Genomic DNA, 50031 nt, shown 5'->3' with positions numbered 1-50031 from the left:
ACCTGGCACCTCGCCCCAGCCGACACATGACCACGAGGGGCTGCCCGGCCTCCGGCCGGACAGCCCCTCAACAAGATCTTCATCAGTCTTCTAGGGCCTATCGTCCGGCCCCTGCGGGGTCAGACGGGCCGTGTCCCCTCATCCGGCGGCGGCACGGCGCGGACGTGTTCCAGCGCGGACAGGAGCGCGCGGCAGGCGAGCCGTTCGGCCGTCAGCGCCTTGCCCAGCGGGGGGTGGTACGGATCCCGGAGCGCGCGCGCCCGGACCGCGGCGGCGCGGCGGAGTGCCCGCGTACGGTCCACCTCGTTGCGGGCGTCCACGGACGCGGCGTCGACGAGCCGGTGGTCGAGGACCTGGGCGAAGGCCCGCTCCAGCGGGACGTCGAGCCGGTCGAGGTCCTCGGCGCAGCGCTCGGGGGCGGCCCCCGAGCATCCTTCGTCCAGGGCCCGGGACAGTGAGCCCAGGGTCGCCCCGAGTTCCGGGTACCCCCAGGCCGGCGCGGTGTCGTTCCTGCATCCGGTGGCGAGGAACACCAGCACGACGACCGAGGTCGCGGCACGGACCGGCCCCGGCCCCCGGCGCACGCGCGCGGCGCCGGGAGCCGGGGCCGCGGGGTCCCTGCGCACGGGGGAGCACGAGGTCATGGGAGCCCCGATCGCGGGTCGAGTGGGGTGGGACGGGTGCGGGAACGGGGGCGGACCCGGGTCTGCCGCCCGGGGTCAGACGGCGGGTCCGGCTGCCGCCGGCCGGGACCGGCGCGATCCGCCGCCATCGTCGCCCGGGGTGCTCAGCGCTGCCACCCGGAGCCCGTGCCGTCGTCCGCCGCGTCCGCCGGCGGCGGGACCGCCGGGTACCAGGGGGAGGAGGGCGGACGGCTGCCGGGCGGCTCGGTGCCGGGCGGGGGAGCCGTCGTCACGTGCAGTGCGGCGTCGAGGCCGAGCACGGCGCCGACGGCCGAGCCGTCCGGTGCGGTCAGGGCCGTCGGGGCGCCCGTGTAGTGCATCTGGGACTCGTGCCAGGCCGGTCCGCCGTCCGTGACCGAGACGCCGACCGTGCCCGTGCCCGCGCGGCCCGTGAGCAGGCCCCCGGCGACACCGACGGAACCGTAGCCGCCCTCGCCGCCCTCCTCGGTGACCGGGGAGAACCGCGGTACGGTCCCGCCCGCGGTGACCAGGCTCGTGGCGACGGTGCCCGTGCCGGGCCGGCGGAAGCGCAGGGAGACGCCGTCTCCCCGCGGGCTCGCCGAGAGCGGCCCGGTGGTCGCCGGCAGCCCGGCCGGGACGGGGGCGCCGAAGGGGGCGTCCGGGGTCTGCTGGACCCAGGCCAGCACGCTCTGGGCCGTGGCCGCGTACACGTGGCGCCGCCCGGCCGCGTCCGTCGCGGTGACCGGGTCGCCCTGCAGGGCGGAGCCGCCCAGGGACTCCCACGCGCCGAAGGCGCCGTCGGGGGCCGACTGCGCGACCGCGCGCAGGGTGCGCCGGGAGTCGCGTACGTAGACGGTCATCCGGCCGGTACGGTCCAGCGCGACGGCCGGTGCGCTGATCGCCGAGGTGCCGGGCACGTCGTCCGTGTCCGGGGTGCCGAGCGACACCCAGGGGCCGAAGGCGCCGTCGGGCGCGGCCTGGACGCGGTGCACGACCTCGCGCCGGTACTCCTGGGGCGTGGCGCCCAGCGTGGTCCGGGTGCCGAAGACCGCGACCCTGCCGTCGGGGAGCCGGACCGCCGTCGCGCCGGTGTCCATCCCGGACCCGGCGAGGAACTCGGGCCCCTGCCAAGGGGCCTTGTCCGAGCCGCGGGTCCAGTAGGCCATCCGTCCGTCCAGCACGGTGAAGGCCCACAGCCGGCCGGAGGCGCCCTCGGTCATCCAGGAGGTGACGTCGCCCCGGCCGTAGCGGATGGTCCGGCTCCAGCCGGCGCCCGCGGGGCGCGTCGCCGTCTTGCGGTCCCCGCAGCCCGCGGGGCTGCCGCACCAGTTCTGGTGGTCGGCCCAGGCGTAGGTCTTGAGGTAGCCGAGCTTCTCCTCGGCGGCCTGCGGGTCGAGGACCGGGGGCAGGGCGCTGTTGGGATAGCTCACGTAGTTCTGGACCGAGAAGTGCGGCCGGTCCGTGGACTTCGCGTACCGCTCGGTGGCGGCCTGCACGAAGCGGGCCCCGTACATGTGGTCCTGGTGGTCGAGGAAGGCGCCACCGCTGCGCGACCGGCCGGGCGTCGGGTCCTGCGTCCGTATGGTCGTCGGCCGGTACCGCGCGAAGATCGCCGCTATGGCCTCGACGACCTGGTCCTTGTCGTACGAGAACGCTGTCTCGACCGGGGTCCCCGAGGTCAGCTGGGACCCCAGGGCGGGGACCTTGCCGTCCCACAGTCCGCGCAGACTGTCCGGATTGTTCCCGGAGATGCTGCGTGCCTCGCGCATCTGCATCCACACGAGGTTGACCTCGGGCCGTGCGACGAGGACGTCCACCTCGGCGCTGCCACCGCCGACGGTGGGTATGGAGCGGCGCTGCCAGGCGCTGGTGCGGTCGCCGGTGGCCATCTGCGCGTAGGCGGCCCGGATGCCGTTCTGCCGGGCCTCCGCGTAGGCGGCGCGGTCGGCGGGGCCCTTGGGGTCCTGGAGGTGCGGGCTGTGCGCCTCGTTGCGGCCGTCGGCCTCGCCGGAGGTGAGGTAGACGGTGGCGACCTTGATGCCCGTCGATATGGAGCGGCTCAGGTCGGGGTTCATGAAGAAGAGGTCGTCGTCGGGATGCGCGACCACCTGGAGGACCGTGCCCTCGGTCACGCCCGGGCGGAGCGCCGCCCCGGGGGCCGCCGACTCGGGCGTGGTCCCGTAACCGTAGGCCCACGTCGTCACGCCGACGGCGCCGACGGTGAGCGCGGCGAGCAGGCCCGCGGGGCGGGTGCGGCTGGCCAGGGACATCTACAACGCCTCGGGGGGATCGGTCGGACGGGTGCGGAACTGGGCTGCGGGGCGGGTCGGTGCCCCGTTGGCCCCACCGCTTGCCGGAGACGACCGGGCCCGATTATGCCTCGCGCGCGTGCGCCTGACACACCGTCGAGTCGACTATCGGGTGATACTTTCCGCTTTGTCGAAATAGCCTGAATTGGTGCGATTCATCCATGTGGAACGGAAGCGGAATTCCGCTTCGGCTCCGTCGGACCGGGCGGTCCCTGCCGAAGACGCCGGGCCGGCGCGGGCGGTGGCGTGCGAGGCCGAGGCCTTGGTGGGCGCGGTGCGAGCCGGGGCCTCGGCGCCCGACGCGGAGTCGGTGGCCGGGGGCGATCGTCCGGGGCGGCCGCGCGAGGGGAAGCGCCTTGCGTGTGAGCGGATCCACACGACGCGGACCACGAGGGCCCGGCCCCGGACGCCGAGTCCCTGTCGGCCGCGCTGCGCACGGCCCTGGCCCCCCGCGACCCGCGAGCCCGGGCGCCTGAGGTGGCCGGGCGCGGGTCGCACCGACGGGGCGAGGGGGCGACGGTCGCCGCGCGGCTGCTGCTCGACGGGGCCGGCCGGACCGCTTGACCTCAACTCCGGTCGAGGTCCTACCGTCGGTCCCGTTGGTCACCGATCACCGATCACCGATCACCGATCACTGATCACTGATCACTGATCACTGATCACCATCTGACGGCAGCGGACGAGGGGCGGACCCCGTGGACCTTGATACCGGAGCCGGCGTGGAGCGGGCACTCGTCCTGGGACCGGGCGGCCCCGTCGGTACGGCCTGGATGGCGGGCCTCGCCGACGGACTGCGCCGCGCCGGGGTCGACCTGGGCGGAGCCGACCTCGTCGTGGGCACGTCGGCCGGTGCGATCGTCGGCGCCCTGCTGGCCACGGGCCAGGACCCGGGACGGCTCGCCTCCCTCGGAACCCGCACCGGCCCACCCGCCCCCGCCCCCGCCCCCGCCCCCGGCGGAGGCGGCGGGTCGGACGCCGCCCGGCTGGGCGCCGTGTTCGCCGTGCTCGGGGAGGCCGGCCTGGAACCGGGTGAGGCCAGGCGGCGGGTGGGCCGGATCGCCCTGGAGCACGCCGACTCGGCATCGGGCCCCGACGCCGAGCGGACGCTGCTCGCGGGGCGGGCCGCGCTGATCGGAGCCGGCGGCTGGCCGGAGCGGCGGCTGCTGATCACCGCGGTGGAGGCGGCCACCGGCGAGCCCGTGGTGTGGGACCGTACGAGCGGTGTGCCGCTGGTCCGGGCCGTGGCCGCGAGCAGCGCCTTCCCCGGAGCCGAGCCGCCCGTCGCCATCGCGGGGCGACGGTACATGGACGGCGCCCTGCGCGCGGGGACGAACGCGGACCTCGCGGCCGGGGCCCGGACGCTCGTCGTCGTGGAGCCCATGGCGCACCTGTTCCCCCGCGAGCCGCTCGACGGGCAGCCGGCGTCCGCCGGGGTGCGGACCGCCGTCACCCTCGGGCCCGATCCGGACGCCGTACGGGCCTTCGGGCCGGACCTGCAGGACCTGATGCGCTGGGAGCCGGCGTACCGGGCGGGCCTGGCCCAGGCGGGCGCCGCGGCCGAACGGCTCCGCCCGGTGTGGAACACGGGATCCGGCACGGCCTGATGACGGGACCTCACTCCCGTGCGCGGCCCACTCGCCCCCACCGATGTCACGCGCCCGGTGAGCGGGCGGGGCCGGCCGAACCGGCCGGCCGTCATCCGGTCGGCCCACCCGGACGGCGGGCCGGCCGGACCGAACCCGCAGGCCGGGGCCGTGCGTTCCGCATCCCGCGGGGCACGGCGTCTATCCCGGCCCGGCCCGGGGATGGGAACCTGGCCCTGCCGCTCAGCCGAGCGCGGGCGCCCGCCCACCCCCGATCTGGTGTGCGCCCTTGCAGCCGGCCTTCCACCGAGGGAGTTCACCGCATGCAGACCCGTTCAGCCGATGATGCGCGCAAGCGAGTGGTGTGGGGGATAGCCCTCGTCCTGATCGCCGTCACCGCGCTCCTCGGAGCCGGGCCCGGGACCGCCGGGGCCACCACCCCGCCCGCCCCGCCCGTACCCGTACTGACCTGGGGTCCCTGCGCCGACGCCCCGGGCGCCGGCTTCGAGTGCGCGACCGCCCGGGTACCGCTCGACTACCGCCGGCCCACCGGAAGCACCATCCCGATCGCCGTCACCCGGCGGCTCGCGGCCGACCCGGCCCACCGCACCGGCGTCCTGGTGCTGCACCCCGGCGGACCCGGCAACTCCGGCGTGAACTTCGCCCGCAACAGTTATGCCGCCCTCCCCGCCGCCCTCCGGGACGGCTTCGACGTCGTCGGGTACGACATGCGGGGCGTGGGACGCAGCGGCCAGGCGGAGTGCTGGAACGACGCGGAGTACTCGGCCGCCGTCGACGCCGCGCGCGGAGTCCCCGGACCGGGAGCCCTGCAGACCGCCCTCCGGCAGGGCCGGGAGTTCGCCGCCGCCTGCCGGGAACGCGCCGGCGGGCTGGTGCCGTTCATCGGCACCGGGTCGAACGCCAAGGACCTCGACCTGCTGCGCCAGGCCCTCGGCGAGGAGACCCTCACCTTCTACGGCCGTTCCTTCGGCAGCTACGTCGGCACCGTCTACGCCGCCCAGTTCCCCCGGCGCGTGCGCGCCATGGTCCTCGACGGAGCCTACGATCCGCGCCGCTACGCCGACGTGCCCTACGCCTACGACGCCGCGCAGTTCGCCGCCCTGGACACGGCGGTCGGCCGGTTCCTCGACTGGTGCGCCCAGAACGCCACCGCCTGCGGATTCGGAGGGGGCGAGCCCCGGCAGGCCTTCGAACAGCTCAAGCGGGACCTCGACGCCGATCCCGTCATCACCGCGAGCGGGCGTCCGGCCACCGGCTACACCCTCGCCTACCGGCTGATGTTCAACATCAACTCGGGCAAGGAGATCTGGCCCTACCTGGGAGAGGCCCTGGCCCTGGCCCAGGCCCACAAGACCTCCTTCCTCCTCTCACCCCCCTCGCCGGGCTCCTTCGACTTCCTCAACGTCAACCTGGCCGTCGAGTGCGCCGACCGCGTCTACCCGGGCAGCCGGCTCCTCCTGGGCGCGCTGGTCGGCGCGGAGTCCGCCTCGGCGCCGCTGCTCGGGCCGCCCATCGGCCTGGGACCGCCCACCTACGACCACAACCACGCGCCCGCCTGCGCGCAGTGGCAGGCTGAACGCCCCAGCCGCTACGAGGGCTCCTACCGGGCGGCCGGTTCCGCCCCGATCCTGGTGCTCGGTACGACCGGTGACCCGGACACCCCGTACCGGGACGCCGTGGCCCTGGCCGGGACGCTGGACGCCGGCCGGCTCCTGACCTTCGACGCCGAGGGGCACACCGCCTACAACCGGAGCGAGTGCGTCAGCGCACTCGTCAACTCCTACCTGGCCACATTGGCCCTGCCCGCGCGGGGAGCCGTCTGCGCGGACGAAGCGCCCCCGGAGGCGCTCGGCCGCCGCACCACCGCTCCCGCGGCGGTCGACGAGACGAACGACGTGATCCCCACCCCGCGCTGACGGGGGATCCGCCTCAGCTCCCGGCCGCCCCCTGCCCGGCTCCGCCGGCGAGGGGTACGACCTGGGAGCCAGCGGCCCTCCCGAACCAGCGGACCCACCCAACCCGGCGAGCCCACCCGCCCCACTGGACCCGATGGCCCCGCGGTCCGTACGAGTCCCCGTCAGGGCGCCGGGGCCGGGACCGCCCCGGCCCGTACCTCGCGCCGGGGCGCGGGCGCCGGCGCGGTGACCATGACGGCGGCCGCGGCGGCGGCCAGGAGCATGATGCCGGCCGCCCACCAGAGCGCGATCCCGAAGCCGTGGACCACGGCCTGGGTCTCGATCAGCCGCCGCGCCGCGGAGGCGGGGGCGTGCGGGTCGGCCTGCGCAGGTCCGGAGAGGTGCGAGGCCGCGTAGGCCGTCGCGGCTGTGCTCGCGATGGTGTTGAGGAGCGCCGTTCCGATCGCCCCGCCCACCTGCTGGGCCGTGTTGAGCGTGGCCGAGGTGACCCCGGAGTCCCTGCGCGCCACGCCCTGGGTTGCCGTGGACATCACGGGCATGAAGACCAGGCCCATGCCGAACCCGAGCACCAGCATGGCGGGGAGCACGTGGGTGGCGTAGGAGGAGTCGACCCCCAGCCGCGTGAGGAGGACCAGGGCCAGGGTGGCCAGGAGGAGCCCGGGGACGATCAGCCGGCGGGGGGCGAGCCGGTCGAGGAAGCGCGCCGATACCTGGGTCGCACCGGTGATGATCGCCAGGGTCATGGGGAGGAAGGCCAGCCCGGTCCTGACGGGGGAGTAGCCGAGGACGAGCTGGAAGTAGTAGGTCATGAAGAGGAACAGGGCGAACAGGCCGATGGTGGCCAGCGCCATGGTGACGAGGCACCCGGCGCGCGTCCGGTCCCTGATGATGTGCGGGGGGAGCATGGGGTCGCTCGCCCGGGCCTGCCACCAGGCGAAGGCGGCGAGCAGGGCGGCCCCGCCGGCGAGCAGCCCGATGACCAGGCCGTCGGACCAGCCGCGCGGTTCGGCCTCGCTCAGCCCGTAGACGATGGCCACGAGGCCGCCGCACCCGAGCACCGCTCCCGGGACGTCGAGCCTCGCCCCCGTGCGTCCCGAGCCGTGCAGGACGGCGAAGGCGCCGATGATCGCGATCGCGGCGATGACCACGTTGACGTAGAGGCACCAGCGCCAGTTCAGGTACTCGGTGAGCAGGCCCCCGGCGATCAGGCCGACGGCGCCGCCGCCGCTCGCGACCGCGGCGAACACACCGAAGGCTTTGGCGCGTTCTCGTGGGGTGTCGAAGGTGGTGGCCAGCAGCGACAGCGCGCACGGCGCGAGGAGCGCCGCGAAGACGCCTTGCAGCGCCCGGGCCGCGAAGAGCATCCCCGGTCCGCTCGCGGCGCCGCCCAGGGCGGAGGCGAGGGCGAAACCGCTCAGGCCGATGACGAACGCCCTTCTGCGGCCGATGAGGTCGGCGATCCGCCCGCCGAGCAGGAGCAGCCCGCCGAACGCCAGCGAGTAGGCGGTGATCACCCACTGCCGGTTGCCGTCCGACATCCCCAGATCGCGCTGGGCGGAGGGGAGCGCGATGTTCACGATCGTCGCGTCGAGGACGACCATCAGCTGGGCCAGTCCGATGACGGCGAGCGCCCACCAGCGCCGGGGATCGGGCGGGCCCGCCGGTGCGCCGCCGGCCGGCCGGGGCGCGGCGGGCATCGGGCCGGAGGGTGTTCCGCTGGTGGCTGACGTCATGCCGTCAGCCAAACACGGATCGTGACGTTCAGCCCGCCTGGAGATCCGGCGGTGGGACCCGGCGCTCCCAGCCGGAACGGCCGGACGGGTGAGCGGGCCGGTGCTGCCGGTGGAGGCGGCGGGGGCGACCCGTCCTGGAGCCCGGCCCGGCCGCCGCCGCCCGCTGCAGGCGGACGTGGCGGCGGCGCAGGGCCGTGTACAGGGCAGCGGTGATCACGCTGGCGGCGCACCAGGCGACCAGGATCACGAGGATCGTACTGAGGACGGCCACGGGGACTCCTCGGGTGGGAAGGGCACCGCCGGGGCGAGCCGGGCACGGTGTGCTCGCCGTGACCGACCAGTACCCGGAGGAGGCGGACTTCACGCCCGCCGCCCCGGCGCGGGCACCGAAAGAGACCGCCTACGGCGCGATCGGCAGCTGCCGCTTGTGCTCGGTGAGACGGTAGCGGCGGACGATCGTGTCGAAGGCGCGCTCCCCGACCGGCTTGCCCTCCAGGAAGTCGTCGATCTCGTCGTACGTGACGCCCAGCGCGTCCTCGTCGGCCTTGCCCGGGTCGAGGGTCTCCAGGTCCGCCGTGGGCGTCTTCCAGACCAGCTCGGCCGGTGCGCCCAGGGCGTCGGCGCAGGCCCGTACCCGGCGCTTGGTCAGTCCGGTCAGCGGCACCACGTCGGCCGCGCCGTCGCCGAACTTGGTGAAGAAGCCGGAGACCGCCTCGGCGGCGTGGTCGGTGCCGACGACCAGGCCGTCGTGCGCGCCGGCCACCGCGTACTGGGCGATCATGCGCTGGCGGGCCTTGATGTTGCCCTGCACGAAGTCCTGGTGGTGGGCGTCCCGGAAGACGGTCCCGCCGGCCAGGGAGGCGGCCAGCGCCGCGTCGCTCGCGGGCTTCACGTCCACGGTCAGCACCCGGTCGGCGTTGATGAAGCCGAGGGCGAGCTGGGCGTCCCGCTCGTCGGCCTGGACCCCGTAGGGCAGGCGCATGGCGTAGAACACCGCCTCGTGCCCGGCCGCCCTGGCCCGCTCCACGGCGAGCTGGCAGAGCCGGCCGGCCGTGGTGGAGTCCACCCCGCCGCTGATCCCGAGGACCAGGGAGCGCAGGCCGGTGGAGGTGAGCCGCTCGGCGAGGAACGCCACCCGGCGCTCGATCTCGCGCCGGGCGTCGAAGCTCTCGGCCACCAGGAGCTCCCGGGCGATCTCCTGCTGCAGGGCGGTGGACGCCGGCTGACTCACGGCTGCTCCTCATGGTGGTTCGTCGGTTCGCGGTGCGACGGGATGCGCCGCGCTGTCCCGCCGACCCTAACCGAGCGCGCGGGTGAGCCGTGTCTCACCCGCGTGGCGGCGCTTGTCTATGCAACGAGTTGCATACAAGGATCGGGGCATGGCACTTGAGCACGCGATCCTCGTCTCCCTGCTGGAGCAGCCGGGATCCGGATATGAGCTGGCCCGTCGGTTCGACCGGTCCATCGGCTACTTCTGGACCGCGACCCACCAGCAGATCTACCGCGTGCTCAGCCGGATGGAGGGCGACGGACGGCTCGTCGTCCGCGAAGTGCCGCAGCGGACCCGGCCGGACAAGAAGGAGTACTCCGTCACCGCGGCCGGCCGCGCCGCCCTCTCGGCCTGGCTCCACGAGCCGATCCAGGCCGACACCGTCCGCCACGAGCTCGCCGTGAAGATCCGCGGCGCGGCCTTCGACGATCCGGCCGCCCTGATCCGCGAGGTCGAGCGGCACCACCGGACGCACGCCGACCGGCTCACGCACTACCTGGCGGGAGAGCTCCGCGATTTCACCGGACCGCAGGCTCCGGCTCCGGACCCCTCCGACGCCGGACGGGAGCTCCAGCACGTCGTGCTCCGCGGCGGCATCGCCTACGAGCGCATGCAGCTCGCATGGCTGGAGGACGTACTGGCCACCCTCCACCGCCTGGCGTCCCCCTGACCCGGCGCGGCGCAGCCCCTCCCGCCCGCTCCTCTCCTTCGTCACCCCTCATCCTCCGAATCCTCCGAATCCTCCGAATCCTCCGAATCCTCCGAATCCTCCGACCGGAAGGCGAACGCCCATGAGCGACCAGCTGCTGTTCAACCCGCGCACCTACGACCCCGCGCACTTCGACCCCGAGACCCGCCGGCTGCTGCGCGCGACCGTCGACTGGTTCGAGGAGCGCGGCAAGCGCCGGCTGATCGAGGACTACCGCACCCGCGCCTGGCTGGGGGACTTCCTCGCGTTCTCCGCGAAGGAGGGCCTCTTCGCGACCTTCCTGACCCCGGAGCCGGCCGCCGGCCAGGAAGGGCCCGACAAGCGCTGGGACACCGCGCGCATCGCCGCCCTCAACGAGATCCTCGGCTTCTACGGCCTCGATTACTGGTACGCGTGGCAGGTCACCATCCTCGGTCTCGGCCCCGTCTGGCAGAGCGACAACGCCGTCGCCCGCGACCGCGCCGCGCAACTCCTGGACGCGGGCGAGGTGTTCGCGTTCGGCCTGTCCGAAAAGACCCACGGCGCGGACATCTACAACACCGACATGCTGCTGGAGCCGGATGCCGACGCGGCCGGCGGCTTCCGGGCCACCGGCTCGAAGTACTACATCGGCAACGGCAACGCCGCCGGCCTCGTCTCCGTCTTCGGCCGCCGCACCGACGTCGAGGGCCCGGACGGCTACGTCTTCTTCGCCGCGGACAGCCGCCACCCCGCGTACGACGTGGTGAAGAACGTCGTCGACTCCTCCAAGTACGTCAGCGAGTTCCGCCTCACGGACTACCCGGTCGGCGCCGAAGACGTCCTGCACACCGGCCGCGCGGCCTTCGACGCCGCCCTCAACACCGTCAACGTGGGCAAGTTCAACCTCTGCACCGCCTCGATCGGCATCTGCGAGCACGCGATGTACGAGGCGGTGACCCACGCGCAGAACCGCATCCTCTACGGCCGCCCCGTCACCGCCTTCCCGCACGTGCGCCGCGAGCTGACCGACGCGTACGTCCGCCTCGTCGGAATGAAGCTCTTCAGCGACCGCGCCGTCGACTACTTCCGCTCCGCGGGCCCCGACGACCGCCGCTACCTCCTCTTCAACCCGATGACCAAGATGAAGGTGACCACGGAGGGCGAGAAGGTCATCGACCTGATGTGGGACGTCATCGCGGCCAAGGGCTTCGAGAAGGACACCTACTTCGCCCAGGCGGCCGTCGAGATCCGCGGCCTGCCCAAGCTGGAGGGCACGGTCCACGTCAACCTGGCGCTCATCCTCAAGTTCATGCGCAACCACCTGCTGGAACCGGCCGACTACGCCCCCGTCCCCACCCGCCTCGACGCGGCCGACGACGGCTTCCTCTTCCGCCAGGGACCGGCCCGCGGCCTGGGATCCGTACGGTTCCACGACTGGCGCCCGGCCTACGAGGCGTACGCCACCGTGCCCAACGTCGCCCGCTTCCGCGCCCAGGCCGACGCCCTCTGCGCGTTCGTCGAGACCGCCGCACCCGACGAGCGGCAGAGCCGCGACCTCGACCTCCTCCTGGCGGTCGGCCAGCTCTTCGCCCTGGTCGTACACGGTCAGCTCGTCCTGGAGCAGGCCCGCCTGACCGGACTGGACGAGGACGTGCTCGACGAGCTGTTCGGCGTCCTCGTACGGGACTTCTCCGCGCACGCCGTCGAACTGCACGGCAAGGACTCCGCCACCGCGGACCAGCAGGCCTGGGCCCTGGGCGCGGTCCGCCGCCCGGCCGTGGACGCGGACCGATCGGCGCGCGTGTGGGCCCGGGTGGAGGCCCTGGCGGGGGCGTACGAGATGAAGCCCTGACGCTCGGCACGAAGTCCTGCCCGCCCGGCGTCAGCCCGGTGGTCTGCGGGAGCAGGGCCCGCAGGGCCCTCGCCGCACCCGCGGCACCGGGGGCCGGCGCCGCGGGTGCGTCGGTCGTGATCGCCGCGATGACGGCTTCCCTCGCCGGCCGGGAGACGCTCGGGGCCCGGCGGTCCTCGGGGTGGCGATGAGCGCGAGCGTGGCGCTGATCGAGGACACCGGCGTCGACCACCGGGCGCTGGCCATGCCCTTCTTCATGGAGAACCGCCTGGGCTAGCCGGGGCCATCGCGGAGGGTGCCTTCCTCACGGCGAACGCCGTGGCCTCCCGACCTAGCCGATCGCCTCGAAGGAGGCGACGAGGTCGGCCGGGGAGGGGAGCGCGGCGATCTCCGCCCGGGTGGCCGCGGCCGCCTTCCGGACGGCTTCGTCGGTGAGCAGCCGGCCGAGCAGGTCGGCGTCCACCTCGGCGCCGGTCGCGCGGAGGGCGAAGCCCAGGTCGGTGGCGGCGTCGGCGTTGATGAAGTGGTCCGCGCCCTGCGGGAGGATCAGCTGCGGGACGCCCAGAGCGGCGGCGGTGAGCATGGTGCCGGAGCCGCCGTGGTGCACGATCGCGTCGGCGCCGTCCAAGAGCTGCGCCAGGGGCACCCAGGGCAGCGCCCGGACGTTGCGGGGAAGCGTGCCGAGCGGGCTCAGATCGGTTTCGCCGACGGCGAGCAGGAACTCCGCGTCGACCGACGCGGCTTCGGAGACGACCCGGGCGACCGGGTCGACGCCCGCGAACGCGGTCACCACGGTCCCGAGGGTGATGGCGATCCGGGGCCGGGAGCCCCGGGCCAGAAGGTCGCGGGGAACGGTGCCGCCCCCGTTGAACGGGGTGTACCGGACGCGCCAGCCGGTCCCGTCCCCGCCCAGGGACGGGGGTATGACGTCGAGGACCGTGCGGGTGGCCGGGCCTTCGACCCCGCGGGCCGTGTACTCGTCCGTCAGCAGGCCGGCGAGCCGGCCGACCATGCCGAGGCCGGACATCACGCCGAAGTTGTGGACCACGGCCGGTATGCCGAGCGCCGCGGAGACCAGGGGCGCGGCGGCCTGGAAGGCGGCGTGGACGATGACGTCCGGCCGCCAGGCCGTGGCGAGGGCGAGGAGGTCGTCGATGGTGACCCGCCCGTGTTCGGCGAAACCGGCCGCGGCCTGCCGCTCGGTCTCCTCGAAGCTGTTGCCGTCCGTGACGAACTGGAGGTCCGCGCCGTTCGCGGCGCGCTTGAAGGCGTCCATCAGCGTCGAGCCGTCACCGATCTCGACGGTGGGCAGGCCGGCCTGCCGCACCTGGTCGTACGGGGCCGAGACCGCGAACAGCACCTGGTGCCCGGCGGCCTGGAGGGCCTGAGCGGTCGGCACCATCGGGAACAGGTGGCCCACCGAAGCGGGGCCGGTGAAGAGGATGCGCACGCTATGACTCCTTGGGTGGGGCCCCGAATCACCGCGTGGACAGGGCTCCTTGAGGGTTCTGGCACCTGTTCGAACGAACCCGCTCTCGTCTCGGTTTCCCTGCAGATGATCGAATTTCGGACGATTCTGCAGCGCGACCCACCTTCCGGAGGCGGACCGGACCTGCGCGGGCACAACTACTACCAGGACCAGGACCAGGACCAGGACCAGGACCAGGACCTGCCCGAGCCCTCGGACTGGACCGGAGTCCTGCGCGGCAACCAGCACCGCAAGGACGCCGAGCGGCAGGTCGTCAACCTGCCCGCCGACGCGATCTACCGCCACCTCGGCTGCCGCAGCACGGCGGAGTACAGGCCCCGGATCCGGTCGACCAGCAGCCGCGCGCCCCGTTCCTGCACCCGGCGCCCAGCGGCACCGCGGCGCCCCTCGACGGGTGGCCTCCGTGCTGGACCAGATCGCGGACCACATCCGCGAAGCGATGGCGCCGGGCCGGCAGATGCGCCCGCAGTCCTTCCGCCAGTGGATCCGCGGCATCGACCAGGGCGCCGCCCGCCGTCAGGCCTGCGGCGGCGGGCCCTGTACGAGCAGGCGGGCCGCGGCGTGATCGGCGCGGTCCACCTCCTCCGCCGCGTCGATGTACCCGTAGGCGTCGTCGCCGACGGGGATCCGCAGGGGCGTCGGGCTCTCGGCGGCGACGATGTCCAGGACCCGCTCGGCGAAGTACTCCGGGCGTCCGGTCTCGGGGCTGTCCGCGAGGCCCCGCGCCCCTTCGAGCATCTCGCGGTTGGTGGCGTCGTAGGCGGGCACCCGATGGGCGGCTTCGGCCATGGAGGTTCCGTAGCGCGTCGCGAACATGCCCGGTTCGACGACGGTGACGCGGATGTTGTGCGGAGCCGCCTCCATGGCGAGGGTCCGGCTCATGCCTTCGAGGGCGTGCTTCCCGGCGGTGTAGGCCGCGAGTCCCGGGAAGGCCATCCGGCCGACCACGGAGGAGACATTGAGGATGTGGCCGTGCCCCTGGGCGCGCATCAGCGGCAGGACGAGCCGCGCGAGCCGCCAGGGGCCGACGACCAAGGTCTCCAGCTGGTCGCGTAGTTCGGAGTCCGAGACCTCCTCGACCGCGCCGAACAGCCCGACGGCGGCGTTGTTGACGAGGATGTCGATGCCGCCGAGGCGCTCCGCCGCGGTGCGCACCGCCTCCTCGCAGGAAGCCTCGTCCCGCAGTTCGAGCGGGATCGGGACGATCCGGCCGGGCCAGGCGGCCGCCAGGTCCTCCAGGTCGGCGGTCTTGCGCGCGGTGACGGCCAGTTCGTCCCCGGCCCGGGCCGCCGCGGTGGCCAGCGCGCGTCCGAGCCCCGAAGAGCATCCCGTGACCAGCCAGCGTCGTCCCATGGTTCCCCCCGTGATGGCCGAATTGCTGCGGATGGTGGCGGCAGTTCATGTTCGGGGCGGCCACGGCCCGGGGCCATCCCCGCTGCGGGGGCGCGCGGAGGCGCGCGGGCGCACGTCAGGGCGCGCGCACGCGCCAGGCGCGGCCGTGCAGCCGGGCGCGGCCGTGCAGCCGGGCGCGGCCGGCAGTCGGGCGGGGCCGGCAGCGGGGATGACGCGGACCGGACCCCTACGCGGCCGGGCCGCCGCCGCCGCGAGCCCGGGCGGCGCGGCGCAGCATGGAGCGGGCCGGGTCCTGGGGGGAGTGGGAGGCCGCCGCGGTGTGCTCCCGCGGGTTCGGGCGGACGAAGAGGGTGACGGTGACCTTCTCGGTGAACCCGGTGCGCCGCATCATCGCGGCGGAGGCCGCGTTGCCGCTCTCCACGTCGGTGATGATCCGGGACGCCCCCGCGGCGAAGAGCGCGGTGCAGCAGTGCTCGACCAGGGAGCTCGCGACCCCCCGGCCCCGGGCGCGTTCCTCCAGCGCGATCCACTCCAGGTAGCCCCAGTCCTCCCGCTCGTCGTAGGACAGCGACCCGAGGACGAAACCGAGCAGCCCCTCCTCGTCGCGGGCGATCCAGCAGGCGTCCGGCTGGGCGTCCCAGTGCGCGGCCACGGAGGACAGCGACCAGGAGGTGTAGGGCATCGCCTTCACGTCGAAGGACCGGTAGCCGAGATCGAGAACGGCATCGAGGTGGGTCAATCGCAGCGGGAGGATCTCGACTTCACTCATGAGAGGGATGATGACATAGCCGGATATCTCTCCCCGTGATCTCTCCCCGTCACCTCGTGGAGAAGACCCCGGGGTCCGTCGTACGGTCCGCGGCCGGGGCCAGGGCCGGATCCAGGGCCGGCACCGGGGCCGGGGCCGGGCCCTTCGGGCCGAGGGCGAGCACGTAGAGGAACCGGACGCCCATCACGGCCACCCCCGCCCACATGGCCTGCTGCCAGCCCTCGACGAGGGACAGTCGAGCGGCGTCGAGGAGGGCCTGCGCCCCGGCGCCCGCGCCGTCCGCGGCCCCGACGGCGTTGGCGACGCCCTCCCGCGCGGCGTCGACCGCGCCCCGGGGGGATGCCGTCGAGCCGCCCGTCGACGGCGCTGCGGTACCGGGCCGACAGGAGCGCGCCGAGCAGGGCCACGTCCAGCGCGGTGCCGAACTCGCGGGTGACGTCGCTGAGCGCGGAGGCCACGCCCTGGCGCTCCCGCGACAGCGAGCCAGTGATGGCCTCGGTGGAGGGCGTCATCGCCAGGCCCATCCCGACGCCCATGGCGAGCATGCCCGGAAGGACGGACAGGTAGCCGCGGTCGACGGAGACGATGCCCGCCACGAGGGCGAGGCCGGCGCCCGCCAGCAGGATGCAGGTCGCCATGGTCGCGCGCACCGATGCGCGAGGTCAGCCGGGGAGCCAGGCCGGAGGCCGCCATCACGGCCACGGCCACGGCCACGGCCACGGCCACGGGCATCAGCGCGAGCGTGGACTTGAGGCCCGAGCCAGCCCAGTACGGCCTGGAGGAAGGGGCGCATCACCACGAAGATCCCCGCCTGCACGCCGAAGACCGTCAGGAGGGTCAGCGAGCCGCCGGCCAGTCCGCGCTCGCGGAACAACCGTAGGTCGAACAGCGCACCGTCCCGGAGCCGCAGCTCCCAGGCCACGAAGGCGACGGCGGCGAGCAGGCCGGCCACAGCGATGACGGAGGTCAGTGCGCCGATGGTGTCGAAGGGGTGCCGCGGGGTCTCGCGGGAGTCGGGGACGCTGCTCCGCGGGCGCCGAACCCGACGGCCAGGTCGGGCTGCGCGACGTTCAGCCCGGAAACCGAGGCCGTGCCAGCCATCAGCGCGATGCAGACGCTGATCAGGATGGTGCGCAGCCGGCGCGCGTCCGGGCCGTCCCCGCCGCGGGCGGGGCCGGGCACGTCGGAGGCTGCCGCCGGTGCGGGCTGGTTCGTGCTGATGGGTTCCTCTCGGAAAAGGGCATGCGGAAGGCAGCGCCGGACCAGGTCCGGCGCTGCCGGGGAGAAATGGGGGGCGGGCCCTAGCGCGCGCCCGCGTCAGGCGGTGGTGGCGGCTGCGGTGTTCCCTGCCGGAGCGGGGGCCGCCACGGCCGCGTCGGTGTCGGCGACGGCGAGGACGGCGTTGATGTGGGCGCCGGCCAGCGCCCCGGCCGCGGCGGAGGCTCCGACCTGGGCCATCGGGTCGGTGACGTTGCCGGCCACCCACACCCCCGGTACCGCGGTGGCTCCGGCCGCGCCGGAGGCGAAGCGGCGGCCGCCGCCGGGCACGTCCTCCATCGGCAGGCCCAGGCCTGCCAGGCCCTCGGTGCGGGCCACGAGCGTGGTCGCCACCGCGAGGACGCGGCGGTCGACGATCTGGCCGTCGGCCAGGCGCACCCCGCGGATGCCGCCGTCACCGTCCCCTACGACCTCTTCGGCCGGGGTGTCGACGACCCGGATGCCGCGTGCGGCGAAGCGCGTACGGGTCTCGGCGTCGAGCTCCGTGCCGTGCGCGAAGTAGACGAGGTCGTCGGTGAGCTGTCGGAACAGCAGGGCGTGGTGGAGCGACGCGGGGCCGGTGGCGAGGACGCCGATCGGCTCGTCGCGCACCTCCCAGCCGTGACAGTAGGGGCAGTGCACCACGCCGCGGCCCCACTGCTCCGCCAGTCCGGGCAGTTCGGGCAGTACATCGCGCAGACCGGTGGCCACCAGCAGGCGGCGCGCCGTCAGGAGGCGGCCGTCGGCCAGCGTGACGGTGAAGCGCAGGTCGCCGTCGGCGGACGGAGCGGCGTGCTCGGCGGCGCGGACCTCGCCGGTGACGACCCGGCCTCCGTAGCGGCGTACTTCTTCACGGCCGCGCCCGTACAGTTCCGCGGGCGGGGTGCCGTCCAGGCCGAGCAGGCCGTGCACGCCCTCGGCGGGCGCGTTGCGGGGGGTGCCGCTGTCGATCACGACCACCGAACGGCGGGAGCGGGCGAGCATCAGCGCACCGTTCAGACCGGCGGCGCCGCCGCCGATCACCACGGCGTCGACGGTCCCGCCCGGCAGGGCGTCGGTGGCGGGTGCGGTCGTGTGCGCGGTCGTGTGTGCGGCAGTCATCGCGGACATGTCGTCGGTTCCTTCCTGGTGTTCCTTCGTACCGGCCCGGTGGCTCGGGATGGTCCGGGACGGTCCGGGGCCGGCCGTCTGCAACACGACGCTAACCGGAATTTGCAGCACGGGCATACAATGTTGCGTATGACGCAAGAAGACGGTGACCTGGACAGCCTCGTACGCAAACGCATCCGCGCGCTGCGGGTGGCGCAGGGCTGGTCCCTGGAGGAGCTGGCCGTGCGGGCCCGGCTCAGCCAGTCCACGCTCAGCCGCATCGAGAACGGCCAGCGCCGCCTGGCGCTGGACAGCCTCGTCACGCTCGCCCGCGCGCTGGACACCACCTTGGACCAGCTCGTGGAGACCGCGACCGACGACGTCGTCACCAGCCCGATGATCGACGCCGCCCGCGGGCAGATGCGGTGGCCGATCAAGGGCGAGCCCGGTATGACCGTCATCCGCCAGCGCATGACCGAGCCGCCGCCCGACAACCCCTCCCGCATGCGCGCGCACCCCGGGCGTGAATGGCTCGTGGTCCTGTCCGGCACCGCGATCCTGCTGCTGGGGCACCGCCGCTTCCGCATCGAGGCCAACCAGGCCGCGGAGTTCCCGACGATGATGCCGCACGCGATGGGCGCCGACGGCGGACCCTGCGAGATCCTGGGGATCTTCGACCGGGATGCCCGGCGAGGCCATCAGCGGGACGGCGCCGGCGGTGACGGCGCGGGCGACGGGAGCAACGGGAGCGAGGAAGGCGCTGCTCAGGGGTAGCGGCCGGGGAGCCCGAAGCGGGCATCTTGCGCGTTCGGGGGGCCGGGAGGCCATCTTCTTGCCTAACCGGCAAGAGTTGATGCGGCAAGCGCATGAGCCTCCTACGGTGGGGCTATGACCGACGCACAGCACGCACCCCAGCACGGCGACCACGGCGACCACGGCGAAGTCCACCAGGGCCACGGCCAAGGCCACGATCACGGCCACCACGGCCAAGCGCGGCACGGCCACGATCACGGCCACGCCCATCACGACACCGAGGCCGACAGTCAGGCGGAGATCCTCGACCTGGACGCCGAAGTCCTCGCCGGGCACATCGCCGACATCACCACGTGGCTGCCCCTGAACGAGCCCCCTCGCCACATCGTGGACCTGGGCTGCGGCACGGGAGCCGGCACCTTCGCCCTGCTCGACCAGTTCCCCGACGCGCGGGTCACGGCCGTCGACTCCTCGGCGGCGCACCTGCAGCGCCTGAGGGAGAAGGCCTGCGCCCGGGGCGTCGAGGACCGGGTCCGCACCGTGCAGGCCGACCTCGACGAGACCGCGTGGCCCGAACTCGGGACGCCGGACCTGGTGTGGGCCTCGGCCTCGATGCATCACATGGCCGACCCTGACCAGGCCCTGCGCACGGTCCGGGAACTACTCGCCCCCGGCGGCCTGTTCGCCGTCGTCGAGCTGGCGGGGTTCCCCCGGTTCCTGCCCGCGGACGCCCCCGAAGGCAGGCCCGGCCTGGAAGACCGCTGCCACACCGCGAGCGAGAGCTACCACGCCGAGCACGTGCCCCACCGCGGCGCCGACTGGGGTCCCAAGCTCACCACGGCCGGATTCACCCTCGAAGGCGACCGCACGATCAACGTGAACATCGAAGGCTCGCGCAGCGAGGCGGTCGGCGCGTACGCCCTCGGCGGTCTGCGGCGCCTTCGTCGCAGCATCGTCGACACCCTCCGGCCCGAGGACCTCGCCGCCCTCGACCGGCTGCTCGACACCGACGGCTCCGGGAGCATCCTGCGCCGCGAGGACCTCGCCGTACGGACCGAGCGCACCGTCTGGGCCGCACGCCGCAAGGACTGATCCGTGCCGTAGCCGTAGCCGCGTAGGGCATGCACCGGGCGACTCCGCCCCGCCGGCTCGGTCCCGCGACGCGACGCCTCCCGCCGGGGTGTCGCGCGCGGACCGGCCGGAGCCGTCCGCCCAGCCTGCTCGGGTGGCGCGAACCCGGCTCTACCGCGACGGCGTCCTGGCCCGACTGGACCTGAGCGGTGCGCGATGATCTCAGGATGAGTGAGATCATCTTGATGTCGGATCCCCGGGTCGCGGCCATACCCGTGGAGGAGTGCGGCGAACGTCTCGTGGACGTCCGCCTCGGTGGCCTCCTGCTGGTCGACGCGCGCAAACAGGACCCGGTGGACGCCTTCGCGCACCTGCGGGAGGGCGTGCTGGCGCGCCTGCTCGACGCGCAGAAGACCCTTCCCCGCGGTCTGCGGCTGCTGTTCGTCGAGGGGTACCGGCCGCCCTCGCTGCAGCGCGCGTACTTCGAGGAGTACGCCGGTCTGCTGCGGGCCGGCAACCCCGGGTGGAGCGAGGAACGGATCCTTACGGCCGCGAGCCGCTACGTCTCCCCGCCCGCGATCGCCCCGCACAGCGCCGGTGCGGCCGTCGACCTCACCCTGGCCGACGCCGAAGGGCGCGAGCTGGACATGGGTACGCGGATGAACGCGGATCCGGAGGAGAGCGGGGGTGCCTGCTACACGCACGCCGCCGGCATCGGCGAGGAGGCCCGCGCCAACCGGGAGCTGCTCGCCGCCGCCCTCACCGCCGCGGGCCTGGTGAACTACCCGACGGAATGGTGGCACTGGTCCTTCGGCGACCGCTACTGGGCTCTGCTCACCGGGGAAACCCCGGCGCCCTACGGCCCGAAGGAGCTCACTCCTGAGGCCGGCGCAGCAGCGGGGGAGCCGGGTGGGGCAGGGGGCTCGCCGCGGCCGGACTCAGACCGTCCATGACCAGAGCCACGTAGCGGCGCCAGCCCTCCTCGGCGGGATCCATGGTCCACAGCACGCTGACGAGCATGCTCATGATCCTCTTCAGATCGTCGGGGGCGAGGTCCCCCCCGGATCACCCCGGCCCGCTGCCCCCGCGTCACCAGCGGGTCGAGTGCGTCGAAGAAGCGGGCACTGACCTCCGGGGAGAGGACGCCGGCGTTCCGGGCGGCCCCCTCTGAGGACCTTTCATGCAACAGCCGCCCATGGCCGTCCCGCGCACCGGCAAGGTGATCGCGACGCTCGCCCTCGCGGGCATCGCCGCAGCCGTCATGCAGACGCTGGTCACGCCGCTGCTGGCCGACCTGCCGAACATCCTCCACGCCTCCCCCTCCAACTCCGCCTGGGTCGTCACCGCCACCCTGCTGGTCGCCGGCGTGTGCGTACCCATCAGCGGGCGGCTGGGCGACATGCTCGGCAAGCGCCGCATGCTCCTGGCCTGTTGCATACCGCTGATCGCCGGATCGGTGGTCTGCGCGCTGGCGGGCGGCGTCGTCCAGATGATCGTCGGGCGGGGCCTCCAGGGCGTCGGCATGGGCATGATCCCGCTGGGCATCGCCCTGCTCCGCGACATCGTCCCCGCCGAGAAGCTCAGCTCCTCCATCGCCCTCGTGAGCGCCTCCATGGGCATCGGCGGCGGCATCGGCCTCACGGCCCGAAGGTCACCCTCGTCTGCGGAGCGCTCGTGCTGGCCGCGGGCGACGGAGTCGCGCTCCTCTTCTCCGCGACGGCCGTCGGGCTGATGGCCGCCGTCATGGTCATCAACAGCGGAGTCGCCCTCGCCTACGGGGCCATGCCAGCCCTGATCATGAGCGCGGTGCCCCTGACGGAGACCGGAGCCGCGAACGGCTTCAACGCCCTCATGCGCTCCCTGGGCACCTCCGTCGGCGCCGCCGTCGTCGGTGTGGTCCTGGCTCAGATGACCACCACGGCGGGCGGATTCACCTTCACCTCCGAGGCGGGCTTCCGTACCGGCCTCCTGATGGGCGGCGGCTTCGCCCTCCTGTCGGGAGCCATCGCCTCCCTGATCCCCGCCCTCCGCCCGCAGCAGCTCGAACTGCGCGACCGGGCGGGCCTCACCATCGAATCGGCCCCCATCGCGGTGAGCAAGTAGCGCCGACGTTCAGGCTGCTCGGGTCATCGGGCCGCTTCGACGTACGAGGCCAGGTGGGCCAGCGAAGAGGCGATGCCCGTCTCGTGGTCCGCCTGGTCGATGCCGGGCGGAACACCGGTGGCCGTGACGGTCACCTCGGTGCCGCTGCCCCCGTCGCGGGCGTCGAGGTGCCAGGTCATCGTCATGGTGCCGGCGTACGACGGGTCGTCGGACTCGAACACGGCCTGCTGCACCACGCGCTCCGGCGGCACCAGACCGGTGAACCGTACGTCGACCACATCGGTCGAGCCGGAGGTCTTGCCGGGGCTCCCGGCGGGATCGAGGTAGGTGAGTACCAGCCGGAACCCGCCCCCGGGACGCGGGTCCCACCGCTCGATCCGCCCGCTCATGCCGTCCGGCGGGAGCCAGGCTTCGAGGGACGCGCGGTCGACAAGGGCGTCGTAAACGGCCGCCGGTGGCGCCGCGACCGTCCGCGCGCCGCGATCGGTCCTGCCGGGGGTGCCGTTCCCGGTACCGTCCCGGTGCGCCGGCCCACCGTCGGCAGGGGCATCGAGGGTGCGCAGGTGGGCCGTCACGGCCGCCGTGGTGCTCGGTTCGTCGCGGCTCGCCACGAGGTCCAGCAGTGCTCCGCGCAGGACCGACAGCGGCAGGGTGCGCTCGGCGAGCCCCTCGGGCGTGTCGCGGCGGGCCGGCGGCTGGGCGGCGGCGAAGAGCTCCAGCCAGTCGGCGATCGTCCGCTCCGCGAAGCCCGCCCAGGGCCCCTCGCCGCCGCTCAGCAAGCGCGCGTAGCCCTCGACCCAGAGCGTGAGCACCTTGCGGTGCCCCGGGTCGGCCAGCCGGCTCCACACCAGCTCGCCCGTGCGGGCGAGCCCGTGCTCCGGGCGGGCCCGGTGTACGGCTTCGAGCATTCCCGTCTCGTCCTGCCGGGCCCGCGCGAGCAGCGCCTGCACCAACGCGTCCTTGCTGCCGAACAGGAAGAGCAGGACGCGCGGGCTGCTGCCGATCGCCTTCCCATGAACGAGGTTCGCGCGGTGATCCGGCCGCTGGGGGAGCCGGGCGATCTCGGCTGGGTGGTGATGGCCCACGGCGAGCAGTACGCGAAGGAATTCGGCTGGGACAACAGCTTCGAGGCCCTGGTCGCGCGGATCGTCGCGGACTACGCGGCCGGGCACGATCCCTCCCGCGAGGCGGCCTGGATCGCCGCACTGGACGGCCGCCGGGTCGGCAGCGTGTTCTGCGTGGCCGACGAGGGCGGGGAGAACACCGCCACACTGCGGATCCTCCTCGTGGACCCCGCCGCTCGCGGCCACCGCCTGGGCTCGCGCCTGGTGGCCCGGTGCGTGGACTTCGCCCGTGGGGCGGGGTACGAGCGGATCCGGCTGTGGACGAACGGCATCCTGGCGGCCGCCCGTGGCGTCTACCTCGCCGCGGGCTTCCGCCTCGTCGAGGAGGAACCGCACCACAGCTTCGGCGCCGACCTCATCGGACAGGTCTACGAACTCGACCTGTCCGCCTGAACGGCGCCCCGCGCTCCCGCGCTCCCGCGCTCCCGCGCTACCGCCGCTCCGGCCCGAGGTCGACGGCGACCACCGTACAGAGCTCGTCGAGCAGCTCGCGCGGTTCCCCGTAGCGCCATTTCTCCTCGGTGTGCTCGAACTCCCCGTCCAGCCGGAGGATGTCGAGGTCGCCGTCGGAGGTGAGCAGTTCCCCGAGCCGGCCGGTCGTGACACACGGAAGCGTTCCCACGGGGCGGGCGTACCCCGGCGGTAGACCCCGACCCGGTACGGCTTGGCGATCGCGTCGTCCGTCAGCCGCGGGTACTCCTCGTGGTACCGGTCGACCGCGCCCGTACGCGGCAACGGCGCTGGACGCCTTCGGCCCGGACCGGCGGATGTTCGGCTCCGGCTGGCCGGTGTGCACGCTCGCGGCCACACCGTACGCCCAAGTGCTCGACACGGCCGACGAACTGACCGCCGGGCTGACCCCGTGCGAACGAAGCCGGATCTTCGCTGGCACGGCAGAGCGCGCGTACGGGCTGACGGCGTGCCCTGACCGGCCGACGACGTCACGGCGTCACACATGGCGACGGGACGGATAAGCCGGGCGACCGGGGGCAGACGCGAGCCGAGACACCGCGGCGGAGCCACCGTTCCGCCGCTTTCCCGACGCGCGAGTGAGGGCATCATGCTTTTCGCCGGACTCATCCTCCTGCTCATCGGATTCCTGACCGGAATCTCCATTCTGTGGACCATTGGCGTGATCCTGCTCGTGGTGGGGGCGGTGCTGTGGATCATGGGCTCGGTCGGACACGCGGTCGGCGGTCGGCGTCATTACTGGTAGCCGGTGGAAGCGCCGAAGCGGCACGTAAGCAGCACGGCAGCATGGCGGCTCTCCCCGGTCGGGGGCGAGCCGCCATCCCGTTTCAGTGGCAACTCGACTGTGTCGTAAGCCCGTTGCCGGGCATCCGTGCAGCAACGCCCGCAGTCGGGCGCAGCAGGGTGACGACACCAGGCCGGCCCGCGGGCAGGCGGAGGACTCGAAGGAAGGGAACCGCGATGACGACGACCGGATTGCACGGAGACAAGATCCTCCCTGGCGCGCGGGCGCTCCGCCGGCAGGCCGTTCGGACCCGGAAGGAATTCGGCCGGACGGTCGAAGCGCTGGTCTCCAAGGCGGGCTCCTCGGAGCGGGTCCACGAGGCCGCCGGGCGGCTCAAGGAGACGGCCGCATCGCACGTCGGCCGCCTCGTGGAGGACGGGAAGCTCGACTCCGCCCGGGGCGGGGCCGCGCGGGTCGCGACGGCGCTCCGGAGCCACCGGACCGCGGCGGTCGCCGCCGCAGCCGTCCTGGCCGCGGCCCTGCTGGCCCGGCGGAGCCGCCGGGCGCGACGGGGCCGGGCGGTTTGAGCCGAGCGTTCCGGGTCAGACGAGGCCCGATCGCGCATTCGAATCACGTCCGCATCCGATGGGCTCCCGCTCAGGATCCGGACCGTCTCCGATGGAGGTTCCGAGGTGGGAAACGTGTCGCGTCTGCCGGGGCGTGCCGAGCACCACTGGTTGTGGCAGGAGGACGCCGCCTGCCGGGAACTGGGCTCGCGGCTCTTCTTCCATCCCACGGGCGAGCAGCACGGGAAGCGCGTGACGCGGGACACGGCGGCGAAGGAGGTGTGCGCGCTGTGCCCGGTGCAGCGCGCCTGCCTGCGGCACGCGCTGGAGGTGGGAGAACCCTTCGGCGTCTGGGGCGGCCTCACCGCGCACGAGAGGCGTGAGCTCCGTATGGCGGGAGGCGGGAGGCACGCGCTGTCCTCCACCGTTTGAGCCCCGGCACCCGTGAAGGGAGCGGCCCCCGGACACCGGGGGCCGCTCCCTTCGCGGTTGGTCGTCGCCTGCCGCGAGCGCTCAGCAGGGGCGGACCGGCTGGAGGTTGTGGACGTAGCGGGCCGAGACCCAGCCCTTGGAGCCGTGCAGGCGGTACCACACCGGGTTGCCGTCGACCCAGCCGCCGCGCTTCTGGCAGACGAGGAGCACCCGCTCCTGCGGATGCAGCTTCTTCACCACGTCCGAGTACACGGTCGGCTTCTCGCGGACGTTGAGCGGCGCGCGGGTCTCGACCACACCCACCGGGCCGGACTTGCCCCGCGCGTACCCGTCGGCCGCCCAGCCGGCCGTACTCAGCGGCCCGATCAGCACTCCGGCCGCCAAGGCGTACGTCAGCAATGCCCTCTTCACCATCGGATCCACGCTCCCTCTGTCGCCTGGCCGCGGGCCGGCGGCCCGTTCGGCCGACCGCCCCGACCGACTATCTCCCGCGCGGGCGGCGGATCATCGGCGGCCCGGAGGGAACACGCCCCCGTTGCTCCGGATGGCCCAGAGCCATTCGCCCCGGCCGTCGTCCCGGCCGACCATGGCGGGGGCTCGGCAAGGAGTCGCGCCGAGGTTTGAACCCGCCGGTATCGAGCAGGCGCCCCTGCGGAACGAAACATGCGAGAAGAGGAGGAACGTGGCATGGCCGCGGACGCACAGGAGAACCAGGACGTCGTCGCCTTGATCCTCAAGGACCACCGCAGGATGGAGGACCTCTTCCGCCGGATGCGCAGTGTGGAGGCCGACCGCGCGGACGCGCTCGCGAAGCTGTCCGCGCTCCTCGTGGCCCACGGCGAGGCCGAGGAGGCCGAGGTGTACGGCGCACTGAAGCGGTTCAAGGACGTCGACAACGCGGAAGTCGAGCACGGCGCCGAGGAACACGCCGAGGGCAACGAGGCCCTCCTGGCGCTGCTGGAGGTGTCCGAAGTGGGCTCCGACGACTGGAACGAGCGGCTGGAAGACTTGGTCAAGGCGGTTTCCCACCACCTCGACGAGGAGGAGCGCACCATCCTCAACGGAGCCCGGGAGAACGTACCGGACGAGCGGAGGGCCGAGCTCGGAGCGGCCTTCCTGCGGGAGCGGGAGCGCCGGCTGGACGCCGACTGCGGCAGCGTCGAGAACGTCCGCGCACTCGTACGGGGCTGACCGTCGCTGCGGCCGGGTCCCGCTTGCGGGGAGGGGACCAGGTCGCGCGCACGGCCCCGGACACGGACACGGGCCCGGACTCGTCGAGTCCGGGCCCGTGTCCGTGTCACCGGGTCAGATGATGCGGCCGCCGAAGCCGCCGATCGAGTAGTAGGTGCCGATCTCCTCGCGGTACCCGACGTCGTCGAGGTGCTTCTCGCGGTGGAACTCCGGGGCGTTCTTGATCTGCTCCTTGGTGCCGTCGACGTAGACCTTCTCCCGGCTCACATCGACGATGATCACGGTGCTCGCCGGGAGCAGCACCTCCTTGCCGAAGATCCAGATCCCCGTGTCCACGACCAGGTAGGCGTCACCGGCCTCGTCGGAGTGCTTGTCGACCTTGCCGATGCTGCCGTCGGTCGCCTCGACCGTGTAACCGATCAGATCGGTGCCGGTCAGGTGGCCCGCGGTCGACCTGTAGCTCCACACATGCTCAGTCACGCGAAAACAACTCCTTCGCCAGACAGGGGGCGGCGGCGCGGTGCCGGCCGTCCCTCTCTTTCGATGTCGTGCGCGGCGCCGACGGCGCCCCGCCCGAACTCGCCTGCCCCGGCTCCGGTCCTTCATTCGCCCAGCAGCGCCGACGTCGCGACGGCACGGTGGTCGGGAGCCGGCTCCGGCTCCGGAGCTGGATTCGGAGCGACTCTCCCGCCGGGGCGCGTACCGGACCGTTCGCAGGGCAGACGCGCCGCCATGACATGGAGACACGCGCTGCGGCGCGGCGAGAGTTCCGACAGCGGGTCCGTAGCGGCAGCCTGGCAACAACGCCGTCCCGCGCACCCGGCCGTCCGGGCGCTGGCCATGCTGGCGGCCTTCGTCGGGACCGTCCTGTTCAGCGTGGTGCTCGCACGGCTCACGCTGGAACCCTCCGCCGCCTCGGTGGCCCTGGTGCACAGCAACACCACGCCCGGCCATTCGATCAATGCCTACCTGGACGGCGCGTCGACCACGGAGGCGGTGCGCCAGCTGGGCGGGAACCTGCTGCTGGGCCTGCCGTTCGGGGTGCTCCTGCCCGTCCTCATGCCTCCGGCCCGGGGGCTGCTGCGGGTCGCCGTGGTGACGGTGTGTCTGATGACGCTGGTGGAGCTGATCCAGGGCGCCCTGGTCACGGGACGCGTCTTCGACATCGACGACGTCATCCTCAACACGGCCGGAGCCCTCCTCGGCTACCTGCTGATCGGCCGCCGCCTGGGCCGCGCCGTGCACCCGCGCCGCAGGCACTGGTGGCACCGCCGGCCCCGGCCGGTCCACCCCGAGGCCTCGCCGAGGCCGGAACCAGGGCCCGTAAAGCCGGCAACGAACCTGGCCACGAAGCCGGCAACGAACCCGGCGGCAAAGGCGATCGCGAAGCCGAGTCGCACGGGTTGGCGGAAGGTCTTCCACCGCGGCGAGTGACCGGCTCGCGGGTCCGGGGGAGCGGCGGCGGGCGGTGTCCCTGTGTCAGGTCCCTGCCGTGGGGCAGGTGCGGGAATGTCCGTGCCGCTTCCACTCACTGGGGAGACATGAACAGCGCCCTACGCCTTCTGACCCTCCTGGCGGGTTCGATCCTGCTCACCGCCGCGGCCGGCTGGGCCGTCGACCGACTGCTCCGCCGCGCCGGCGCGCGACACCCCGAGACGCCCTTGTGGCACCTGCTGCGCCGCTGCCGCCACGCCCTGCAGATATTCCTCCTCGCCGCACTGTTCAAGGGCGCCTGCCGGCAGACCGCGTGGCCGCCGCTGCGGGACAACGCGGCCGCCACGGGCCGGATCCTCTCGCTGGCCCTGATCGGTGCCGGGGCCTGGCTGATCGTGGTCGTGGCCTCCGCCGTCGTCGAGTCGGGGTACGCCCGCTACGCCACCGGCACCCGCGACCCGGCCCGGGTGCGCCGGGTCCGTACCCAGGTGACGCTGATCACGAGGGTCGTGACCGTCGTCGTGGCCGTGATCGCGGCCGCCGCCATGCTCCTCACCTTCCCGAGCTTCCGTGGGCTCGGCACGTCCGTGCTCGCCTCCGCCGGGATCATCGGCATCGTGGCCGGGGTGGCGGCCCAGTCCACCCTGGGAAACCTCTTCGCGGGCTTCCAGATCGCCTTCGGTGACCTCGTGCGGATCGGGGACACGGTCGTGGTCGCCGGCGAGTGGGGGGTGGTCGAGGACGTCACCCTCACCTTCCTCGCCGTACGCACCTGGGATGAACGCCGCATCACCATGCCCGTCTCGTACTTCACGACCAGGCCCTTCGAGAACTGGTCGCGCGGCGGCGTCCAGATGACCGGCACGGTCTTCCTGCACTGCGACCACGGGGCGCCCGTAGACCTCATGCGGGACAAGGTCCACGAGATCCTGCGCGACTGCCCGCAGTGGGACGGCCGCGGCTGGGACCTCGCCGTCACGGATACGACGCCCTCCAGCATCGTGGTGCGGGCCATCGTCACGGCCAAGGACGCAGACGACGTCTGGACGGTGCGCTGCGTCGTACGCGAGCGGCTGATCGCCTGGCTGGCGGAGAAGCACCCCGCCGCCCTGCCCCGCGTCCTGCTGGACCCGGCTCCGGCAGGGCCCGGCGCGACCGAGGGGCGCTCCCGCTGACGGAACTCCGCGCAGGCCGGCGCCCGTACGGCGCGGCAACGGCCGGACGTGCGCGTTCCTACCGGTGCCGCGCCAGGGTGTGCACGAGCACGATCAGCGCGAAGGCGATGACGAGCAGGTGCACCCAGGAGGGCCCGATCGCCGGGGCCAGGGACAAGGAGGTGAACTGATGAGAGGTCATGAGACGCTCCTGCCCCCGGCGGCCGGATCGACGCCCGTGCGCGCGGGACGACCGGGGAACGGACGACGACCGGGACCGGGGAACGGACGACGACCGGGCAACGGACCCGGGGGTCCGCCCGGTCAGCGGGGCGCTGGCCTGCCGGACACCAGACGGTCGGCCTCGATCTCGGCCCAGACGGCCTTGCCGTCCCCATGCGCGTGCGTGCCCCAGCGGTCGGACAGCCGCTCCACGATGTGCAGACCGTGGCCCCCCGGCATGCCGCGCCGCGGGGCAGGGTGGAGGAGGGGCGGGGCCGTCGTGCCGTCGCACACCTCGATGCGCAGCGTTCGCCCGGCCGTCAGGACGAGTTCCCGGCAGCCGTCCGCGTGTAGTGAGGCGTTGGTCAGCAGCTCGGACACGAGGAGCAGGGCGTCCTCGGCGGTCTCGGTTCCGTCCCAGCCCCAGTCCCGCAGGGTCCGGCGCGTGAAGTCGCGTCCCTTGGCCACCGCGCTCCCGACGCCCGTCAGGGCGAGGCGACGCCGCTGGCCTCCGCCGGGAAGGCCGGCGCTCACTGGATCTCCCGTTTCCGGTCCGATGGTCTCCACCGTGCTCTCGCACCCCCGTGCCGACGCTGCTCTGCTCGCTGTTCCCGGGAGACCGCCCGCTGAGTTCGTGGTCGGTGTCCGGGACTGTCCGTATGCCCCCGAGCGGCCCGGGAACACCCGGGCCCGCCCCCGAGTGTAGGTGACCTTCCCTGTCAGGGCGTTGTCATGTGGAGCCGCAGCGTGAAGCCCTCGGGCAGGGCCCGGACCTCGACCAGATCGCAGAGCTGGTGGATCATCCACAGGCCCCGGCCGCCGTTGGCGGAGGCCAGGGACGGGCGGCGGCGCCCCGCGAGGGGATCCGCCAGGCGGCCCGCGTCGTGGATCTCGGCGACGACTCCCGCCCCGGGACCGACGGTGGTCCACAGGCGCAGCGTGCCCTTCCCGCCCCCGTGGGACAGTGAGTTGGCCGCGGCCTCGCTGACGGCCAGGACCAGGTCGCCGCGCCGCGCCGCGCTCAGCGCGGTCCCGCGGGCCCAGGCGGCGGCGTACTCGCGCACCTCGGCCAGCCCTCCTTGGGCGTACGCGAACCGGTGCACGTCGCCCCCGGGCTCCGGCATCGGCCGGTCGCAGTCCGCCGAGACCCGTGCGGCGTCCGTGTACGCCGGGTTCGGCAGGTCCGAGCCCCCCTCGATGAGGGTGGGGTGCGTGCGCCGGGCGTCGGCCAGTACCTCGGGCGCCAGGCCCCGTACGTCGTACGGGCACAGGACGGTGGCGGGCCGGCCGGCGAAGGCCGTGTTGATGAGGGCCTCGTGCCGGGTGGCCTCCAGGACCTCGGCGGGGGAGCGGCCGGGCCAGATCGGCTCTCCGACGATCCGGGCCGGCCGGCTCACGTGCAGGTCGGCGAAATCGCGCAGGGCGGCCAGGATGCGGCCGGGGTTGCGGCCCAGCTCCGTCATGTCCGTCCACGTGACGCCCTCGGCGTTTCGGCCGAGGCTCTCGCGCAGGTCGTCCAGGCGCGGTCCGGGTACGGCGACGAGGACCGGTTCACCGGCCGACACGGCGGCGCCCACGAAGGCGCCCACGCCGGCCGCGTACCCCTCGAAGTCCTCGTAGAAGAAGGCGGGGTGGACGAAGGCCCCGGGCCCGGCGGGCTCAGGAACAGTGATCATGCTGCGACCTCCAGCGCGGCGCATTCGTCCGGGAACATCTCCACGACCTTGCGGAACGAGTACGGCGGATTGTGAAGCAGCAGACGCCGCCCCTGCCCGCCGAGGGCGGCGGACGCCCCTACGAGCGCGGCGACCGCGGCCGTGTCCAGGTAGACCACGGCGGACAGGTCGAGATGGACGACCGGACCGGGAATCGCGGTCACGACGCCGAGCGCGGCGAACATGCACTGCCGCGTGTCGAGGTCGCAGCTGCCGCTCAGGCGAGCGCCAGGACGGTCCTGCCACGGCCGGGCGGTCAGCGGCGCCGACGCGCACGCTGCCGCCTCCGAGCCTGCCGCTGCCGCCGCTGCCGTTGAGCCTGTTGCCGCTGCCGAGCCCGCCGACGCGCCCGCGCGCTCCGACGCGCCGGATGAGGAGTTCACGGTCCCTTCTTACACCGCCAGCATGCCGGTGCGCAGCCGCGCCAGGGTCCGGGACAGGATGCGGGAGACCTGCATCTGGGAGACGCCGAGTTCGGCGCCGATCTCCGCCTGGGTCTTTTCCAGTCCGAAGCGCAGCTGCAGGACGAGCCGGTCGCGTTCGTCCAGTTCCTCCAGCAGGGGCGCGAGGGTGTGGAAGTCCTCGAAGAGCTCCATGCCGGGATCCACGGCTCCGTGGCGCTCCGCCATCGGCCGGGCGCCACGGCCCGCCGCCGGGGCGGCGTCGCCGTCGACCGCGGTGGCGTCGAGGGAACTGCTGGTGTAGCCGTTCGCGGCCACCAGCCCCTCGATGACCTCGTCCTCGGACAACTCCAGGTGCTGGGCGACTTCCTTGACGGTCGGCGCCCTGCCCAGGACATCGCTCAGGGCGTCCTGGGTCTTGGCGAGTTCCGTACGCAGCTCCTGCAGGCGGCGCGGTACGTGCACGGCCCAGGTGGTGTCGCGGAAGTAGCGCTTGATCTCACCCGTGATGTACGGCAGGGCGAGGGTGGAGAACTCGACCTCGCGCTCCGTGTCGTAGCGGTCGATGGCCTTGATCAGGCCGATGGTTCCGACCTGGATGACATCCTCCATGTCCAGACCGCCGCCGACCACGCGGGCCCGGAAGCGCCGCGCGGCGAACTGGACGAGGGACAGGTTCATTTCGATCAGGGTGTTGCGCGTGTACTGGTACTCGCGCGTCCCCTCCTCCAGGGTGCGCAGCCTCGCGAAGAAGAGCCGCGAGAGCTCCCGGGCGTCACCGGGCGCCATCTCCCGCGCGTTCTCCACCCGGAACAGGTCCGCGTCCTGCGTGGTCGCTCCCGCGGACTCCAGGTCACACGCGGGTACCGATGCGTCTGCTGCACGAATGGGGCCTACAACGGTGGCCGAGCGATTCATGGTGGCCGCTCCCTCCCGATTGACTAACGGCTGCCGGGAGCGCTTGTGCCCCGCCTTCGAGGGTCTACACACATCGAGGGCAAGGGAATTCCTCCCCGGGGTGCGCCGAGGCCCGGTGAAGGGCTGCGGTCCCGGGGGGCGGTGGTGTCGGAGCGAGGAGCAGGCATACTCCCTGGAAGGACGTACGACGGACGATCCGGGGAGGCGGACATGACCGGAGCAGGGGACGGATACGGGCAGGGTGTGGTCGGGGACGGCTACCCGGCCGGGGGCGGCTGGGTGGTGGTGGCCCGCGGAGAGCTCGACCAGGACACCTTGGTTCCCTTGGAAGAGGCTCTCCTCGCCGCCGCGGACTTGCATCCGCTGGTGGTGCTGGACGCCGCTGCCATCACCTTCGGGGATTCCTCCTTCCTGAACCTGCTCCTGCGGCTGCACCGCCTGACGACCCTGCGCATCGCCGCCCCCGGCGAGCAGTTGCGCCGGCTGTTCGCGGTGACCGGGGCCGATACGGTCCTGTCCCTGAACGCGAGCGTGGACGCCGCCACCGGGGCGTGAACCCGGACCGGCCGCCCCGCCGCCGTGCCGGCCCCGCCGGTCATCCGGTCTCCGGGGCCCCGGACCAGGGCTGTCGCGGGGGCGATTCCCGGGTCCGGCCCGGCTCCTGTCCGTGCGGGTCCGGTCCGCCGCCCGGCCGGAAGCACGCGGTGATCGCCTTCCCGCCGTGCGACGCGTGGATGTCCAGGGAATCGGCCAGGGTGGTGACGATCCCGAGCCCGCGCCCCGACGTGGCTTCCGCGCCCGCATCGGGCTCCCGGTGCGGGGGCAGCCGCGGATCGGCGTCCGCGACGCTCACGTGCAGGCAGCAGCCGTCCCAGGTCAGGACGAGGTGCGCGGTCCCGGCCGCGTGCAGGTGTGCGTTGGTGACGAGTTCGGAGACGCAGATCAGCACGGAGTACCCGGTGTCGGCCACCGAACCGTTCCACGGCAGCGACTCCAGGTGGCCCGCCGTCCATTCCCGTGCCGCCCGGACTCCCTCCGAGACGGGGAACGACCGGGCCCAGCCCACGGCCTTGACCGCCATCCGCTTCACCCCGTTTCCTCCGTTGTGCGCGAGTGTCACCGGTTCGTCTACCCGGAACTGGCCGGGTCACCCCGGAGCAGTCCAAAACAGGTTCCCCCGGGGCGCGTTCGGGCCGCGTGCGCGAGGCCGCCCGTCGACCTCGCCTTCCCGCAGGCGGGATGTGCTGCCCCCGGTGTGATCGACCGTGCCTTATCGTCCCTTCGGCGGCGCTAGCCTTCACCGGACCGGTGGTGCGGCGCGGCCGGATCCCCGTGGAGCCGGGCGCTTCGCCGCGCCCGGTGCCGGGGGGCCGTCTGGTCCCGTTCGGTGGAGTGTCGGTTTCGAGTGTGAGGTTGGGGCGGATGGCCGAGCGGGCGGGCACGGGTTCGGTGGACGGGGCGCCCCCGCTCCCGGGCGAGGGCGAGGGCGAGGGCGGGATCGGCGAGGCGGAGCTGCGCAGGCTGCTGGCCGGGCTGACGGCCGTGCGCGACGGAGACTTCCGTACGCGGCTGCCCGATGCGGCGGACGGGCTGCTCGGGGAGATCGCCACCGTCTTCAACGGGATGGTCAACCAGCTGTCCCTGTTCACCTCCGAGGTGACCCGGGTGGCCCGCGAGGTGGGCACCGAGGGGACCCTGGGCGGCCAGGCCGACGTACCGGGAGTCGGCGGAGCCTGGCTGGACCTCACGGATTCGGTCAACTTCATGGCCGGAAACCTGACCGCCCAGGTGCGCTCCATCGCCCAGGTCGCGACCGCCGTGGCCAAGGGCGACCTCTCGCAGAAGATCAACGTCACCGCGCGCGGGGAGATCCTGGAGCTGAAGGAGACCATCAACACGATGGTCGACCAGCTCTCCGGATTCGCCGGCGAGGTGACCCGGGTGGCCCGCGAGGTCGGCACCGAGGGCCGGCTCGGCGGCCAGGCGGACGTCCAGGGCGTCTCCGGTACGTGGAAGGACCTGACGGAGTCGGTCAACGTCATGGCCGACAACCTGACCGCCCAGGTGCGCTCCATCGCCGAGGTCACCACCGCCGTGGCCCAGGGCGACCTGACCCAGAAGATCCGGGTTGACGCGCGGGGGGAGATCCTGGAGCTGAAGGAGACCATCAACACGATGGTCGACCAGCTCTCCGCGTTCGCCGACGAGGTGACCCGGGTGGCGCGCGAGGTCGGCACCGAGGGCAATCTTGGCGGTCAGGCCACGGTCCGGGGGGTCTCCGGGACCTGGAAGGACCTGACGGACAACGTCAACGTCATGGCGTCCAACCTGACCGGACAGGTGCGTTCCATCGCCCAGGTGGCCACCGCCGTCGCCCGCGGCGACCTCTCGCAGAAGATCATGGTGGAGGCCAAGGGCGAGGTCGCCGCGCTGGCCGGGGTCATCAACACGATGGTCGACACCCTGTCGGCCTTCGCCGACGAGGTGACCCGGGTGGCCCGCGAGGTGGGCACGGAGGGCCGGCTCGGCGGCCAGGCCCAGGTCCCCAACGTGGCGGGTACCTGGAAGGACCTCACGGACAACGTCAACTCCATGGCCAACAACCTCACCGGCCAGGTCCGCAACATCGCCCTCGTCACCACGGCCGTGGCCAACGGCGACCTGTCGAAGAAGATCGACGTGGACGCCCGCGGGGAGATCCTGGAGCTGAAGACCACCATCAACACGATGGTCGACCAGCTCTCCGCCTTCGCCGCCGAGGTCACCCGCGTCGCCCGTGAAGTGGGCAGCGAGGGCCGCCTCGGCGGCCAGGCCGAGGTCGAGGGCGTCTCCGGTACGTGGAAGCGCCTGACGGAGAACGTCGACGAGCTGGCCGGCAACCTGACCCGTCAGGTCCGGGCCATCGCCGAGGTCGCCAGCGCGGTCGCCGAGGGCGACCTGACCCGCTCGATCACCGTCGACGCCTCGGGCGAGGTCGCCGAACTCAAGGACAACATCAACTCCATGGTCGGCTCGCTCCGCGAGAGCACCCGGGCCAACCAGGAGCAGGACTGGCTGAAATCGAACCTGGCCCGTATCTCCGGCCTGATGCAGGGCCACCGGGACCTGGGCGCCGTCGCCGAACTCGTCATGGACGAACTGACCCCGCTGGTCGCCGCCCAGTACGGAGCCTTCTACCTCGCCGAGGAGCGCCCCGGAGGCACCGTGCTCACCCTCGTCGGCTCCTACGGGCGTTCCGCCGCCGCGCAGGAGGGCGCCGCCTTCGCCCTGGGAGAGTCCCTCGTCGGCCAGGCGGCCCGCAGCCGCCGGATCATCGCCACCGACCAGGTCCCGGGCGGGTACGTGATCTCCTCCGGGCTGGGCCACACCACCCCGGGCAGCCTGATCATCCTGCCGATCGTGGTGGACGACCAGATCCTCGGCGTGATCGAGCTGGCCTCCTTCTCCGTCTTCAACCCCGTGCACCGCGACTTCCTGGCCCAGCTGATGGAGGCCATCGGCGCCAACGTCAACACGATCGTGGCCAACGCCCGCACCGACGAACTCCTCGGCGAGTCCCAGCGGCTGACCGGCGAACTCCAGGCCCGCTCCGAGGAACTCCAGGTCCAGCAGGAGGAACTCCAGCGCTCCAACGCGGAGCTGGAGGAGAAGGCCGCCCTCCTCGCCAGCCAGAACAGCGACATCGAGGCCAAGAACCTGGAGATCGAGCAAGCCCGGCAGGAGCTGGAGACCCGTGCGCAACAGCTGTCGCTGGCCTCCACCTACAAGTCCGAGTTCCTGGCCAACATGAGCCACGAACTGCGCACCCCGCTCAACAGCCTCCTCATCCTGGCCCAGTTGCTCGCCCAGAACCCCGCGCGCAACCTCACCCCCAAGCAGGTCGAGTACGCCGGAATCATCCACTCGGCCGGCTCCGACCTCCTCCAGCTGATCAACGACATCCTCGACCTGTCGAAGGTCGAGGCCGGGAAGATGGACATCAACCCCGAGCGGGTGCACCTGCCCCAGCTCCTGGAGTACGTCGACGCCACCTTCCGGCCGATGACCACGCAGAAGAGCCTCGACTTCACCGTCACCACGGCCCCCGGCGCCCCCGACGACCTGCTCACCGACGACTCGCGCCTGCGCCAGATCCTGCGCAACCTCCTGTCGAACGCCGTGAAGTTCACCGAGCGCGGAGGCGTCGAGCTCCGCATCGAACCGGCCGCGGCCCCCGAGATCCCCGCCGCTCTCACCCGGCGCGGTCCGATGCTGGCCTTCCGGGTGCGCGACACGGGCATCGGCATCCCCGAACAGCAACTGGAGTCGGTCTTCGGGGCCTTCCAGCAGGCCGACGGCACCACCAGCCGCAAGTACGGCGGGACCGGCCTCGGGCTCTCCATCAGCCGCGAGATCGCCCAGCTCCTCGGCGGGGCCGTCACCGCGGAGAGCGCCCCCGGCCAGGGCAGCACCTTCACCCTCTACCTGCCGGTCAGCCGCGCGGACTACGAGGACGCCACTTATGCCGAGACCCCCCAGGCGCTCCCGCCCGGGGCCTCGCACCGGGCGGTGGCGGAGCAGGGCGGCCGTCCGGGCCGCCCCGTCCTCCCGGAGCAGCGCAGGCCCCGGCGCCTGCTGGTGATCGAGGAGCGGACGAACGGTCTGCTCTCCCTCGTCGCCGAGAGCGCCGACCGGGACTTCGCCCCCGACCACCTGAGGGCGGGGGAGCGGGGCGGCATTCACGTGGTCAACGCCACCAGCTCCCGCGAGGCGGCCGCCGCCCTGGCGGCGCACTCCTTCCACTGCGTCGTCCTGGCACTGGACCTGCCCGACGGCGAAGCGCTCCGCTTCCTCGACGCCCTCGACGGAGACCCGGCCCTCGCCGCGCTCCCCGTCCTCGCCCACAACAACCCGCGGGTGCGGCCCGGCCAGGAGGAGGCCCTGCGCCGGCGGTCCGCGTCACGCCGCGTGGAACTGCTCTCCAGCCTGGACGAGCTGCGCGAACGCATCGCGCTCCACCTGTCCGCCGAACAGCCCGGGGACGTCCTGCCGCTGGTACAGGGTGACGCGCGGCGCCGGCACGCCGATCACGTACCCGAGAGCGACCTGGCCGGACGTACGGTGCTCGTCGTCGACGACGACGCACGCAACCTCTTCGCGCTGAGCGGGGTCCTGGAACTGCACGGCATGCGCGTGCTCCACGCCGAGGACGGCCGCAAGGGCATCGACGCCCTCGTCCGCAACCCCGGCGTCGACATCGTCCTGATGGACGTGATGATGCCCGAACTGGACGGCTACGCCGCGACCGCCGAGATCCGGCGGATGCCGCAGTACGCGGACCTGCCCATCATCGCCGTCACGGCCAAGGCCATGCCCGGGGACCGGGAGAAGAGCCTCGCCGCGGGCGCGAGCGACTACGTGACCAAACCGGTGGACGCCGACGACCTCATCGCCCGCATCCGTCGCAGGCTCACCCCGTGACCGGCGACACCCGCCGGCACGGGGATGCCCACCGGTACGACGACGCGCGCCGGCCGGGAGCACCGGACGGCGACCGCCCCGCGGGCGTCATCCCGCAGCAGGCTCCGACCCCCCTCGGCCGCCTCGTCGCCACCGTGGAACGCCTGCGCCGCGAGGTGCTGGAGGCGCAAGCGGCCGCCGACGGGAGGGCCTTGGTCGAACTGGCCAAGGGCATCCTGATCGGGCAGCTGCGCTGCACCCCGGCGGCGGCGGCCCGCCAGCTCGACGTACTGTGCCGCGAGAGCGGGATGTCCCCCCTCGAACTTGCGGCGGACATCGTCAACCAGGCCTCCCGCGACCACGTCAGCGAGATCGCCGCCGAGTTCGTCGAACGTACGGGTGCGGGTGCGGGTGCCGGTACGGGCGCGGGCGCTGCCGCGCACGGCGGCGACCCGGCCGATCAGCCGTCCACGGTGTCGGTGCGCCTGCGCACCGCCGAGAGCGGAGTGCTCGCCGTCACCGCCGACACCCAAGCGGTCGCCGAGTCCCTCCTGACGAACGCCCTGGGCCCCCTGGGAGCGGTGGCGGTGGCCGTGTGGGCCGCGGAGCCCGACGGTTCGCTGTCCCTCGCCGGCCACGCCGGGTTCCCGCCCAGGGAGGCCGCCCGCTGGCGCCACGTCCCCCCGGGCGTCTCCACCGTCGCCCGCCTCGCCCTGGGGGAACGCCGCCTGGTCACCCTCACCGCCATGGACCGGGAGGGGCTCCCCTCCGTAGGCCGCGCCGAATGGCCCGGCGGCGGGAGGATGGCGGTGCCCACGGGGACGGGCGGACGGATCCAGGGAGTCCTGGAGATCTGCTGGCCGCAGCCCCTGGAGCCGCAGGCACCCCAGATCGAGCGCCAGGTCGAGGCCCTCGCCGAGCTGTGCGCCCGCACGATGGACGCCGCGCCCCCGTACGACCCCCTGGCCGCGGAGGCGGTCCTGCCGGACGTCGCCGAGCTCATCGACCTCGCCGAGGGGCTCCAGGACCCGGCCGTCGTCCTCACCCCGGTACTCGACTCCGACGGCCGGCTCGCCGACTTCCGGATCCGGCATACCGGCAGCCGCTTCGTCGACCCGGTGGGACGTCCGCGCGGCGACGTCAACGGCGCCCTGCTGCTGGAGGCCTACCCCCTGGCCGCCGGCGAGAGCGGGCTCTTCGACATCATCGAGCGCGTGCACGCGACGGGCGAGCCCTTCCGCGCCGAACGCATGAGCCTGACCGCACTCGTCGACCAGATCCCGCTCACCTCCGTCGCGAACATCAGCGTCAGCCGCCACGGCTCGGCCGTCCTGCTGATCTGGCGGATCCATGACGAGACCGCCCGCCTGGCGGGCCTCCTCCAGCACGCCCAGCGCCTGGGCCGGATCGGAGGCTTCGAAGAGAACCTCGTCACCGGCGAGACCACCTGGAACGCCCAGCTCTACGATCTCCACGGACTCCCGCCCACGGCGCCCCCGGTCCGGCTGGGGGAACTCCCCGGCTACGCGCACCCCGACGACTCCGCGGCCGTCCAGCGCTTCCTGCGCGCGGTGCTGCGCCACCACCGCCCCGCCTCCGTCAACCTCCGCCTGCGCAGACCCGACGGAATCACCCGCCACATCCGGGTCGTCGCCGAGCCCGTCCTCGACGCGGACCAGCGGCTGCACGCCGTGCGCGGCGCCTACCAGGACATCTCCGCCCAGCACTGGACCGAGGTGGCCCTGGCCGCGACCCGGGACCAACTCGCCCACACCGAGGCCGAGTCCGCCGAACGCAGCCGCCTGGCCCTCCAGCTCCAGCACGCCATCATGCCCCCCACCCCGCAGGCCATCGAGGCTCCGGGCCTGCGGGTCGCCGTCCGCTACCGGCCGGCGGAGATCGAGGCGCTCGTCGGCGGAGACTGGTACGACACCGTGGTCCTGCCTTCCGGACTGATCATGCTGTCGGTGGGCGACGTCGCCGGGCACGGCATCGAGGCGGCCACCGGCATGGTCGTCCTGCGCAACGCCCTGCGCGGTCTCGCCGTCACCGGGGCGGGCCCCGCCCAGCTGCTGTCCTGGCTCAACACGGTCACCCATCACCTGGCCAAGCACGTGACGGCCACGGCCGTCTGCGGTCTCTTCGACCCGCGCACGAGGGTGATGCGCTGGGCCCGTGCGGGCCACCTGCCCCCCGTACTGGTCCGGCGCGGGCAGGCGGAGGCCTTCCCGCTCATCGAAGGGCTGCTCCTCGGCGCCCTGCCCGATGTCACCTACGTCGAGCGGGAGGTGCGGCTCGAACCGGGCGACACGCTCCTGATGTACACGGACGGGCTGGTGGAGCGCCGGGACTCCTCGGTGCAGGAGTCCCTCGGCCACCTCGTGCACGCGGCGGCCGCCGCTGACGGGGACCTGGACGGCCAACTCGACCGGCTCCTCGCCGAGAGCCGCTCCGACACGGACGACGACACGTGCGTGATCGGCATCCGGGTCGGCTGACGGCCCCGGCCCGCCCGGTCGATGACCCCATGGCCAACGGGGAACGACAAGTGATCCACCGACCCGAGTCCTTCGAGGTCCTTCCCGGCGCCGGCACGTCGCCGGTGATCCTGCACGTGCCGCACTCCTCGCGCGTCATACCAGATTCCGTCCGCCGTGCGATCCGTCTGTCCGACCCGGCGCTCGACCGGAACTCGACCACATCACCGACGCGCACACCGCCGAGATCGCCGCGGCGGCAGCGGCCGCCTGCGCCGTCACCCCGTGGCGCTTCGTGAACGGTCCGTCCCGGCCGGTCATCGACCCCGAGCGGTTCCCCGACGAGCGCGAGGAGATGACGGCCCTCCCGTACGAACTCCACGGTGACGGCCACCGGCCGCCGATCTGCCTGGGCACGGACGCCTTCCACACCCCGGCCACCCTCCTGGCCGCCGCCGGGGGAGACGTTCGCGGGCTTCGGGGGCACGGGGCTCGACAGCCCGTCCGCCGGAACGCACGTGCCGCTGAAGCCTGACCGTGGTCCGCCCGCCGCGAGCCCCCGGCCCACCCCAACACCCGCGACGGCCGCTACCGGGACTCGGGCGCCGCGATGACCCTGGCACCGGTACCGCCCGCGGCCGGCCACAAGGCGGCGTACACCGTGGGCCTCGCCTGACCTATCGTTCCGCCGACGCCGCCGGTCCGGCTCAGCCGGCCGCGTCGGACGGCTCGTACCAGAGGCTCGTCATCGGGGAGTGCGTGGTCCAGCCCAGCGCGGAGTAGAGCGCCTGGCCCTCCGGCGTGCCGACCAGGACGCCGGTCCTCGCGCCGGTCTCGTGGGCGGTGCTCTGCAGTGCGCGCATCACCAGGCCGCCGAGGCCCCTGCGCCGGTGTTCGGCGGCGGTCTCGACCTGGTCGACCACGGCGTGCGCGCCGGCGTGGGCGATCTGTCCCCGGGCGGCGAAGTGCCCCTCGGGCGTGCGGACCAGCACGCGGCTGACGCCGCCCCGGGTCCACCGGGTGAGCGTGTAGCCGGCCGGTACCTCGGGGCGTTCCGCCGCGAGACGACAGGTCATCAGGAAACCGGCGATGTCGTTCCGCCAGCCCGGTCCCACCCAGGGCAGGACCGTTTCCTCCGCGGCGAACAGCTTCAGCCAGGTCCCCGGCGCGCTCGTCGAGGCGACGATCTTGCGCACATCGGCCTCGGAGGGCTCCGGCAGCACGTGCCGGGCCACGTGCTTGGCCTGCCCGACGTCGATGGTCCATCCCCACGGCTCGTCGATCGGGTCCGAGCTGCCGCGGGAGACGACCCAGCCGTCGATCCACATCCGCACGAGCTCATTGATCCTGGTGTCCGGCATCGCCGCGCGCCCCCTGAAGAGTAATAGATGCTATCGATTGTTGAACCTTACATAGGGGGGTTAGGCTTGACCAGGGGTGCGGATCTTCGCTTGCGCGCCGTCGCCGCGCGGGTGAACGTGGCCCGACACCGTACGAAGCGAAGGCAGAGAAGATGACCGCGCACGTCCACCCCGTCGACCACGAACTCGTCCGGGCCGCGGCCGACGTCGCGCGCACCCGGTGCCGGGGCGACAACCACACCATGGCCGCCGCGGCCCGTGCCCGGGGCGGCCGGATCATCACCGCGGTGAACGCCTGCCACTTCGCCGGAGGCCCCTGCGTGGAGCTGGTCGTCATCGGTGCGGCGGCCGCCCAGGGCGCCTACGAGCTGGACGCGATCGTCGCCGTGGGCGACCGAGACTGAGGGGTCGTCCCCCGTGCGGCCTGTGCCGGCAAGTCCTCCTCGACTACTTCCCCCCCCTGAAGGTGATCGTGGGTCAGGGCGACGGTGTCCGTGCCGTCCTCATCGCCGAGTTGCTGCCCGAGACCTACGTCTGGGCCGACCACCAGCTCGAAGCCGAGTAGAGCGCCATCCGGAGGTCACCGGCATCCCGCCCTCAGCGCCGTCGGCAGGGCCGTGCTGGGAATGGTCCAGCCCATGGGCAGGCCTGTGCGCTCGGGTGACCCGCCGGACGGATCGCAGGAACTCAGAGTGCCGCGATCGTCACGACAGGTGACGATCCGAGTGTGCGGGGGACTCCTGGCGGGCAGATATCCGCCATGCTCTCGGACATGATCGAACGGCTGCGGAACCTGCCCCGCCCGCGCCGCACCCCCGTCTTCACCGCCGACTTCGCCTCTCCCGCCCAGTGGATCGCCGGCCGCTCGTGGGCGTATCCCGACGGCGGCCCGGTCAACCCGGGCGACAACAAGCTGGACCACCTCACCGAAGACCCCGCCTACAGCCGCGCCGGAACCTTCCGGGCGACACGGCGTCCCGACGGGAACTGGGACAGCGGGCTGCTCACCACCGAGGGCAGCGACGAGGGCTTCGAGGTGCGCACCGGAGACGTGCTGGAGGCCCGGGTGAAGCTCCCGGTGGGGCTCGGCGCCTGGCCGGCCATCTGGACCTGGCGCGACGGAGGCCAAGAGATCGACGTCTTCGAGTACCACCCCGACAATCCGGACCTCCTCGAACTCTCCAACCACGTCCGGGAGGCGCACCGTTACCACCGTGACCCGGCGGTCAGGCCCGGAGGATGGATCGACCTGAAGGTCGAGTTCGGGAGGAGTTCGGTCATCTGGTGGGTCAATGGCGACCGGGTCTTCAGCGACGGCAGGGGAGTGGGGCGGAGCTGGTCCGCCTACCTGATCGTCAACCTCTCCGTCTGCGCGGGCCGGTACCACCCGGCGCCGGAGCCCGGGGTCACGGAACTGTCCTACGAGGTCACCGGGCTACGGGTGTACCGCACACGCCGAGGCCTGCTCTGACACCGACTACGCGCCACCGACGACGCGCCGGACTCCCGTGCGGCGGAGGGAAAACCCGTTGGCCGGACCGCCCCCGAGCTACGAGGAGATCGGTCCGGACGGTCCCCATATGACCTGCGAGGCGTGCGGGCTGACCGTGGCGGGCCGGATCGACGACTGCTCGCTCTGGCGGTCGGGCTGGTTCGCACCGGCCGCGGTGCGCCGCCTCCCCGTCGGCAACGCCGACTACGCCCACTGCGCCGGTAATGCCGACAACGCAGGCAACGCGCGCGGGGGCGACCCCGGGCAGCACTGCGTCGAGGGTGCGTGGGATGACCGGCCGAGAGTCCCCGTACGGCGGGGCAGGAGTACGAGCGATGCGGGATCCGCCTCGAATCCGGGGGCGGCCGGTGGCCGGGAAGCGCCCTGGACGGTGAATCCGGGGTGCGTTAGCTTCCGGCGCCATGAGACTTCTGGGAGTTGGCATGTGCGCCGCGGCTCTGCTGCTGGGGGTGGTGGCCGCCCCGGCGCAGGCCGCGGACGGGTCACGGGACCTCCGCGGTGCGCGCTGGGCGCTGAAGGAGACCGGCAGGGACGCCCGGTTCAGAGGACTGGCCGCCGTGAGCCGGTCCACTGCCTGGGTGGCCGGCTCGAAGGGGACCGTGCTGCGGACCTCTGACGGCGGCCGCAGCTGGCGCGACGTCTCACCACCCGGGGCGGTCGCGGAGGGACTCGAACTGCGGGACATCGAAGCCTTCGACGGGCGGCGCGCCGTGGCCCTGTCCATCGGCGAGGGCGAGGCCTCCAGGGTGCTGCGCACCGAGGACGGCGGCGCCACGTGGACGGAGACCTTCCGGAATCCCGACCCGCGGGCCTTTTACGACTGCCTCACCTTCTTCGACTCCCGCCACGGGATCGCGATGAGCGACCCGGTGGACGGCAGGTTCCGCATCCTGTCCACCGAAGACGGCGGCCGGAGCTGGCGGGTCCTGCCCAATGCCGGAATGCCGGACGCGCTGCCGGGCGAGGCGGGCTTCGCGGCGAGCGGCCAGTGCCTGGTGTCCGCCGGGCCGCGCGACGTCTGGCTGGCCACCGGCGGGGGCCCGGTCGCTCGGGTGCTCCACTCCGCGGACCGCGGGCTGACCTGGCAGGCGGCCGAGTCCACCCTCCCCGCGGGCGACCCGGCGCGCGGGGTCTTCGCCCTCGCCTTCAAGGACCGTACGAGGGGCCTTGCGGTCGGCGGCGACTACCGCACCGGGCAGGCCTCCCCACAGGCCGCCGCGGTGTCCTCGGACGCGGGCCGCACCTGGAGGCAGGCCTCGACCCCGCCGCCCGCCTACCGATCGGGTGCGGCCTGGCTCCCGTACGGCGCCGGCGCGGCCCTGGCGGTGGGCCCGACGGGCACGGACCTGACCCGGGACGGCGGCCGCACCTGGCGCACGCTCGACCCGGGTTCCTTCGACACGGTCGCCTGCACGGCGGACGGCGGCTGCTGGGCCGCGGGGGAGAAGGGTCGGGTCGGCCGTCTGGAAGGGGTCCGCAGGGGCTGATCGGATCCGGCGTCAGCCGCCGGGGGAGTCACCCGCCGCAGTGCGTCACCGCAGCCCGCGGTGCGTCACCCCCGCGGTGCGTCACCCGCCGCCGTGCGCCGCCCGAAGGTGCGTCAGATAGGCCTCGGGGTCTGGGCCGTGTGCCCGGTCCGGGGCACCGCTCCGGACGTGCGCCAGGTCTCCGCCGGAGCCGATGCGCAGCATGGTGGTGGCCGCGTGGGGGTGCCGGGTGGCGCAGCGCGTCGGCGTCGACGACCGGGACGCCGGGCCCGAACATGGCCGCCGCCCGGGCCGCGGTGTCGCCGGTGGCTGCCCGGTCCGGTTGGCGCTGCTGACGTAGAGGTGCGGAGAGCCCGCCAGCAGCGGCGACAGCGGCCGCCAGTGTGCGGGTGAGGTCTTCGAGGCTCGTACGGGGCACGGCATCCGCGGATGTGCCGTACACGAATGTTCGGATCCGTGATCGAAATCGAGATGCGCACGGCCTTGGCGGGCTGGCAGGCTGCACCGGTGAACCGTGAACACATCTCCGGGATTGCCCATGCCGATCACCCGATAAAATCCCCGCTCGACGACGACTCGGTACGCCGCCTCCTGGAACGGGGCCTGCCGCGCGGCGACGAGCGCGTGCTCGATCTCGGGTGCGGCACCGCGGAATGGCTGCTGCGCGCCCTGACCGTCCACCCGGAGCTGCACGCCGAGGGAGTCGACGTGTCCGAGGACGCCCTGGCGCAGGCCCACGAGACGGCGGTCCGCCTCGGGGTCCGGGACCGGCTGGTCCTCCACCGCCAGGAGGCCGCGGACTTCGCCTCCGCGCAGCCGTTCGACCTGGTGCTCAGCGTCGGGTCCACCCATGCCTTCGGCGGTCTGCTGCCCACCCTCGCCGGCGCGGCCAAGCACCTGGCCCCCGGCGGCCGGGTCCTGATCGGCGAGGGATTCTGGGACCGCTCCCCTTCCCCCGAAGCCGTCGAGCTGTTCGGGGAGCAGGCCGATCTTGCGACCACCGTGGAACAGGTCGTCGCCGACGGGTGGACCCCCGTCCACGGGCACGTCAGCACGCGCCGCGAACTGGACGACTACGAATGGGCCTGCTGGGGGTCGCTGGCCTCCTGGGCCCTGGACCGCCCCGCCGATCCGGACGGCGCGCACGTACTGGCCACGGCCACCGCGCGCCGCACCGAATGGCTGCGCACCTACCGGGACACCTGGGGCTTCGTCTCCCTGGTCCTGCGCCGGACGTCGGGCTGAAGGGTCCCGCCTGGCGGCGTCACACGTAGGCGACCGTGACCTCCCGGAAGCCCAGGGAGCGGAGCAGGCCCTCCAGCATCGCGGTGGTGTTCTTCTCCGTGCGCTCCGCGAGGCCGCTGTCGCGGGCGGCTTCCGTGATGTGCTGAACGGCCAGGCGCTGTACGGCCTGTTCGCCGGCCGGATTGTCGGTGAACAGGTCACCCAGCCGGTCGAGCAGCCCCCGCTGCTTGGACACGGCGTACGAGCGGTCCAGGTCCAGCGCGGCCGTCCCGAGGACGGCGTGGGGCAGCCGGAGCGAAACCTTGGTGCGCTCCTCGTTGACGGTGACGGCCTGCTCGCCGAGCCCGCCCAGATCCACGTAGCCGCTTACGGAACCGGCTCCGACGTAGAGGGTCCGGGTTCCCCGGACGGAGTCCGGCAGGAAGGCCGCGTCCTTCTCCAGGTCCACCACGACCTGGAAGTTCCCGGCGGCGCCCTCGTAACGGTGCATGTCCTGGATCGACTTGAGCAGGACCGGCCCCGAACGGTCCACGGTGTCCTGGCGGAACAGACCGCCGAAGCCGGGCAGCAGACTGAACCGCCCGGCGAGCACCAGGACCAGACCCAGTACCACCAGCCCACCGACTGCCCGTCCCCACCACGGCAGCCGCCGCGGCTCTCTTCGCGGTGCGGGTTCGCGCTCCGCGTCGTGCGATGAGTTGTCCATACCCTGCGGATGCCCGCCCCGCGCGGCCCCACTCCCCGGATCCGGCAACGGCCGCGTCCACGCTCGACGTTACGGCCACCGCAGGCCCCGGTGAGTGCCCGGCCGTGATCGCGCCGCCCCTCGCCCCTGCGCCCGTGTCCGTCGGACAGGGATCGGATCCGTCGTCAGGACTACGAGGTGCCGTTCTGTGCGGCTTCGGCGTGGGCCGAGCGGCCGGGCGCGAACGACATGCGGTTCCAGGTGTGGCGGCGGCCGCGGATGGCGATAGGGCCGCCTCGTCACCGAGACCCTTGCGCAGCTCCTCGGTGACCCGGGCCATGCCGTCGTAGGCGCCGCCCGTACCGGGGTTGGCGGTGATGCACAGCAGCGCGGCGCCCATGTCGACGAGGCGCCGGGCGTGCTCGGAGGTGGCTCGGCGGATCTCCGGGACGTCGCCGGGCTCCAGGTTCACGCCCACGGGGCGGCCAGAGCACCCAGGGGGCCGTGGGCCGCGACCACCCACCAGTTGTTCCGTGCAGCCGGGGCCTGCGACTCGGCCTCCCGGACCACGCTCTCGTACACGACTTCGGGTACCCGGCGGGCCAACGGCAGCCAGGAGCGCAGGGCGTGCCGGAGCCGCGGCAGCACCCGCCGCACGGTCGCGGGGGAGCAGGCGGGCAGCAGCCGGGCCGCCTCGTGATCTCCCCAGGTCGTGCGGACGGAGTCGATCAGGGCATCGGGCAGGGGAGCCGGGGTGCGGAGAAGGGCGACGACGAGCTGTTCCCGGGCCGCGGCCGTGACCCGGTCGCTCACCAGGGCATCGGCGGTCGGACGTATGCGGCCGCTGCGGAGCGCGACCAGCGCCTGGGCCCGTACGGCCCCGTGCGGATCGGAGAGCCCCGCGACGAGCAGATCCGCGAGTCGCGCACCGTGAGCCGGGTCGGAAGGGACGGCGCGTGCGCAGATCAGGGCCGTGGCCCGGGTGTCCGGAACGTGCCGGCCGGGGTCGGCGAGCTCCGCGAGCAGGTCGGGCACCTCGGCCGGAGGCAGCGCGCGCACCCGGGCGACGGCGGTGCGGACCCGCTCACGACGGCCGTGCGGAGCGAGCGAGGCGAGGAGCCGGGCGGCGGCTTCCCGACCGGGCCGGGCGGTGTGGTGCGGGGGCCGCTGGGAGGTGCTCATGTGGCCATCGTGCAAGAGGGGGTGGACGAGGAGCGAGCCAATTCGAGTTCACGGCCGCGAGCACCACGCATCGAACAACCCTCCCCGACCGAGAGGATTTGACCCGGTCTGCGCCGTGAAGCAAGGTCGGGGCATGGATCAGATCTTCGAGAAGTTCCGGACCCTGCCCGTCGAGGAGCAGCTCTCCCCGGCCCTCACCCGCCGCAGGTACGCGGACTTCCCCGTTCTCGTCGTGGACCACCCGCGCGCCGGACAGGCGTGCGTGAGCCTCCAGGGCGGACAACTGGTCACCTGGCGCCCTGCCGCCGCCCGTTCCGAAGACCCGGGCGTCCTGTGGTCCGCCGACCCGGACCTGTGGCGGCGCGGAACGGCCGTGCGCGGTGGCGTCCCCCTCTGCTGGCCGTGGTTCGGCCCGTCGGGCCCCGCCGGCTCGCCCTCGCACGGGTTCGCGCGGACCAGCGACTGGGAGCTGACGGCGTGGGAGGAGGACGCGGACCGGGTCGTCGTGGAGTGCACGCTGCGGCCCTCGCCGGCGACCCGCGCCGTGTGGCCCGAGGAGTTCGTCCTCGTGGCGCGGTACACCCTGACCGACACCTGCCTCATCGAGATCGAGGACCGCGGCGACCACACCGCCACCGCCGCCCTCCACACCTACGTACGCATCGGCGACCTCGGCCGGGCCCACCTCGCGGGCCTCGGCCCCGAACACACCGACGGGCTCACCCGGCGCCACTACGAGGACGAGGACGGCACGCTGACCCCGGTGGACCACGTCGAGCGGTTCCAGACGGCGCCGGCGCCCGTCACGACGGTGCGCGACGAGGTGCTGGGAAGGATCGTCGCCCTCACCCACCACGACCACAGCGACGTGGTGGTCTGGAACCCGGGCGCGGAACTCGCTCGCGGCATGGCCGACGTCGCGCCGCGGGAGCACCTGCGCTTCCTGTGCGCGGAGACAGCCCGGGTGGGCCGCCCGCTGGTGGCGCAGGAGGGGCGGCCGGGCCGGCTGGCGGTGGAGCTCCGGATGACGGAGCACTGAGGGCGGGGGATTCCGGTCCGAGAGCGCCTCGGGCCCGGGTCAGCCCCCGGTCAGCGCGACGGCGAGGAGCGCGGCGGTCCGGGCGATGAGCGGGTCGTCGGGCGCGGCGCCGGGATCGGGCTTGGTCGTCAGGACGGCGATGACCAGGGGCGCCCGCCCGGGGGGCCAGACGACGGCCACGTCATTGTTGGTCCCGTACGCGCCCGCCCCCGTCTTGTCCGCCACGGTCCAGCCCTCCGGCAGACCGGCCCGCAGCCGCTCGCCGCCCGTGGTGTTGCCCAGCAGCCAGCCGGTGAGCCGCCGCCGGTCCGCCGTCCCGAGGGCGGTGCCGAGGGTGAGCCGTTCGTAGGTCCGCCCGATGGCGTACGGGGTGGTCGTGTCGGTGATCCGCCCGGGCTCGGCGCTGTTCAGGTCCGGTTCCCACCGGTCCAGACGGGTGCTCGCGTCCCCGGTCGATCGGGCGAAGCGGGTGACGGCGGCGGGACCGCCCAGCTCGCGCAGCAGGAGGTTGGCGGCGGCGTTGTCGCTGAAGCGGATCGTGGAATCGCACAGCTCCCCGATCGTCATCCCCCGGGCGAGGTTCTCCGGCCTGCCGGTGATCGGGGCGTGCCCGGAGGCGGCTGCCTCCGCGGCGGTGTAGTGGACGCGCTTGGCCAGGAACTCCCCGTCCCGGTCGAGGTCGCGCAGTACGGCGGCCACGGCGAGGGTCTTGAAGACCGAGCAGAGCGGGAACCGCTCCTGCGCCCGGTAGCGCACCGTGCGGCCGGTGGCGGTGTCGCGGGCGTACACGCCCAGGCGGGCGGAGTGCTCCCGCTCCAGCTCCGCCAGCCGGCGCGACACGGCGCCGGTGCCGGGGCCGCTGCCGGAGCCGGTCGCGGCGACCGCGCCGCCGCCCGCCGGCAGCGAGGCCGCCAGCGCGGCTCCGGCCCCGAGGGCGAGCAGGGCGCGTCGGGACGGAATCCTCCCTGTGTAGTTCACGGTCGTCTTCCTCTTCCTCATCCTCTTCCGCTCCGGACCAAGATCTCCACCTTCCCCCAGACATGTCCCGGGGCGATGGTTCCAAACGGATGCCCGGCCGCGGCCTTCGATGCGGGGTCTGAAAAGCCCGCTCGCCTTCCCCTGAAAGGGGTACGGTCGGCCACGGAGGGTGAGATCGGGGTGGTGGGGCGGTGACCCGCCCCACAGGACCTAGGTCACATACGAGGCGGGATAGTAGTCCTTGAACGTCCCCTACCCGCCCCCACACACCCGCCCCCACCTGCGCGGATACCCGCTCGCGCCTCGGGGGGTCGTTGCGCCCCGGCTGCGAGGGCCACTAGTAAGAGGGGTCGTTGCCAGGGGCCCGGGACCCCCGTAGAACTGGATGAGT

47 protein-coding genes and 4 pseudogenes are annotated in these 50031 nt (G+C 73.3%); 26 read left to right on the top strand and 25 right to left on the bottom strand.

Annotated elements, in window-relative coordinates; all coding sequences use genetic code 11:
• Positions 1–119: 119 nt before the first annotated feature.
• Together ACIQV3_RS38420 and ACIQV3_RS38415 are read right to left on the bottom strand one after the other, a co-directional pair.
• A complete protein-coding gene (locus ACIQV3_RS38420) occupies positions 120–644 on the bottom strand; it encodes a hypothetical protein (RefSeq protein WP_403721384.1) in 525 nt (174 codons plus the stop codon).
• 143 nt (positions 645–787) lie between these two features.
• Positions 788–2914 carry a PIG-L family deacetylase gene (locus ACIQV3_RS38415; protein WP_403721382.1) on the bottom strand — a complete coding sequence of 709 codons (2127 nt, stop codon included), beginning with the start codon at positions 2912–2914 and terminating at the stop codon, positions 788–790.
• 734 nt (positions 2915–3648) lie between these two features.
• Between ACIQV3_RS38415 and ACIQV3_RS38410 the strand changes: the two genes are divergently transcribed.
• Positions 3649–4557, top strand: a complete 909-nt coding sequence (locus tag ACIQV3_RS38410; protein WP_403721380.1) for a patatin-like phospholipase family protein — start codon at positions 3649–3651, stop codon at positions 4555–4557.
• Between the two features lie 302 nt (positions 4558–4859).
• Positions 4860–6473: an alpha/beta hydrolase gene (locus ACIQV3_RS38405; protein ID WP_403721378.1), complete on the top strand. Its 1614-nt coding sequence runs from the start codon at positions 4860–4862 to the stop codon at positions 6471–6473.
• A gap of 161 nt (positions 6474–6634) precedes the next feature.
• Here the strand turns inward: ACIQV3_RS38405 and ACIQV3_RS38400 are convergent, their stop codons facing one another.
• From ACIQV3_RS38400 to nadE, 3 genes are all read right to left on the bottom strand, one after another.
• Positions 6635–8206, bottom strand: coding sequence for an MFS transporter (locus ACIQV3_RS38400; protein WP_403721376.1), 1572 nt, complete (start codon positions 8204–8206; stop codon positions 6635–6637).
• 28 nt (positions 8207–8234) lie between these two features.
• The gene (locus ACIQV3_RS38395; protein ID WP_403721373.1) at positions 8235–8477 is read right to left on the bottom strand and encodes a hypothetical protein; all 243 of its coding nucleotides are present in this window, start codon (positions 8475–8477) and stop codon (positions 8235–8237) included.
• 129 nt (positions 8478–8606) lie between these two features.
• A complete protein-coding gene (nadE, locus tag ACIQV3_RS38390) occupies positions 8607–9437 on the bottom strand; it encodes an ammonia-dependent NAD(+) synthetase (protein WP_403721370.1) in 831 nt (276 codons plus the stop codon).
• A 148-nt stretch (positions 9438–9585) separates the two neighbouring features.
• On the opposite strand from nadE, the gene ACIQV3_RS38385 reads away from it, so the two are divergent.
• Together ACIQV3_RS38385 and ACIQV3_RS38380 are read left to right on the top strand one after the other, a co-directional pair.
• On the top strand, positions 9586–10146 hold the full coding sequence (locus ACIQV3_RS38385; protein ID WP_403721367.1) for a PadR family transcriptional regulator: 561 nt from the start codon (positions 9586–9588) through the stop codon (positions 10144–10146).
• A gap of 121 nt (positions 10147–10267) precedes the next feature.
• The gene (locus tag ACIQV3_RS38380; protein WP_403721365.1) at positions 10268–11998 is read left to right on the top strand and encodes an acyl-CoA dehydrogenase family protein; all 1731 of its coding nucleotides are present in this window, start codon (positions 10268–10270) and stop codon (positions 11996–11998) included.
• A 331-nt stretch (positions 11999–12329) separates the two neighbouring features.
• On the opposite strand, the gene ACIQV3_RS38375 is transcribed toward ACIQV3_RS38380, so the two are convergent.
• The gene (locus tag ACIQV3_RS38375; protein WP_403721362.1) at positions 12330–13448 is read right to left on the bottom strand and encodes a glycosyltransferase; all 1119 of its coding nucleotides are present in this window, start codon (positions 13446–13448) and stop codon (positions 12330–12332) included.
• A 442-nt stretch (positions 13449–13890) separates the two neighbouring features.
• Here ACIQV3_RS38375 and ACIQV3_RS38370 point away from each other — a divergent pair, with 442 nt between their 5' ends.
• A complete protein-coding gene (locus ACIQV3_RS38370) occupies positions 13891–14052 on the top strand; it encodes a hypothetical protein (protein ID WP_403721359.1) in 162 nt (53 codons plus the stop codon).
• Here the strand turns inward: ACIQV3_RS38370 and ACIQV3_RS38365 are convergent.
• The 5 genes and pseudogenes from ACIQV3_RS38365 to ACIQV3_RS38345 form a co-directional block, all read right to left on the bottom strand.
• Positions 14004–14840 (bottom strand): SDR family oxidoreductase, encoded by an 837-nt coding sequence (locus ACIQV3_RS38365; protein ID WP_403721357.1) that lies wholly within the window; start codon positions 14838–14840, stop codon positions 14004–14006. The genes ACIQV3_RS38370 and ACIQV3_RS38365 overlap by 49 nt on opposite strands.
• Before the next feature lie 226 nt (positions 14841–15066).
• On the bottom strand, positions 15067–15609 hold the full coding sequence (locus ACIQV3_RS38360) for a GNAT family N-acetyltransferase (protein WP_403721354.1): 543 nt from the start codon (positions 15607–15609) through the stop codon (positions 15067–15069).
• A 49-nt stretch (positions 15610–15658) separates the two neighbouring features.
• A pseudogene (locus ACIQV3_RS38355) lies at positions 15659–16633 on the bottom strand (MFS transporter); the annotation flags it as partial.
• Positions 16576–16791, bottom strand: a complete 216-nt coding sequence (locus ACIQV3_RS38350) for a hypothetical protein (protein WP_403721393.1) — start codon at positions 16789–16791, stop codon at positions 16576–16578. The gene ACIQV3_RS38350 and the pseudogene ACIQV3_RS38355, both read right to left, overlap by 58 nt.
• 135 nt (positions 16792–16926) lie before the next feature.
• Entirely contained in the window at positions 16927–17976 is a 1050-nt protein-coding gene (locus tag ACIQV3_RS38345) for an NAD(P)/FAD-dependent oxidoreductase (RefSeq protein ID WP_403721351.1), read from the bottom strand.
• Between the two features lie 129 nt (positions 17977–18105).
• Between ACIQV3_RS38345 and ACIQV3_RS38340 the strand changes: the two genes are divergently transcribed.
• From ACIQV3_RS38340 to ACIQV3_RS38325, 4 genes and pseudogenes are all read left to right on the top strand, one after another.
• Positions 18106–18729, top strand: a complete 624-nt coding sequence (locus tag ACIQV3_RS38340; protein ID WP_403721349.1) for a helix-turn-helix domain-containing protein — start codon at positions 18106–18108, stop codon at positions 18727–18729.
• A gap of 114 nt (positions 18730–18843) precedes the next feature.
• Positions 18844–19800 (top strand): class I SAM-dependent methyltransferase, encoded by a 957-nt coding sequence (locus tag ACIQV3_RS38335; protein WP_403721346.1) that lies wholly within the window; start codon positions 18844–18846, stop codon positions 19798–19800.
• Positions 19801–20006: 206 nt separating this feature from the next.
• On the top strand, positions 20007–20732 hold the full coding sequence (locus tag ACIQV3_RS38330) for a M15 family metallopeptidase (protein WP_403721344.1): 726 nt from the start codon (positions 20007–20009) through the stop codon (positions 20730–20732).
• A gap of 227 nt (positions 20733–20959) precedes the next feature.
• A pseudogene (locus ACIQV3_RS38325) lies at positions 20960–21882 on the top strand (MFS transporter).
• 23 nt (positions 21883–21905) lie between these two features.
• Here the strand turns inward: ACIQV3_RS38325 and ACIQV3_RS38320 are convergent.
• Positions 21906–22832, bottom strand: a complete 927-nt coding sequence (locus ACIQV3_RS38320) for an SRPBCC family protein (RefSeq protein ID WP_403721341.1) — start codon at positions 22830–22832, stop codon at positions 21906–21908.
• A 63-nt stretch (positions 22833–22895) separates the two neighbouring features.
• On the opposite strand from ACIQV3_RS38320, the gene ACIQV3_RS38315 reads away from it, so the two are divergent.
• On the top strand, positions 22896–23399 hold the full coding sequence (locus ACIQV3_RS38315; protein WP_403721338.1) for a GNAT family N-acetyltransferase: 504 nt from the start codon (positions 22896–22898) through the stop codon (positions 23397–23399).
• A gap of 37 nt (positions 23400–23436) precedes the next feature.
• Here the strand turns inward: ACIQV3_RS38315 and ACIQV3_RS38310 are convergent, their stop codons facing one another.
• A complete protein-coding gene (locus tag ACIQV3_RS38310; RefSeq protein WP_403721391.1) occupies positions 23437–23628 on the bottom strand; it encodes a hypothetical protein in 192 nt (63 codons plus the stop codon).
• On the opposite strand from ACIQV3_RS38310, the gene ACIQV3_RS38305 reads away from it, so the two are divergent.
• The 4 genes from ACIQV3_RS38305 to ACIQV3_RS38290 all read left to right on the top strand — a co-directional run bounded on the left by ACIQV3_RS38305 (position 23558) and on the right by ACIQV3_RS38290 (position 25199).
• The gene (locus ACIQV3_RS38305; RefSeq protein WP_403721335.1) at positions 23558–23980 is read left to right on the top strand and encodes an amidohydrolase family protein; all 423 of its coding nucleotides are present in this window, start codon (positions 23558–23560) and stop codon (positions 23978–23980) included. The two genes, ACIQV3_RS38310 and ACIQV3_RS38305, sit on opposite strands and share 71 nt — an antisense overlap.
• A gap of 86 nt (positions 23981–24066) precedes the next feature.
• Positions 24067–24222 carry a DUF6131 family protein gene (locus tag ACIQV3_RS38300; RefSeq protein ID WP_403721333.1) on the top strand — a complete coding sequence of 52 codons (156 nt, stop codon included), beginning with the start codon at positions 24067–24069 and terminating at the stop codon, positions 24220–24222.
• 215 nt (positions 24223–24437) lie between these two features.
• A complete protein-coding gene (locus tag ACIQV3_RS38295; protein WP_403721331.1) occupies positions 24438–24788 on the top strand; it encodes a DUF3618 domain-containing protein in 351 nt (116 codons plus the stop codon).
• A gap of 114 nt (positions 24789–24902) precedes the next feature.
• Entirely contained in the window at positions 24903–25199 is a 297-nt protein-coding gene (locus tag ACIQV3_RS38290) for a WhiB family transcriptional regulator (protein WP_403721328.1), read from the top strand.
• A gap of 81 nt (positions 25200–25280) precedes the next feature.
• Here ACIQV3_RS38290 and ACIQV3_RS38285 read toward each other — a convergent pair whose 3' ends face one another.
• Positions 25281–25613: an SH3 domain-containing protein gene (locus ACIQV3_RS38285; protein ID WP_403721326.1), complete on the bottom strand. Its 333-nt coding sequence runs from the start codon at positions 25611–25613 to the stop codon at positions 25281–25283.
• Between the two features lie 273 nt (positions 25614–25886).
• On the opposite strand from ACIQV3_RS38285, the gene ACIQV3_RS38280 reads away from it, so the two are divergent.
• Entirely contained in the window at positions 25887–26390 is a 504-nt protein-coding gene (locus tag ACIQV3_RS38280; RefSeq protein ID WP_403721323.1) for a hemerythrin domain-containing protein, read from the top strand.
• Between the two features lie 114 nt (positions 26391–26504).
• Here the strand turns inward: ACIQV3_RS38280 and ACIQV3_RS38275 are convergent, their stop codons facing one another.
• Complete coding sequence (locus ACIQV3_RS38275) at positions 26505–26870, bottom strand: PRC-barrel domain-containing protein (RefSeq protein WP_403721320.1); 366 nt, start codon at positions 26868–26870, stop codon at positions 26505–26507.
• A 252-nt stretch (positions 26871–27122) separates the two neighbouring features.
• On the opposite strand from ACIQV3_RS38275, the gene ACIQV3_RS38270 reads away from it, so the two are divergent.
• Together ACIQV3_RS38270 and ACIQV3_RS38265 are read left to right on the top strand one after the other, a co-directional pair.
• A complete protein-coding gene (locus tag ACIQV3_RS38270; RefSeq protein ID WP_403721318.1) occupies positions 27123–27824 on the top strand; it encodes a VanZ family protein in 702 nt (233 codons plus the stop codon).
• A 107-nt stretch (positions 27825–27931) separates the two neighbouring features.
• Positions 27932–28999, top strand: a complete 1068-nt coding sequence (locus tag ACIQV3_RS38265; RefSeq protein WP_403721316.1) for a mechanosensitive ion channel family protein — start codon at positions 27932–27934, stop codon at positions 28997–28999.
• A gap of 58 nt (positions 29000–29057) precedes the next feature.
• Here ACIQV3_RS38265 and ACIQV3_RS38260 read toward each other — a convergent pair whose 3' ends face one another.
• From ACIQV3_RS38260 to ACIQV3_RS38240, 5 genes are all read right to left on the bottom strand, one after another.
• Positions 29058–29180, bottom strand: a complete 123-nt coding sequence (locus tag ACIQV3_RS38260) for a hypothetical protein (RefSeq protein WP_389695237.1) — start codon at positions 29178–29180, stop codon at positions 29058–29060.
• 122 nt (positions 29181–29302) lie between these two features.
• On the bottom strand, positions 29303–29734 hold the full coding sequence (locus tag ACIQV3_RS38255) for an ATP-binding protein (protein WP_403721312.1): 432 nt from the start codon (positions 29732–29734) through the stop codon (positions 29303–29305).
• Positions 29735–29919: 185 nt separating this feature from the next.
• Positions 29920–30876 (bottom strand): anti-sigma factor RsbA family regulatory protein, encoded by a 957-nt coding sequence (locus tag ACIQV3_RS38250; protein ID WP_403721309.1) that lies wholly within the window; start codon positions 30874–30876, stop codon positions 29920–29922.
• On the bottom strand, positions 30873–31298 hold the full coding sequence (locus tag ACIQV3_RS38245) for an STAS domain-containing protein (protein ID WP_403721306.1): 426 nt from the start codon (positions 31296–31298) through the stop codon (positions 30873–30875). The genes ACIQV3_RS38250 and ACIQV3_RS38245 overlap by 4 nt, the downstream gene beginning before the upstream one ends.
• A 9-nt stretch (positions 31299–31307) precedes the next feature.
• The gene (locus tag ACIQV3_RS38240) at positions 31308–32234 is read right to left on the bottom strand and encodes a SigB/SigF/SigG family RNA polymerase sigma factor (RefSeq protein ID WP_403721304.1); all 927 of its coding nucleotides are present in this window, start codon (positions 32232–32234) and stop codon (positions 31308–31310) included.
• 210 nt (positions 32235–32444) lie between these two features.
• Between ACIQV3_RS38240 and ACIQV3_RS38235 the strand changes: the two genes are divergently transcribed.
• A complete protein-coding gene (locus tag ACIQV3_RS38235; protein ID WP_403721301.1) occupies positions 32445–32789 on the top strand; it encodes an STAS domain-containing protein in 345 nt (114 codons plus the stop codon).
• Positions 32790–32829: 40 nt separating this feature from the next.
• Here the strand turns inward: ACIQV3_RS38235 and ACIQV3_RS38230 are convergent, their stop codons facing one another.
• The gene (locus ACIQV3_RS38230; RefSeq protein ID WP_403721389.1) at positions 32830–33315 is read right to left on the bottom strand and encodes an ATP-binding protein; all 486 of its coding nucleotides are present in this window, start codon (positions 33313–33315) and stop codon (positions 32830–32832) included.
• 341 nt (positions 33316–33656) lie between these two features.
• On the opposite strand from ACIQV3_RS38230, the gene ACIQV3_RS38225 reads away from it, so the two are divergent.
• The 3 genes and pseudogenes from ACIQV3_RS38225 to ACIQV3_RS38215 all read left to right on the top strand — a co-directional run.
• Complete coding sequence (locus ACIQV3_RS38225) at positions 33657–37694, top strand: HAMP domain-containing protein (RefSeq protein ID WP_403721299.1); 4038 nt, start codon at positions 33657–33659, stop codon at positions 37692–37694.
• On the top strand, positions 37691–40171 hold the full coding sequence (locus ACIQV3_RS38220; protein WP_403721297.1) for a SpoIIE family protein phosphatase: 2481 nt from the start codon (positions 37691–37693) through the stop codon (positions 40169–40171). The genes ACIQV3_RS38225 and ACIQV3_RS38220 overlap by 4 nt, the downstream gene beginning before the upstream one ends.
• A gap of 29 nt (positions 40172–40200) precedes the next feature.
• Positions 40201–40680 (top strand): annotated as a pseudogene (locus ACIQV3_RS38215) (N-formylglutamate amidohydrolase); the annotation flags it as partial.
• Positions 40681–40857: 177 nt separating this feature from the next.
• Here the strand turns inward: ACIQV3_RS38215 and ACIQV3_RS38210 are convergent.
• Positions 40858–41511 (bottom strand): GNAT family N-acetyltransferase, encoded by a 654-nt coding sequence (locus ACIQV3_RS38210; RefSeq protein WP_403721295.1) that lies wholly within the window; start codon positions 41509–41511, stop codon positions 40858–40860.
• A 152-nt stretch (positions 41512–41663) separates the two neighbouring features.
• On the opposite strand from ACIQV3_RS38210, the pseudogene ACIQV3_RS38205 reads away from it, so the two are divergent.
• From ACIQV3_RS38205 to ACIQV3_RS38190, 4 genes and pseudogenes are all read left to right on the top strand, one after another.
• Positions 41664–42076: pseudogene (locus tag ACIQV3_RS38205) on the top strand (cytidine deaminase).
• 207 nt (positions 42077–42283) lie between these two features.
• Positions 42284–42982 (top strand): beta-glucanase, encoded by a 699-nt coding sequence (locus ACIQV3_RS38200; protein ID WP_403721293.1) that lies wholly within the window; start codon positions 42284–42286, stop codon positions 42980–42982.
• 464 nt (positions 42983–43446) lie between these two features.
• Positions 43447–44511, top strand: coding sequence for a WD40/YVTN/BNR-like repeat-containing protein (locus tag ACIQV3_RS38195; RefSeq protein ID WP_403721291.1), 1065 nt, complete (start codon positions 43447–43449; stop codon positions 44509–44511).
• 507 nt (positions 44512–45018) lie between these two features.
• Positions 45019–45756, top strand: a complete 738-nt coding sequence (locus ACIQV3_RS38190; protein WP_403721386.1) for an SAM-dependent methyltransferase — start codon at positions 45019–45021, stop codon at positions 45754–45756.
• Between the two features lie 19 nt (positions 45757–45775).
• Here ACIQV3_RS38190 and ACIQV3_RS38185 read toward each other — a convergent pair whose 3' ends face one another.
• Both ACIQV3_RS38185 and ACIQV3_RS38180 read right to left on the bottom strand, forming a co-directional pair.
• Complete coding sequence (locus ACIQV3_RS38185; RefSeq protein ID WP_403721289.1) at positions 45776–46462, bottom strand: DUF4230 domain-containing protein; 687 nt, start codon at positions 46460–46462, stop codon at positions 45776–45778.
• A gap of 447 nt (positions 46463–46909) precedes the next feature.
• Positions 46910–47623, bottom strand: coding sequence for a hypothetical protein (locus ACIQV3_RS38180; RefSeq protein WP_403721287.1), 714 nt, complete (start codon positions 47621–47623; stop codon positions 46910–46912).
• 133 nt (positions 47624–47756) lie between these two features.
• On the opposite strand from ACIQV3_RS38180, the gene ACIQV3_RS38175 reads away from it, so the two are divergent.
• Entirely contained in the window at positions 47757–48662 is a 906-nt protein-coding gene (locus tag ACIQV3_RS38175) for a D-hexose-6-phosphate mutarotase (RefSeq protein WP_403721284.1), read from the top strand.
• A gap of 39 nt (positions 48663–48701) precedes the next feature.
• Here the strand turns inward: ACIQV3_RS38175 and bla are convergent, their stop codons facing one another.
• Positions 48702–49661, bottom strand: coding sequence for a class A beta-lactamase (gene bla / locus ACIQV3_RS38170; RefSeq protein ID WP_403721282.1), 960 nt, complete (start codon positions 49659–49661; stop codon positions 48702–48704).
• Between the last annotated feature and the right edge of the window lie 370 nt (positions 49662–50031).

This window comes from Streptomyces sp. NPDC099050, from assembly GCF_044759865.1.
In the GTDB taxonomy this organism is placed as follows: domain Bacteria; phylum Actinomycetota; class Actinomycetes; order Streptomycetales; family Streptomycetaceae; genus Streptomyces.
This window is presented reverse-complemented; position numbering and strand designations above follow the sequence as displayed.

Coding starts and splice junctions, on each gene's coding strand:
- ACIQV3_RS38210 (WP_403721295.1), bottom strand. CDS start 41,511: ATGCCGGACACCAGGATCAATGAGCTCGTGCGGATGTGGATCGACGGC.
- ACIQV3_RS38415 (WP_403721382.1), bottom strand. CDS start 2,914: ATGTCCCTGGCCAGCCGCACCCGCCCCGCGGGCCTGCTCGCCGCGCTC.
- ACIQV3_RS38260 (WP_389695237.1), bottom strand. CDS start 29,180: ATGACCTCTCATCAGTTCACCTCCTTGTCCCTGGCCCCGGCGATCGGG.
- ACIQV3_RS38180 (WP_403721287.1), bottom strand. CDS start 47,623: ATGAGCACCTCCCAGCGGCCCCCGCACCACACCGCCCGGCCCGGTCGG.
- ACIQV3_RS38300 (WP_403721333.1), top strand. CDS start 24,067: ATGCTTTTCGCCGGACTCATCCTCCTGCTCATCGGATTCCTGACCGGA.
- ACIQV3_RS38305 (WP_403721335.1), top strand. CDS start 23,558: ATGTCGAGGTCGCCGTCGGAGGTGAGCAGTTCCCCGAGCCGGCCGGTC.
- ACIQV3_RS38420 (WP_403721384.1), bottom strand. CDS start 644: ATGACCTCGTGCTCCCCCGTGCGCAGGGACCCCGCGGCCCCGGCTCCC.
- ACIQV3_RS38385 (WP_403721367.1), top strand. CDS start 9,586: ATGGCACTTGAGCACGCGATCCTCGTCTCCCTGCTGGAGCAGCCGGGA.
- bla (WP_403721282.1), bottom strand. CDS start 49,661: ATGAGGAAGAGGAAGACGACCGTGAACTACACAGGGAGGATTCCGTCC.
- ACIQV3_RS38340 (WP_403721349.1), top strand. CDS start 18,106: ATGACGCAAGAAGACGGTGACCTGGACAGCCTCGTACGCAAACGCATC.
- ACIQV3_RS38195 (WP_403721291.1), top strand. CDS start 43,447: ATGTGCGCCGCGGCTCTGCTGCTGGGGGTGGTGGCCGCCCCGGCGCAG.
- ACIQV3_RS38285 (WP_403721326.1), bottom strand. CDS start 25,613: ATGGTGAAGAGGGCATTGCTGACGTACGCCTTGGCGGCCGGAGTGCTG.
- ACIQV3_RS38365 (WP_403721357.1), bottom strand. CDS start 14,840: ATGGGACGACGCTGGCTGGTCACGGGATGCTCTTCGGGGCTCGGACGC.
- ACIQV3_RS38335 (WP_403721346.1), top strand. CDS start 18,844: ATGACCGACGCACAGCACGCACCCCAGCACGGCGACCACGGCGACCAC.
- ACIQV3_RS38240 (WP_403721304.1), bottom strand. CDS start 32,234: ATGAATCGCTCGGCCACCGTTGTAGGCCCCATTCGTGCAGCAGACGCA.
- ACIQV3_RS38345 (WP_403721351.1), bottom strand. CDS start 17,976: ATGTCCGCGATGACTGCCGCACACACGACCGCGCACACGACCGCACCC.
- ACIQV3_RS38225 (WP_403721299.1), top strand. CDS start 33,657: ATGGCCGAGCGGGCGGGCACGGGTTCGGTGGACGGGGCGCCCCCGCTC.
- ACIQV3_RS38200 (WP_403721293.1), top strand. CDS start 42,284: ATGATCGAACGGCTGCGGAACCTGCCCCGCCCGCGCCGCACCCCCGTC.
- ACIQV3_RS38230 (WP_403721389.1), bottom strand. CDS start 33,315: ATGGCGGTCAAGGCCGTGGGCTGGGCCCGGTCGTTCCCCGTCTCGGAG.
- ACIQV3_RS38235 (WP_403721301.1), top strand. CDS start 32,445: ATGACCGGAGCAGGGGACGGATACGGGCAGGGTGTGGTCGGGGACGGC.
- ACIQV3_RS38405 (WP_403721378.1), top strand. CDS start 4,860: ATGCAGACCCGTTCAGCCGATGATGCGCGCAAGCGAGTGGTGTGGGGG.
- ACIQV3_RS38250 (WP_403721309.1), bottom strand. CDS start 30,876: ATGATCACTGTTCCTGAGCCCGCCGGGCCCGGGGCCTTCGTCCACCCC.
- ACIQV3_RS38360 (WP_403721354.1), bottom strand. CDS start 15,609: ATGAGTGAAGTCGAGATCCTCCCGCTGCGATTGACCCACCTCGATGCC.
- ACIQV3_RS38400 (WP_403721376.1), bottom strand. CDS start 8,206: ATGACGTCAGCCACCAGCGGAACACCCTCCGGCCCGATGCCCGCCGCG.
- ACIQV3_RS38265 (WP_403721316.1), top strand. CDS start 27,932: ATGAACAGCGCCCTACGCCTTCTGACCCTCCTGGCGGGTTCGATCCTG.
- ACIQV3_RS38185 (WP_403721289.1), bottom strand. CDS start 46,462: ATGGACAACTCATCGCACGACGCGGAGCGCGAACCCGCACCGCGAAGA.
- ACIQV3_RS38315 (WP_403721338.1), top strand. CDS start 22,896: ATGAACGAGGTTCGCGCGGTGATCCGGCCGCTGGGGGAGCCGGGCGAT.
- ACIQV3_RS38175 (WP_403721284.1), top strand. CDS start 47,757: ATGGATCAGATCTTCGAGAAGTTCCGGACCCTGCCCGTCGAGGAGCAG.
- ACIQV3_RS38330 (WP_403721344.1), top strand. CDS start 20,007: ATGAGTGAGATCATCTTGATGTCGGATCCCCGGGTCGCGGCCATACCC.
- ACIQV3_RS38380 (WP_403721365.1), top strand. CDS start 10,268: ATGAGCGACCAGCTGCTGTTCAACCCGCGCACCTACGACCCCGCGCAC.
- ACIQV3_RS38270 (WP_403721318.1), top strand. CDS start 27,123: ATGACATGGAGACACGCGCTGCGGCGCGGCGAGAGTTCCGACAGCGGG.
- ACIQV3_RS38280 (WP_403721323.1), top strand. CDS start 25,887: ATGGCCGCGGACGCACAGGAGAACCAGGACGTCGTCGCCTTGATCCTC.
- ACIQV3_RS38295 (WP_403721331.1), top strand. CDS start 24,438: ATGACGACGACCGGATTGCACGGAGACAAGATCCTCCCTGGCGCGCGG.